Raw genomic sequence first — 57,181 nt, 5'->3', positions numbered from 1 at the left:
TGAGGGCCCGCGTCGCGAGCGCGATGAACACGACCACCGCGATCGGGATGATGAACTCCACGAGGGACCTCTCTCGGCCGGGTGCTGGGACCTGCCTGTTCCAGCGTAGAGCCCACCGGGTCCGCGCGAATCGGCCGAACCCCGCACCGACCGCTACAATCCGGTGTACCGCTGATCAATTCCGAAGGGCTCCCACGCGTGGCAACGACGACGAACGACCTCAAGAACGGCATGGTGCTCAACCTGGATGGGCAGCTGTGGTCCGTCGTGTGGTTCCAGCACCACAAGCCCGGCAAAGGCGGCGCGGTCGTCCGGACCAAGCTGAAGAACGTGCTGTCCGGCAAGGTGGTCGACAAGACCTTCAACGCCGACGTCAAGGTCGAGGTGGCCAGTGTCGACAAGCGCGACATGACCTACCTGTACAACGACGGCGCGGCGTTCGTGTTCATGGACAAGAGCACCTACGACCAGCTGCAGATCCAGCCCGACGTGGTCGGCGACGTCTCCAACTTCCTGCTGGAGAACCAGGACGCCATCGTGGCGGTGCACAACGACATCCCGCTGTACGTCGAGCTGCCGGCCTCGGTCGAGCTCACCGTCGAGTACACCGAGCCGGGCCTGCAGGGCGACCGGTCGACCGGTGGTACCAAGCCGGCCAAGCTGGAGACCGGGTACACGATCCAGGTCCCGCTGTTCCTGACCACCGGCGAAAAGGTCAAGGTGGACACCCGGACCGGGGACTACCTCGGCCGCGTCACGTCCTGACCCGCCACCGGACACTGGAGCGACAACCGAACATGTCTGCCCGCAGCAAGGCCCGCAAGCGCGCCCTGGACGTGCTGTACGAGTCGGAGGTCCGGGGACTGCCGGTCGGCGGCACCCTGGCCGATCGCGTGGCCGACAACGACCCGCCGGTGAACGAGTTCACCGTGGCGCTGGTCGAGGGTGTCGCCGAGCACATCGCCGCGATCGACGACCTGCTCAGCACGCACTCGGTCGGCTGGACGCTGGATCGGATGCCGGCGGTCGACCGCAACGTGCTGCGGATCGGGGTGTACGAGTTGCTGTTCGACGAGCAGGTGCCGGACGTGGTCGCGGTCAGCGAAGCCGTCGCGCTCGCGCGGGACCTGTCCACCGACGAGTCGCCCGCGTTCGTCAACGGTCTGCTGGCCCGGCTGCTCCAGCTGAAGCCGACCCTCGGCGTCTGACCGCCGGGTCGGCCTGGCGGTCGCGCGGAAGCGCCTGGTGTCGCGAAGAAGAGCCCGCGCAGAGACAGATCAGGCCCGGTACCGCCTCGGTGCGGTCCCGGGCCGATGCGTCCTCCCCGTGAGCGGCGCGGGGGGAACGGCCCCGGCCTGAACAAGCCGTCACCGCGAACGGTGCCGACTCGTGCTGCGTGTGCGCAGTCTGCCTCACTGCGTCCTGCTGTGGTCCTGACTACTGCTTCGCCTTGCTGGTACTACGTGCTGACGGCCGCTGCCGGCCCGTACGCCGCGACGCGCGGTGCGAAGTGCGCGCCTGGTGCGGTGGTGAGGTGGTTCCTCGGCCGTGGAGCGCCGAGGAGATCCGGGTCAGCTGGGCGAGCGACGGGCACGTCCAGCCGGTGACAGCGAATCGGTCAGTGGGGCCGTCCCAGTGAAGTGGGACGGACAGGCGGCCGCGGGCAAGCTGCTACGAGCCCCGACCGTCTTGGTCGCGCGTGGTGGTGCTCAGGCTCCGGCGGCCTCGGACGCCTCCTCGACGTCGCCCTTCGCCTCCGGGTTCAGCACGCCCCAGGAGATGAAGCGCTCGGTCAACGTGGTCGGCGACTCGTCGTAGATCACGGCGAGCGTGCGCATGTCGTCCTGACGGATCGACAGCACCTTGCCGTTGTAGTCCCCGCGCTGAGCCTGGATGGTGGCCGCGTACCGCGTCAGCGGACCGGCCTCGCTCGCGTCGAGGTGCTGCAGGGCCTCCAGGTCGAGGATCAACCTGGGGGGAGCGGCTGCCGCGGCGGCCGCGCTGGCCGAACCAGGCAGCAGCTCACGGATCGGCACGCCGTAGAAATCGGCGAGCTCGGCGAGCTTCTGGACAGTGACGGCCCGATCGCCACGCTCGTACGAGCCGACGACGACCGCCTTCCAGCGACCCTTGGACTTCTCTTCCACGCCGTGCAGCGACAAACCTTGCTGCTGGCGGATGGCGCGCAACTTGCCGCCCAGTGTCTTCGCGTATTCGCTAGGCACGCTGGTTCTTCCCTCCGACTTTTAGTCTCGAGCAGGGGCCCCAGGCAAAGACCCGGGTGTGGGCCGTTCTCTGAAACCCCCCATGATTACACAGAGTAACAATATTCCGGGCCGGAGGCCAGCGTCAAGACGGCGTGTCACTTCCGATACCATGTCAAGCGGTCCGAACGTCCTTTAAAGACCCGTCCGGTGAGGCGGGAAAGGAGGAACGGTTGCGATGAACCCTGCCCCGAGGCCGCAGTCACCCGACTCGCACGCGGCACCGCGCACAGTTCTTGATGCATCCGACATTTCCCGGGCACTGACCCGGATCGCGCACGAGATCCTCGAGCGCAACCGAGGCGCCGACCCGGTCGTGCTGCTCGGCATCCCCACCCGCGGCGTCGGCCTCGCCACCCGTATCCGCGACCGCATCGCCGCAGTCGAGGGGCGCAGCGTGCCGACAGGGTCACTCGACGTGACGATGTACCGCGACGACATCGGCCTCAAGCCGGCCCGCGCGCTCGAGCACACCGACATCCCGGCCGACGGCATCGACGGCAAGGTGGTCGTGCTGGTCGACGACGTGCTGTTCTCCGGACGCACGATCCGGGCCGCGCTCGACGCCATCGGCGACATCGGCCGGCCGAAGGCGGTCCAGCTGGCGGTTCTGGTCGACCGGGGTCACCGCGAACTGCCGATCCGCGCCGACTACGTCGGCAAGAACCTGCCTACCTCGCTGGCCGAGCGGGTCACCGTGCACCTGACCGACTACGACGGCGCCGACGCCGTGGTGATCGCCGACAAGCCGGCCGCCAAGCCCGCCGAGAGGTCCACCGACACGACCGGAGCGACCGCGTGATGCGCCACCTGCTCAGCGCGGGCGACCTGTCCCGCGACGACGCCCACCTGATCCTGGACACCGCCGAGGAGATGCGCTCGCTGGCGGACCGCCCGATCAAGAAGCTGCCGGCCCTGCGCGGCCGGACCGTGGTGAACCTGTTCTTCGAGGACTCCACCCGGACCAGGATCTCGTTCGAGGCGGCCGCCAAGCGGCTGTCGGCGGACGTGATCAACTTCTCCGCCAAGGGCTCCAGCGTCAGCAAGGGGGAGAGCCTCAAGGACACCGCGCTCACCCTGCAGGCGATGGGCGCCGACGGCGTCGTCTGCCGGCACGGCTCGTCCGGCGCCCCGCACCTGCTGGCCACCTCCGGCTGGCTGAACGGCTCGGTCGTCAACGCCGGCGACGGCACCCACGAGCACCCGACCCAGGCGCTGCTCGACGCGTTCACGATGCGCCGCCACCTCGGCTCCCTGGAGGGCCGGCGGATCACCATCGTCGGCGACGTCCTGCACTCCCGGGTGGCCCGGTCGAACGTGCTGCTGCTGTCCACGCTCGGCGCCGACGTGACCGTCGTGGCGCCGCCGACGCTGCTGCCGGTCGACATGACCAGCTGGCCGTGCACCACGTCGTACGACCTGGACGCGGCGCTGCCGAAGAGCGACGCGGTGATGATGCTGCGGGTCCAGCGGGAGCGGATGAACGACGCGTTCTTCCCCAGCGCCCGGGAGTACACCCGGCGCTACGGGCTGGACGTGCACCGGATGGCGCAGCTGCCGGAGGAGGCGATCGTGCTGCACCCCGGCCCGATGAACCGCGGCATGGAGATCAGCGCCGAGGTCGCCGACTCGACCCGCTCGGTGATCGTCGAGCAGGTCACCAACGGCGTGGCGATCCGGATGGCGGTGCTCTACCTGCTGCTGTCCGGTTACAACGAGAACACCGAGGAGCAGACCGCATGACCGCGTACTTGATCACCGGAGCGAAGATCGTCGGCGGTGAGGTCGCGGACCTCCTCCTGGACAACGGCGAGATCGTTGCCATCGGCGCCGATCTCGAGAAGCCGCAGGACGTCGAGACGCTCGACGCGACCGGCCTGATCGCGCTGCCCGGCCTGGTCGACCTGCACACCCACCTGCGCGAGCCCGGCCGCGAGGACGCCGAGACGGTGCTGACCGGCACCCGGGCCGCCGCGGCCGGCGGGTTCACCGCGGTCTTCGCGATGGCGAACACCGATCCGTGCGCCGACACCGCCGGGGTGGTCGAGCAGGTCTGGCGCCTCGGTCGCGAGAGTGGCTACGCCGACGTGTTCCCGATCGGCGCGGTCACCGTCGGCCGCCAGGGCACCCAGCTGGCTGAGCTGGGCGCGATGGCGGACTCGGCCGCCAGGGTGCGGGTCTTCTCCGACGACGGCGACTGCGTGTGGGACGCCGCGCTGATGCGCCGCGCGCTGGAGTACGTGAAGGCGTTCGGCGGTGTGGTCGCCCAGCACGCGCAGGAGCCGCGGCTGACCCAGGGGGCGCAGATGAACGAGGGAGCGCTCTCCGGCGTTCTCGGCCTGACCGGCTGGCCGAGCGTGGCCGAGGAGTCGATCATCGCCCGCGACATCCTGCTGAACGCGCACGTCGGGTCCATGCTGCACATCTGCCACCTGTCCACCAAGGGTTCGGTGGAGATCGTCCGCGCGGCGAAGAAGCGCGGCCTGGAGGTCACCGCCGAGGTGACCCCGCACCACCTGCTGCTCACCGAGGACCTGGCCGCGTCGTACAACCCGGTCTACAAGGTGAACCCGCCGCTGCGCACGAAGGCGGATGTCGAGGCGGTCCGCGAGGGCCTGGCCGACGGCACCATCGACATCGTCGCCACCGATCACGCGCCGCACCCGGTCGAGGACAAGGACTGCGAGTGGAGCGCGGCCGCGTTCGGGATGACCGGGCTGGAGACCGCTCTCTCGGTCGTTCAGCACGCGATGATCGACACCAAGCTGATGACCTGGGCCGATCTCGCCGACCGGATGAGCCACCGCCCGGCGGCGATCGGCCAGCTGTCCGACCACGGCCGGCGCCTGGAGGCCGGCGCCGCGGCGAACCTGACCCTCGTCGACCCGGCCGCCCAGCGCACCGTCGTACCGACCGAGACGGCGTCGCTGTCGCGCAACACCCCGTTCGAGGGCATGACCCTGCCGGGCCGGGTGGTCGCCACCTTCCTGCGCGGTACGCCGACGGTGCTCGACGGAAAGCTGGCCCGGTGAGAACTGCGCTCGGAATCGCCGGCACTCTGCTGGTGATCGCCGCCGGGTACTACGGCATGCTGCGCGGCTGGCGGAACCGGCAGCGCCGCCAGGCCGACCTGGCCCCGCTGCCGCCGGTGCCGGCCGACGACACCACGCCCGGCGTCGAGGGCGTGTACGTCGCGACCACCACCGCCGGCGACTGGATGGACCGGATCGCGGTGCACGAGCTCGGCGTCCGCAGCGCCGCGGACCTGGCCGTGTCCCCGGCCGGCCTGATCTTCCACCGCCAGGGCGCGGCGGACGTGTTCATCCCGGCCGCCCAGCTGACCGCCGTGCGGACCGACCGCGGCATCGCCGGCAAGGTGACCGCCGAGGCGTCCGGCCTGCTGGTGGTCAGCTGGCAGCACGACGGCCGCGAGCTGGACACCGGCTTCCGGCCCCGGCACAAGGCCGACACCGCACCCCTGACCGAATCCATCACCACCCTGATCGGAGCCGAGCAATGAGCCAGCCTGCATCCGGACCGGCCCTGCTGGTCCTCGAGGACGGCCGCGCGTTCGCCGGTACGTCGTACGGAGCGACCGGCGAGACGTTCGGCGAGGCCGTCTTCACCACCGGCATGACCGGCTACCAGGAGACCCTGACCGACCCGTCGTACCACCGCCAGATCGTCACCCAGACCGCCCCGCACATCGGCAACACCGGCGTGAACGACGAGGACGACGAGTCACAGCGGATCTGGGTCGCCGGCTACGTCGTGCGCGACCCCGCCCGGGTGCCGTCGAACTGGCGCGCCACCCGCACGCTGGACGACCAGCTGAAGGCGCAGGGCATCGTCGGCATCTCCGGGATCGACACCCGGGCGCTGACCCGGCACCTGCGCGAGCGCGGCGCGATGCGGGCCGGGATCTCGACCGAGATCCTGGACCCGGCGCAGCTGCTGCGCAAGGTGCTCGAGCAGCCGCAGATGACCGGCGCGGACCTCGCCTCGGAGGTCACCGTGACCGAGCCGTACGTGGTGCCGGCGGAGGGGGACAAGCGGTTCACCGTGGTCGCCCTCGACCTCGGCATCAAGTCGATGACGCCCAAGCGGATGGCCGAGCGCGGCATCGAGGTGCACGTGCTGCCCTCGACCGCCTCGCTGGAGGAGATCCTGGCCCGCGACCCCGACGGCATCTTCATGAGCAACGGCCCCGGCGACCCGCAGACCACCGAGCACCCGACCACGCTGCTCAAGGCGCTGCTGGAGCAGAACAAGCCGTACTTCGGCATCTGCTTCGGCAACCAGGTCTTCGGCCGCGCGCTCGGACTGGGCACCTTCAAGCTGAAGTACGGGCACCGCGGCATCAACCAGCCGGTACTCGACCGGGCCACCGGCAAGGTGGAGATCACCTCGCAGAACCACGGCTTCGCGGTCGACGCGCCGATCGAGGAGTCGGTCGAGACGCCGTACGGGACCGCCGAGGTCAGTCACGTCTCGCTCAACGACAACGTGGTCGAAGGGCTCAGGTTGACCGGGCGCGACGGCCGGGTACTGGCGTTCTCGGTGCAGTACCACCCCGAGGCGGCCGCCGGCCCGCACGACTCGGCGTACCTGTTCGATCGCTTCGTGGAACTGATGGAAGGTCGTAGCTGATGCCCCGCCGTACGGATATCGAGTCGGTGCTGGTCATCGGCTCCGGCCCGATCGTGATCGGTCAGGCCTGCGAGTTCGACTACTCCGGCACCCAGGCGTGCCGGGTGCTCAAGGAGGAGGGCTTCCGGGTCGTCCTGGTCAACTCCAACCCGGCCACGATCATGACCGACCCGGAGTTCGCCGACGCGACCTACGTCGAGCCGATCACCCCGGAGTTCGTCGAGAAGGTGATCGAGAAGGAGCGGCCGGACGTGCTGCTCGCCACCCTGGGCGGCCAGACCGCGCTGAACGCCGCGATCGCGCTGCACGACAACGGCGTGCTGGACAAGTACGGCGTCGAGCTGATCGGCGCCTCGGTCGACGCGATCCAGCGCGGTGAGAACCGCGAGTCGTTCAAGGCGATCGTCGAGACGCTCGGCGCCGAGGTGGCCCGCTCGGTGGTCTGCCACACGATGGACGACGTGCTCGGCGCGGCCGCCGAGATGGGCTACCCGCTGGTGGTCCGGCCGTCGTTCACGATGGGTGGTGTCGGCTCCGGGATGGCCTACAACGAGTTGGACCTGCGCCGGATCGCCGGCGCCGGTCTGGTCGCCAGCCCGACCACCGAGGTGCTGATCGAGGAGTCGATCGTCGGCTGGAAGGAGTACGAGCTGGAGGTGATGCGCGACAAGGCCGACAACGTCGTGATCGTCTGCTCGATCGAGAACGTCGACCCGATGGGCGTGCACACCGGCGACTCGGTCACGGTGGCGCCGGCGATGACGCTGACCGACCGCGAGTACCAGACCATGCGGGACCTGGCGATCGGCATCATCCGCGAGGTCGGCGTCGACACCGGCGGCTGCAACATCCAGTTCGCGGTGAACCCGGCCGACGGCCGGCTGATCGTGATCGAGATGAACCCGCGGGTGTCGCGCTCGTCCGCGCTGGCCTCCAAGGCGACCGGCTTCCCGATCGCCAAGATCGCCGCCAAGGTCGCGATCGGCTACACCCTGGACGAGATCCCGAACGACATCACCCGGCAGACCCCGGCCAGCTTCGAGCCGACGCTGGACTACGTGGTGGTGAAGGTGCCGCGGTTCGCGTTCGAGAAGTTCCCGGCCGCCGACGCGACGCTGACCACGCACATGAAGAGCGTCGGCGAGGCGATGGCGATCGGCCGCAACTACACCGAGGCGCTGCAGAAGGCGCTGCGGTCGCTGGAGAAGCCGGAGGCCCGGTTCTCCTGGGCCGGCCCGCCCGCGACCGAGCTGGAGCCGCTGCTGGAGCGGATCCGGACCCCGCACGACGGCCGGCTGCGGACGATCATGGACGCGATCCGGGCCGGTGCCACGCCGGAGCAGATCCACGACGCGACCAGGATCGACCCGTGGTTCGTCGACCAGCTGTACCTGATCCACGAGACCGCGCTGCAGGTCGCCGCGGCGCCGCGGCTGACCCCGGACATCCTTCGGCTGGCCAAGCGGCACGGCTTCTCCGACCTGCAGCTGGCCGAGATCCGCGACCTGGCCGAGGACGTCGTGCGCGGGGTCCGGCAGGCGCTCGGGATCCGGCCGGTCTACAAGACCGTCGACACCTGCGCGGCCGAGTTCGCCGCCGCCACGCCGTACCACTACTCGTCGTACGACGAGGAGACCGAGGTGGCGCCGCGGACGAAGCCGGCCGTGCTGATCCTGGGCTCAGGCCCGAACCGGATCGGCCAGGGCATCGAGTTCGACTACTCCTGCGTGCACGCGTCGATGGCGCTGCGCGACGCCGGCTACTGCACGGTGATGGTGAACTGCAACCCCGAGACCGTCTCCACCGACTACGACACCTCCGACCGGCTCTACTTCGAGCCGCTCACCTGCGAGGACGTGCTGGAGATCGTGTACGCCGAGATGCAGGCGGGCCCGATCGCGGGCGTGATCGTGCAGCTCGGCGGCCAGACCCCGCTCGGCCTGGCCCAGCGGCTCGCCGACGCCGGCGTGCCGATCGTCGGTACGTCGCCCCAGGCGATCCACCTGGCCGAGGAACGCGGCGCCTTCGGCAAGGTGCTGGCCGAGGCCTCGCTGCCGGCGCCGAAGCACGGCACGGCGATGTCGTTCGGCGAGGCGCAGGAGATCGCGGCCGAGATCGGGTTCCCGGTGCTGGTGCGGCCGTCGTACGTGCTGGGCGGCCGGGGCATGGAGATCGTCTACAGCGACGCCGAGCTGACGGCGGCGCTGCGGCGGCTGAGCGGTGACCAGCTGGCCGCCGACTGGGAGCACCCGGTGCTGATCGACCGGTTCCTGGACGACGCGGTCGAGATCGACGTGGACGGCCTGTTCGACGGCGAGGAGTTGTTCCTCGGTGGCGTGATGGAGCACATCGAGGAGGCCGGCGTGCACTCCGGCGACTCGTCCTGCGCGCTGCCGCCGATCACGCTCGGCAACGCCGACATCGAGAAGATCCGGCAGTCCACCGAGGCGATCGCCCGCGGCGTCGGGGTGCGCGGCCTGCTGAACGTGCAGTACGCGCTGGCCGGCGACGTGCTCTACGTGCTGGAGGCGAACCCGCGCGCCTCGCGGACCGTGCCGTTCGTGTCGAAGGCGACCGCGACGCCGCTGGCCAAGGCGGCCGCCCGGGTGATGCTGGGCGCCACGATCGCGCAGCTGCGGACCGAGGGCATGCTGCCGCAGACCGGCGACGGGGGCACGCTGCCGCCGTCGACGCCGATCGCGGTCAAGGAAGCGGTGATGCCGTTCAACCGGTTCCGGACCATCGACGGCTCGTCGGTCGACACCGTGCTGGGGCCGGAGATGCGCTCGACCGGCGAGGTGATGGGCATCGACGACACCTTCGGGACGGCATTCGCGAAGTCGCAGGCGGGGGCGTCGCAGCCGCTGCCGGGCTCGGGCAAGGTGTTCGTGTCGGTCGCGAACCGGGACAAGCGGCACATGATCTTCCCGGTCAAGCGGCTGGCCGATCTCGGCTTCCAGATCTACGCCACCGAGGGCACCGCCGACGTGCTGCGGCGCAACGGCGTCGAGGCGGTGACGGTCCGCAAGAGCAGTCAGGGTCCGGGGCCGAACGGCGAGCCGACGATCGTGCAGATGGTCCAGGACGGTGAGCTCAACCTGATCGTCAACACCCCGATCGGGGTCACCCAGGGCGGCTCGCCGCGGATCGACGGCTACGAGATCCGCAGCGCGGCGGTGGCCCGGAACATCCCGTGCATCACGACGGTGCAAGGGTTGGCGGCCGCGGTCCAGGGGATCGAGGCGCAGCAGGCCGGTGGCATCGGCGTCCGGTCCCTGCAGGACTGGGTCTCGCGGATCCGCGGTCAGCAGTGAGTTCGGCGTACCGCACCCTGGTCCGGCCGGTCCTGTACCGGCTGGGCCGGGGTGACGCCGAGGTGGCGCACGAGCAGACCCTGCACGGGTTGCGCCGGCTGACCCGCGTTCCGGGCGCGGTGAGCGCTCTCTCGCGCTCGTACGGCGCGCTGCCGGCCGGCCTGGCCCGGACCGTGTTCGGGGTGCGGTTCCCCAGTCCGGTCGGGCTGGCGGCGGGCATGGACAAGAACGGGATCGCGCTGCCCGCCTGGCGCGCGCTCGGGTTCGGCTTCGTCGAGGTCGGCACGGTGACGGCGCACCCGCAGCCGGGCAACGAGAAACCCCGGCTGTTCCGGTTGGTCGAGAGCGAGGCCGTGATCAACCGGATGGGCTTCAACAACCTCGGCTCCGCCGCGCTGGCCGACCGGCTCGCGGCGTACGGGCCGCTGGGGTACCCGCTGGGAATCTCGATCGGCAAGTCGAAGGTGACGCCGATCGAGGACGCGGTCGAGGACTACGTGACGTCGCTGCGCCGGCTGTACCGCTTCGGCGACTACTTCGCGGTCAACGTCAGCTCGCCGAACACGCCGGGATTGCGCTCTCTGCAAGACGCCGGCCACCTCCGCGAACTGCTCGCCGCCCTGCACACCGAGGCGGCCGCCCTCGCCGGATCGGGCTCCGGCTCCGGCTTCGGCGCGACCTCGGGTTCCGGGGCGGAGTCGAGGTCGGGCGCGGAGTCGGGTTCCGGCGCGGAGTCGGGTTCCGGTTCGGGTGCGGTCAAGCCGATCCTGGTGAAGATCGCGCCGGACCTGACCGAGGCGGCGATCGACGAGCTGCTCGGGGTCTGCACCGATGCCGGCGTCGCCGGCATCATCGCCACCAACACGACCATCGGCCGCGAGGCACTGGCGCCCGCGGACCAGGCCCTGGCCGCCGAGGCCGGCGGGTTGTCCGGCCGGCCGCTGACCGAGATCTCGGCCAAGACCGTCGCCCACATCCACGCCGAGACCGGGGGAGCGCTGCCGATCATCGGCGTCGGCGGCATTCTGGACCCCAGCGACGCGGCCCGGTTGATCGACGCCGGCGCCAGCCTCGTGCAGCTCTACACCGGCCTGATCTACCGCGGCCCCGGGCTGGTCCGGGCGACCAACCGGCTGCTGGCCGCGAACCACCGTCCCGCCACGCCGAGTACTCCGTCATGAGAGAGCGTGATCTTGCGATGAGCAACCAGCCGTTCGGCACCCGCCTGCGCGCCGCCATGGTCGACCGCGGCCCGCTCTGCGTCGGCATCGACCCGCACGCCCACCTGCTGGAATCCTGGGGCCTGCCAGACACCACCGAAGGCCTGGCCGCCTTCACGAACGGCGTGGTGGACGCGCTGGCCGACCGGGTCGCGGTGTTCAAGCCGCAGTCGGCGTTCTTCGAGCGGTTCGGCTCGGCCGGCATCGCCGTCCTGGAGCAGGCCACGATCCGGCTGCGCGAGGCCGGGGCGCTGGTGATCATCGACGCCAAGCGCGGCGACATCGGTACGACGATGGCGGGCTACGCCGCGGCGTACCTGGCGGAGAAGGCGCCGCTGGCGTGCGACGCGCTGACCGTCAGCCCGTACCTCGGCTTCGGGTCGCTGCAGCCCACGATCGACGAGGCCCGCGCGGCCGGGGCCGGCCTGTTCGTGCTCGCCCTGACCTCGAACCCGGAGGGCCCGCAGTTCCAGTCCGCCCGGACGACGGACGGGCCGACCGTGGCCGGCGCCGTGCTCGACGGCCTGCGCGCGCTGAACGCGGACACCGAGGATCTCGGCTCGTTCGGTGCGGTCGTCGGCGCGACGATCGCGAAGACCGACGAGAACCTGGACATCCGTGGCCCGCTGCTCGCGCCCGGACTCGGCGCGCAGGGCGCGACCGCGGAGAGCCTGCTCGAAGTCTTCGGGCCGGCCGTGCGCAACGTCGTACCGGCGAGCTCGCGGGAGATCCTCGGCGCCGGTCCGGACGCCCGGGGTCTGCAGGACGCCGCTGCGCGCGCCAACGACGCCTACCGCGCCGTGCTGGGCTACTGATGCCGGCCCGAAGGCAGTACGCCGCTGCTGCGGCGCTTGTCGTCGCCGCCGTGATCGGGGTGACGGCGCTGACCGCGCCTTCCGGCAATGACCAGGCCGCGGACTACTGCACCGGCCTGCGGACGTACACGACGGCGCTGGGCGGCTTCAACGACCCTTCGGACACTGCGGCGCTCGACAAGCTGATCCAGGACGCCAGCGGCCTCGCCAAGTCGTCGCCGGACAGCCTCAAGGCCGACTGGACGCTGCTGCACGGTTACCTGGAGGACGTTCGGGCAGCCGACGGCGACCAGGCGAAGCTGCAGCAGATCGGCGCGGCGACCGGCCGGCAGGCGTCCGAGGCCGGCCAGCGGATCGCTGAGCACGGCACCCGGAGCTGCGGGATCACGACCGCCTGACGCGCCAGGTCACCACCCGGTTCCGGCACCGGGATGCGACGTTCTTCACGGCCGCGCAGGCCCGGCGCTGACCCGGTTGGCGGCCAAGGTTGCCGTGACGGGCGACGAGGGGTTGCCCGCGGCAACAGATGGGACGGGAATGCGCAAGGTTGCGGCCCTCGCGGCAGTGGTGACGATGAGCGTCGGGGTGTTGACGGCGTGCTCGGGCGGCGACTACTGCGCCGAGCTGAAGAGCTATGCCGAGGCGGTCAAGGGCCTCGACATCAAGGACTCCGGCGCGGTGGACAAGATGCGCGGCGAGGCGAAGAAGCTGTCCAAGTCGGCGCCGGACGACCTGAAGGACGACTGGAAGGTCGTGCTGGACTACTCCGAGAAGGCCAAGGACGCCGGCGGCGACCAGACCAAGCTGGCGGAGCTGGCCAAGAACGACGGCGAGAAGATCGGCAAGGCGTCCGAGGCGATCGCCAAGCACGCCAAGGACACCTGCAAGGTCAGCATCGAGAACTCCTGACCCGGCCCGGACGGCGGCCCGTACCGGGTCGCCGTCCGCCTGCCGCCATGGCGCCGGAGAGTGAAAAGTATTGTTTTTCGATGGTTTGGTCACGGCCGGTAGCGTCGTCGGCGACACCCCGGAGACCGACCCTTCCCGACCCCCGAGGATGGAATCGACGATGCGCACCGCAGTACTGACGGCGACCCTGCTCGCCGCGGCCGCCGGACTGACCGCGTGCACCGAGGAGCAGGCGTACTGCGTGGACCTGGCCGGCTACGCCGCCTCCGCGGCCGACGTGAACCCGCAGAACCCGGCCGACTACACCAAGATCCTCGAGGACGCGAAGAAGCTGCAGGGCAGCGCGCCGGCCGAGGTGAAGGACGACTGGTCGACGGTGGTCGCGTTCGCCGAGAAGGCGCAGAAGGCCGGTACCGACCGTGTCGAGCTGGCTCGGCTCAGCAAGGAGACCGGCGCGGTCACGGCGGCGTACCGGCAGATCGTGACGCACGCCAAGGACGCGTGCAAAGTCGACGTCCCGGCACTGAACTGAGGCTGCCGTCCGGCGTGTTAGGTTCACCTGCGAAGCCATACAACGGGACAGGTGAAACGGTGCCACTTCCTTCTTTGACCCCGGAGCAGCGAGCGGCTGCCCTGGACAAGGCCGCGGCCGCACGGCGAGAGCGTGCGGAGATCAAGAACCGGATCCGGCACTCCGGAGCGTCTCCCACCGAGGTTCTGCAAGAGGGGCAGACCAACGAGGTGATCGGCAAGATGCGGGTCAGCGCGCTGCTGCAGTGCATCCCCGGCGTCGGTAAGGTCCGCGCCCAGCAGATCATGCAGCGGGCCGGCATCTCGGAGACCCGCCGGGTGCGCGGACTGGGCTCGAACCAGATCGCCGCGCTGATGCGCGAATTCGCCGAGTGAGCCGGACCGAAATCCTCGCTGACTCGTTGGACACTGGTGTGGAGATGACCAAGCACAGGACACCCGACACACCAGCCGGCCACGACGCCCACCGGCCGGCCGACCGGGCCACGCGTGACGATGCCCACACGCCGGGCGGCGACGACGGCTCCGGCCGGCCGCCGGCGCGGCTGACCGTGCTGGCCGGCCCGACCGCCGTCGGCAAGGGCACCGTGGCCGCGGAGATCCGCGAGCGGTTCCCCGACGTGTGGATCTCGGTGTCGGCGACGACGCGCAAGGCGCGGCCGGGCGAGGTGCACGGCGTGCACTACCTGTTCGTGTCCGACGACGAGTTCGACCGGATGATCGCCGACGGCGAGCTGCTGGAGTGGGCCGTCGTGCACAAGGCGGCCCGCTACGGCACCCCGAAGCAGCCGGTGCTGGACAAGCTGGCCGCCGGCCGCCCGGCGCTGCTGGAGATCGACCTGCAGGGCGCCCGCCAGGTCCGGGCGACGATGCCGGAGGCGCACTTCGTCTTCCTGGCCCCGCCGAGCTGGGACGAACTGGTCCGCCGGCTGGTCGGCCGCGGTACCGAGACGGCCGACGAGCGGGAGCGCCGGCTGGAGACCGCGGTGCTCGAGCTGGCCGCCGAGAAGGAGTTCGACGTGACGATCGTGAACGCCTCGGTTCGGGAGGCGGCCGATCAGTTGGTAAAGTTGATTCGATCACCCTCCATCTCTGGAAAGAGCTGAACTTGTCTGGCAACCAGCCTGTCGCCATCGGCATCACCTCCCCGCCGATCGACGACCTGCTCACCCACACCGACTCCAAGTACAAGCTCGTCCTGTACTCGGCCAAGCGCGCCCGGCAGATCAACGCCTACTACTCCCAGCTCGGCGAGGGCCTGCTCGAGTACGTCGGCCCGCTGGTCGAGACCCACGTGCAGGAGAAGCCGCTGTCGATCGCGATGCGCGAGATCAACGACGGCGTGCTGACCTGCACGGACATCGACCCCGAAGCCGAGGCGGAGGCCGCTGCCGCCGCTGCTGAGAAGTCCGCCGCCGAGTAGTTCCGCGTCGATGAACGCGACCGGGGGGACCCCCCACGGCCCTGGTGACGACACGCCCGACCGGGCGCAGGCAGTCACCGGGGCTTCTGGCGTCTCCGCCGAGCCGGTCGCGACCGGCGCCGCCTCGGCGGACGGCGAGCGGGACGACCCGCTGACCCGGCCGGTCCACCCGCCGAAGAAGCCGTCGGTCGTGCTCGGCGTCGGCGGCGGCATCGCGGCGTACAAGGTCTGTGACCTGCTGCGCCGGCTGACCGAGTCCGGGCACCAGGTCCGGGTGGTGCCGACGGCGGCCGCCCTGGAATTCGTCGGCGCGGCCACCTGGGCCGCGCTGTCCGGGCAGCCGGTGACGGCCGATCCGTTCGGTTACGTGCACGAGGTCCCGCACGTCCGGATCGGCAAGGGCGCCGACCTCGTCGTCGTCGCGCCCGCCACCGCGAACCTGATCGCCAAGGCGGCGCACGGCCTGGCCGACGACCTGCTCACCAACACGCTGCTGACCGCGCGCTGCCCGATCCTGTTCGCGGCCGCGATGCACACGGAGATGTGGGAGCACCCGGCCACTCAGGCGAACGTCGCGATCCTGCGCTCGCGCGGCATCACCGTGCTCGACCCCGCCGTGGGCCGGCTGACCGGCGCTGACACCGGCCGCGGCCGGCTGCCCGAGCCGGCCGAGATCTTCGCGATCAGCCAGCTGATGCTCGCCGACTCCACCGCCCGCGCGGCCGGCGAGTCGGTCGCCGACCTGACCGGCAAGCACGTCCTGGTCAGCGCCGGCGGCACCCGCGAACACCTCGACCCGGTCCGGTACCTGGGCAACTCCTCGTCCGGCAAGCAGGGCTACGCGCTGGCCCGGATCGCGGCCGCGCGCGGCGCCAAGGTGACCCTGGTCGCGGCGAACTCCGAGCTGCCCGACCCGGCCGGCGTCCAGGTCGTCCCGGTCACCTCGACCCGCGACCTGTACGACGAGATCACCGGCCGCGCGGCCGACGCGGACGCGATCGTGATGGCGGCCGCACCGGCGGACTTCCGGCCGGCCGACGTCGCCGAGCACAAGATCAAGAAGACCGAGGACGGCGCCGTCCCGGCGGTGCAGCTGGTGCAGAACCCGGACATCCTGGCCACCGTCGCGCACGACCGGCAGCGCGCCGGCCAGGTGATCGTCGGCTTCGCCGCGGAAACCGGCGACGCGTCGCACTCCGTGCTCGACCTCGGCCGGGCCAAGCTGGCCCGCAAGGGCTGCGACCTGCTGGTCGTGAACGACGTCTCCGGCGGCAAGGTCTTCGGCAGCGACCTGAACGAGGCGGTCGTTCTCGATCGCGACGGCAACGCTCTGCCGGTTCCCTCCGGCAGCAAGGACGCGCTCGCCGGCGTCATCTGGAACCTGGTCGCCTCCCGCTGGCACTGATCGGTCGCCGCGCCCGCTCGCCGCGCCGCGCCCGGTCCCCGCGTACTGGCCGGTGCCCGGGCACTGCACTGGCCGATCCCCGCGCACCGGCCCCCGCGTACTGGCCGGTGCCCGCGCATTGGCACCAGCCCGCCAGGCAGCGGCGCAACATCGCAGCGTGGCTTCGCATCAATTGTGGTGAGACCAGGAGGTCCACCATGAAGTGTTCTTTTCTGCGACGGCTCCTTGCCGTCGCGCTCCCGCTGGCCGCGGTGCTCGTACCGGCCGGGTCGGCGGCCGCCGACGACCCGATGTGTTCACTTCCTTCCGTTGGCGACGTGTACGCGTACCAGCAGGCGCCTGAGGCGTCGGTGCTGACCGGGCGAGTGACGCCGAAAGCGGGGTGCCCGTCCACGGGAATCCTCACCGCAGTGCGCAGCGGCGAGCAGATCTTCTTCGGCGATGCGATGTTCGAGGTACCACTCGGCACTCAGTCGGGTGACTGGTACCTGTCCTCGTTCACCGTGCACGACGTGGCGTCCGGCACGTCGCAGACCCGAACCTTCCAGCCGGTCGCGCCGTACCTGCTCCGGGTGCTCGACCAGACCCGGATCACCTCGACCGCGCCGGCGTCGTACGTCGGCTACGGCGACCTGGTGACGGTGTCGGGATACCTCGAGGGCTGGACCGCGGCCGACGGCTGGCGGCGGATGCCGGGACGCGACCTGTCCATCACGACCGGCAACGGCGTCGACGGCCATCCGAACGTGCCGACGGTCACGGACGCCTCCGGCGCGTACCGCCTTGACGTACGGATCTACAACAGCTTCGCGGGCAGTGTGGTGTTCGCCGGAGACGAGCGGTGGCTGGGAAGTTCCGGCTTCAACGATGCCCAGGTGCACGGACTCGTAAGTGTCAGCGTGAGTGACCGGACGCCGGCTGTCGGGCAGCGCGTCGTTGTCACCGGCAAGGTGGCCCCGGGAGCCGTTCCGGTGTGGGTGGAACGTCGGGTCGGAACTCAGTGGGTGAAGGTGACCGCCACGGTCGCTGCCGGCGCGGATGGCCGGTACCGGCTGACCTACCGCCCGGACACCCGCGGTGTGCAGCAGTTGCGGGTCTGGAACGACGGCACGGAGCCGCAGAGCCGGATGGGCGTTCAGCCGTACGTCAAGGAGTTCGAGCTCGCGGTTCATCGCTGAGTGCGGCCAGTCGCTGTCCTCTACTCCGCCTACCGTGCTCTGTATGAAGCTGAGTTGGCAGTCCGTGGTCGCGCGGCGGATGCAGCGGCATCACCTCCGAGTGCCGTCGGGGGGAAGCCCGGCAGAGGTTGTGCGAGCGATGTGCGGGGCTCATGCCCAGGTGCTGTCGGCCGGTGAGGTGTCGGTGGCGCTGCGGCTGGAGAGCGCGACCCGGCTGGACGTGCAGCAGGCGCTGTGGCAGGACCGGACCCTGGTGAAGACGTTCGGTCCGCGAGGCACGGTGCATCTGCTGCCGACCGAGGACCTGCCGCTGTGGACAGGAGCGTTGGGGGCGCTGCCGAGTTCGGGTTCGCAACCGACCGCCGAGATGCGGATGACGTCGGAGCAGACGGCCGAGGTGGTCGCGGCGATCGGGGGAGCGCTCTCCGAGCACGATCTCACCGTCGACGAGCTGACCGATGAGGTCGTGGCCCGGACCGGCGCCTGGGCGGGTGACCTGGTGATGCCCGCTTTCCAGGGGTACTGGCCGCGCTGGCGGCAGGCGATTCCCGCCGCTGCCACCGCGGGGGTGCTCTGCTACGGCCCGAACCGCGGGCGCAAGACGACGTACACCAACCCCCACCGCTTCGCGCCGCCCTTCACACCGCAGAACGGCGAGGAAGCGCTCTCCGAGCTTCTCCGGCGGTACCTGTACGCCTACGGACCCGCGACACCGCAGCAGTTCGCGAAGTGGCTCGGCACCTCGCCGGCCTTTGTCACCAAGGTGTTCCAGCGCAGTGATCTGCAGCAGGTGGAGCTCGACGGCGAGCCCGCCTGGCTGGTCGAGGGCGACACCGAGTGGCCGGCGGAACCGGCCCGGGGTGTACGGCTGCTGCCGTACTTCGACGCGTACGCCGTCGGCAGTCATCCGAGGGACCGGGTCTTTCCCGGCAAGGCGTCGACGCGAGCGCTGGCCGGGGGACAGGCCGGCAACTACCCGGTCCTGCTTGTCGACGGCCTGGTCGCCGGCGTCTGGCACCAGCGCAAAGCCGGACGCAAGCTGCAGGTCACGGTCGAGCCGATCGACGAGCTCGGCGCTGGGCAGTTGCGGGCGTTGGACGACGTGGTGCAAAGGCTCGGCGAGATCGTGGACGCGCAGCCCGTCCTGACCATCGGCGAGATCACCGTGGGACCGCACGCCTGAGCACGAGAGAGCGCATACTTGCCGATTTGCGACGTCGCCTGCACGGCTCAGCGCACCTGACGGACCGGTGGAACTCAGTAGTTCGTTGCTACCGGATCAGGAGCTGTTGATGTCGGCTCCAGTCGCAGGACCGCCGAGTCAACACCCTTGCTATCGGTGAAAGAACTGATCTCCCTCGGCGTGGTGTGGAGCTTGGGCACGACGAACGGGACAGTCCGGACCAGCCGCCCAGGGCCGCCACCGCGGCCGGTCCCGGTGGCATGGGACCGGCCTCGGGGAGCAGTCAACGGGTGGGCATCGGCTCGTCGGCACAGACCGTGTGATGGGGCGGAAGAGTGCCGTCGATCAGGTACCGGGTGATGATGGATCGGGTGCACGCGCTGTAGTGCCAGGTTGTGTGGGTCGTGCCCTCGAAGGTGAGCAGGCGGGCGTTGTCCAGGGCGTTGGTCAGTTCCACCGCGTCCTGAAACGGCACGTCGGGATCATGGGTCGTGCCGATGACCAAAGCGGTCGCGGCGCCCGGCGCGTTCCACGGGCCGGCGTAGCTCGACTTGCGCTCGGCCGGCCACTGGGCACAGGCCTGTGCGTGCCCCTGGTCGTAGTTGGCCGGACCGTGGGCGAGGGCCGGGCCGAGCAGCGGTGCTGCCTGGATCGCGGCAGCCAGCTTGCCGCGGAGCAGGTTCACGTCCTGGGGGAACCGGCGGTCGGCGCATTCGATCGCGGTGTTGAGGTTCATGTACCTGGTGTAAGCGTCGCTCATCGGGCTGACGAGGGCGCCGCTGCGAGTGGTGGCCGCCTTCTGCAGTTCAGTTGCGAGCCAGGACCAGTTGGACTGTCCGTACCCGAGTTCCAGGGAGACCCAGAAGGTGAAGAGACCACCTCTGGCCACGACCTTGCCGTTGGCGTCGCGGACCGGAGTGACGTCCAGGCTCGCTTGCAGGCGGCGAAAAGCGTCCGCCGGCCGGCCGTCGCCGAACGAGCAGTCGGCCGGGGACTTGGTACACCAGGCGAAGAACCGGTTGAGCGATGCCTCCGCGGCGACGTACTGCCGGTGGTTGTTGTCGTACGGCCGGTTGACGAACGAGTCCGGGCCGACCGCCCCGTCCAGCGCCAGCACTCTGGTGCGCTGCGGAAACAGATTCGCGTACACGGTGCCGAGGTAGGTCCCGTAGGAGAAACCGAAGAAGTTCAGCTGCTCGTCGCCGACCGCGGCGCGCAGCAGGTCCATGTCGCGGGCAGTGTTCTCGGTGCCCAGGTGCGGAAGCAGCGCTGCGTTGTTGGCGACACACCCGTCGCTGAACCGCTTGCCGAACGTCACCGCACGCTCGAATCCGCCGGACGACAGCCGACCCGGTGTGGCAGCCCATTGCTCGGCGTACTCCGGCAGCGTGACGCAGCTGACCTTCGGCGTGCTGCCACCGACCGCACGCGGGTCGAACCCGACGATGTCGTACCGCTCACGCAGTTCGACCGGAGCGTTCTCGCCGAGGTCGCGGACCATCAGGGATGCCGCCAGGCCAGGGCCGCCAGGGTTGGTGAACAGCGAGCCGATCCGCTGCGACGGAACAGTCGCCGGCTTGCGGATCAGCGACAGGGTGACCTTCGCCCCCTGCGGCTGGCTGTAGTCCAGCGGGACCTGCGCGGTCGTGCACTGGTAACCGTCTCCGCTGGTGTCGCACGGCGCCCAGTTCAGTACCGGTACGGGGACGGACGCCACTCCGCCGGCCGGCGTGGGCTGGGTCTGGGGGCGAGCGTCCGTCCCCAGCGGAGTGGCGCTCGCGCTGAAGGTGGAGACGGTGACAGAGGACAGGACGGCTAGGCCAAGGGCCAGAAGAGCGCGTTTGGGCATGACTCCTCAACTTGTTCGCCTGGTGAGCAGGAAGGAGACGGGCGGGAAGAGCAAGGTTCGCGGCGAGGACCGCCGCTTGGAGAGCTCATGGTCGCCAGCGCACTGGGCGAGGTCAAAGGATTCGACTCGTACCTAACTGATTGCTGCGTGCCGAAGACCGGTCGTCCCGCCGACTTAGAGAACGCCGGGCAGTCCGCTGCGCCGGAGGTCGCGGCTCCCGTGCACCTGTTCGACATGTGATATTGCTGTCCCGACATGTGGATGTTTCCGTGGGCTGGCGCCGCGTCCGGCCCGAACTGCTGGCATACTGCCGAGGTGCATCGCCGGAGGTGGTGCGTGGGGCGGGGTGACGGCCTCGTCGTGTGGCAGACCAGCAAACCTGAGGGAGAACCGTGGCACGGCGCCTTTTCACGTCCGAGTCGGTGACGGAAGGTCACCCGGACAAGATCGCTGACCAGATCAGCGACTCCATCCTCGACGCCCTTCTGGCCGAGGACCCGAAGAGCCGCGTCGCGGTGGAGACCCTGATCACGACCGGCCTCGTCGTCGTGGCCGGCGAAGTCACCACGTCGGCGTACGTGGACATCCCCGGGATCGTCCGGAGCCGGATCCTCGAGATCGGCTACGACTCGTCGCTGAAGGGCTTCGACGGCGCCTCCTGCGGCGTGCAGGTCGCGATCGGCAGCCAGTCGCCCGACATCGCGCAGGGCGTCAACACGGCGTACGAGTCCCGCACGGACTCCTCGCAGGATGCGCTGGACCTGCAGGGCGCCGGCGACCAGGGCCTGATGTTCGGCTACGCGTCGAACGAGACCCCCGAGCTGATGCCGCTGCCGATCACCATCGCGCACCGGCTGTCCGAGCGGCTGTCCGAGGTCCGCAAGGACGGCACGATGGCCTACCTGCGCCCCGACGGCAAGACCCAGGTCACGGTCGAGTACGACGGTGACAAGGCCGTCCGGGTCGACACCGTGGTGGTGTCCAGCCAGCACGCCGCGGACATCAGCCTGGACTCGATGCTGACCCCGGACGTGAAGAAGCACGTCGTCGACCCGATCCTCGAGCAGTTCGAGATCGACTCAACCGACTACCGGCTGCTGGTGAACCCGACCGGCCGGTTCGAGATCGGCGGCCCGATGGGCGACGCCGGCCTGACCGGCCGCAAGATCATCATCGACACCTACGGCGGCATGGCCCGTCACGGTGGTGGCGCGTTCTCCGGCAAGGACCCGTCGAAGGTCGACCGCTCCGCGGCGTACGCGATGCGCTGGGTGGCGAAGAACATCGTCGCCGCCGGGCTCGCGGCCCGCGCCGAGTGCCAGGTCGCGTACGCGATCGGCAAGGCGGCCCCGGTCGGCTTCTACGTCGACACCTTCGGCACCGAGACCGTGCCGGTCGACAAGATCACCGACGCCGTGCTCGAGGTCTTCGACCTGCGTCCGGCCGCGATCATCCGCGACCTGGACCTGCTCCGCCCGATCTACACGCAGACCGCCGCCAACGGCCACTTCGGCCGCACCGGCGACGACTTCACCTGGGAGCGCACCGACCGCGTCGACGCGCTGAAGGCTGCTGTCGCCAAGTAGCACCCGATCATCGGCAGACGGCCGGTGACGTCGTTCGGCGGACTGGGTCTCGGCGAGTGGGCCGGGCAGTTCGGGATGGCGGAGCTCGGCCGCTCACCGGGTGAGCTGGTGGATGGTCGGCGACGTCGAGACCGCCCACTGCATCGCCGCACGGCACGGATCCACGTGCTGGAGTTCGTTTCCCGCGGCGGGCCGCGCCGAGGACTGGGCCGCTTGCCGGACCCGGTCGGCGCGGCCCGTCTGCACGTCGTCGCCCTCGGTCTCGTCGACCGGGCACACCGCCAACTGGCTCCGCCGCGGGCTGTTCGCGCCGGCTGTTCGCGCGGGCCGTCGGGTTGCCGATGCGGCTGGTTGCCGTTGGCATCCTCGACCCGGTCGGAACACCCGTGGTCATGTACTCGTCCCGAGTTGCGCACCGGGTTTGTCCACCGCCTCACGGCATCGATCGGCCGGGCGGACTAGAGTTCCCGAGTGGCGTTGAACGGGGACTCACCTGAGCAGCTGACGTTGCTCCGCGAGACCGTTCGCCGATCGCGGACCAAGGAGCCGGCCGGCATCACCGAGACGCTGCCGGTCGCCCGGGTCGCGGTCGACGTCTCGCTGCCGCATCTCGACCGCCCGTTCGACTACCTGGTGCCCGACGACCTGGCCGACGCCGCTCAGCCGGGCGCGCGGGTGAAGGTCCGGTTCGCAGGCAAGGACCTCGACGGGTTCGTGCTCGACCGGCTGGCGACGTCCGAGCACGACGGCAAGCTGTCCCGGATCCGCAAGGTCGTCTCGCCCGAGCAGGTGCTGACGCCCGAGGTCGCCGACCTGTGCCGCGCCGTCGCCGACCGCTACGCCGGGGTGTTCGCCGACGTCACCCGGCTGGCCGTGCCGCCCCGGCTCGCGAAGGTGGAGGCCGAGGCGCTCCGGTGCAACCAGCCCGTCCGGCCGGTCAGCTCGACCTCGTTGTCCGAGTGGGCGCCGTATCCGCGGGCCGAGGGCTTCCTCGACGCCGTCCGCCGGGAAGAGGCGCCGCGCGCGATCTGGACCGCCGTACCGGGCGCGGACTGGGCCCTCGCCTTCGCCCAAGCAGCAGCAGTCTGCGCGTCGACGGGTCGGGGGGCGTTGCTGCTGGCGCCGGACGCACGCGATCTCGAGCGGCTCGCCGCCGCCTGTGCGAAGGTTCTCGGCCGCGACGGCTTCGTCACCCTGTCCGCGGACCTCGGCCCGACCGCGCGGTACCGCGCCTTCATCACCGCCCTGCGCGGCTGCACCCGAGTCGTCATCGGGACGCGCGCCGCGGCGTTCGCGCCGGTGAGCAACCTCGGCCTCGTCGCGCTGTGGGACGACGGCGACGACTCGTACGCCGAACCGCGCGCGCCCTACCCGCACGCCCGGGAAGTATTGCTACTGCGGGCGTATCGGCAGCAGTGCGCGGCGTTGCTCGGTGGCTTCGCGCGCTCGGCCGAGACGGCGGCGTTGCTGGAGTCCGGCTGGGCGGCGGAGCTGATCGCGGAGCGCACGGTGATCCGGGCGGCCGCGCCGTCCGTGCACATCGCGGGGGAGTCCGACCGCGACCTGGCGCGCGATCCCGCCGCCCGGGCCGCCCGGTTACCGCACCAGGCCTTCGAGGTCGCGCGCGAGGGACTGCGGACCGGGCCGGTGCTGGTGCAGGTTCCCCGGGCCGGGTATCTGCCGAGCCTGGTCTGCCAGACCTGTCGTACGCCGTCGCGTTGCTCGACGTGCGGCGGATCGCTGCGGCGTACGGGGTCTTCGGGGCCGGCAAGCTGCAGCGTGTGCGGCCGGCCGGCGACGGATCACCGGTGTCCCGAGTGCGGCGACACGAGGATGCGCGCGGCGGTCGTCGGCGCCCGGCGTACGGCGGAAGAGCTGGGGAGAGCGTTCCCTGGCGTTCTGGTCCGGACCTCGGGCGGCGACCACATGCTCGACCAGATCCCGGACCAGCCCGCGCTGATCGTCACCACACCCGGCGCCGAGCCGGTCCCGGAGAAGGGGTACTCGGCGGCGCTGCTGCTCGACACCTGGCTGCTGCTGGCGCGACCTGACCTGCGGGCTCCGGAGGAAGCGGTACGGCGATGGTTCAACGCGGCAGCGATGGTCCGGTCGGCGCGGGACGGCGGCCAGGTGATCATGATGGGCGAGCCGTCGGCCACGCCGCTGCAGGCGGTGGTCCGGTGGAGCCCCGAAGGCTTCGCCACCCGGGAACTCGACGAACGCCGCGCGGCGCGACTCGCGCCGGCGGCGAAGCTGGCCGAGCTCGTCGGCGCGTCGGAGGCCGTCGCCGACATGGTCGCCCGCGTGCGCCAACTGGTCGACCCGGCGGCAGGGCTGGAGGTGCTCGGCCCGGTCGATGTGGACGACGAAACCGTCCGCGCGGTCGTCCGCACGCCCCGCGCCTACGGATCGGCGCTGGCGCGGGTCCTCAAGGAAGCGCTCTCCGCCCGCGGCACGAAGAAGCTCGCGGGCCCGCTCCGGGTTCAGGTGGACCCCGCTACGTTCGGCTGACGCGGTCCTTCCGTTCCGGCAGGCTTGTGCTGCCCGCTGCCCGCTGCCCGCTGCCCGCTGCCCGCTGCCCGCTGCCCGCTGCCCGGTGCCCGCTGACCTGCTGGTCTGGTGTCATGCCAAGGCATCGGGCCCTTGGCCTTGGTGCCTCGAACCGCGGGACCGAAGGAGTCGATGCCACGATGACCGCAGAGCGACCGATGCCCAGCCAGGACGACGTGCTCGCGTACTTCGACACGCTGTCGAACTGGGGACGGTGGGGCGACGACGACGAGCTCGGCACCCTGAACCACATCACCGACGACGTCCGGCTGGCGGCGGCGCGGGCCGTGCGCCACGGCCGCAGCGTGTCGTGCGGATGGGAGGTCGCCGTACCGGCGGAGATGGAGCGGTCGACGACGACGTGCCCGTGCGCGGCCGACATGCCGGGTGCCGAGCACATGCCGGCGCCGTTCCGCAACGACCGGCGCTGGGGCTACTCGAACGAGCGGCTCGGCATCATGTTCCACGGCAACACGATCACCCACCTCGACTCGCCGTGCCACCTGTTCTGGGACGGCAGGATGTACAACGGGCGGTCGCACGCGCTGGTCGATACCGCCACCGGATCGTCGTGGGCGGCCGTCACCGCGGCGGCGAACGGAATCCTCACGCGTGGTGTGCTGCTGGACGTCGCGAGGGTGCGCGACGTGCCGTGGCTGGAACCGGGGCAGGGCGTGTTTCCCGACGACCTCGAGCAGGCCGAGCGTCGCCAGGGGGTGCGGGTCCGACCCGGCGACGCGGTCCTCCTGCGCACCGGCTATGGCCGCGTGCGGCACGACGCCGGTGGGACCGGCGGATTCACCCAAGCCGGCTGGCACGCGTCCTGCCTGCCGTGGCTGCAGGAACGGGGCGTCGCGCTGATCGGCGCCGACACCCCGCAGGACGTTCAGCCGTCGGGGTACGACGACGTGTTGATGCCGGTCCACGCGGTGAGCCTCGTGGCGATGGGGCTGTGGATGCTCGACAACTGCGACCTGGAGGCGTGCGCGGCGACGGCGGTCGAGCTGGGTCAGTGGGACTTCCAGCTCGCCGTCGCACCGGTCCGCTTCGCCGGTACGTCCGGCAGCCCGGTCAACCCGATCGCCACCTTCTGACCGCGGTCCGCCCGCAGTGCGGTCTCGGTCGCCGTCAAGGCGGCGCCCGGCGGCAAGGTGAGCAACCACGTGGTGCACGCCGTCTGCCCGTCCGAACGGCCGCGTGGACGGGCGCCCGTGCTGGTCGGCATCGGGTCGATGGCCGCGACCGCCGGGGACGCGCCCGTCGGTCAGGCGGATTCGTGCAGGGTGGTGGTGCCGGAGGCGGCGAGCAGGTGGTTGCCGAGGGCCGTTCGGTAGTACAGGACCGTGCGGCCGTCGCGACGGGAGTCGACAACGCCGGCGCTGCGCAGGATGCCCAGGTGGACGCTGAGGGTGGGGGCGGACACGTCGAGCGCGTGAGCCAGGTGGGTGGTCGACATCGGCAGGTCGAGGTGGCTGACGATCGCCGCCCGGGTACGACCGACGAGGTCGGCCAACGGGGAACCGGTGGTGTCCTGCTGGTTCTCCCAGAGCCGGCCGAGACCGCGTGGGGGATAGGTGATCGTCGGCACGTGCGGCGCGGCGGTCACCGCAAGTCCGGCCGGCCAGGTGAAGACGCAGGGCACCAGCAGCACTCCCTGCCCGGCCAGCGGAACGCCGTCGCAGCTGAAGAACGGACGGTCGATCTCGATCCGGTCCCCGGTCAGCCGGATCGACGGATGCAGGTTGCGGAAGAGCCGGTCGAGCCCACCCGCGGCCAGCTCGTCGAGCCGGAACACGAGATCCTCCTGCAGCAACGCCCGCATCCGGGCCCAGTCCGGCTCGATCGTGCGCTGCCAGTAGCTGCGGAGCGCGGCAGTGATCTGCGTGAGCGCGCCGGCGGGGTCGGCGATCAGCCCGGGGAGCAGGGGATCGGGGGTCTCGGCGTGCAGCTGCGAGATCTCGCTGACCACCAGCTCGTGCGGAGTCGCCGCCACTGTCGCAAGCCCCGACTCGAAGCTGGTCGAGCGCCGCGGTGGCGCGGGCGTGATGAAGTCCGGGATGTAGCCGACCGGCGGAATGAGTGCCCTCAGCAACGTCAGGTCGTCGCCGTCGGCGATCGGCCGGACCTTGCGCAGCCACGGCCCGTGCACGCTGCCGAACGAGTTGTTGCTCAGCGCGCGAACGCTGGTGACCGCTTCCCACAGCGGCGAGAACGCGAACCGGATCCGGCTGACGTCGTCGGTGTTGAGCCTGATGCTGATCACTCCAGCACTCTAGTTGCGCCGCCGGCGGCCGGCGACGATTAGGCCGGAAACTAATGTTCGACACCGCACCGGCTCACCCCCGAGGCTGGAGGCATGACAGCGATCGGTGCTCCGAGAGAGCGCGCTCCCAAACTTCCCCGGGCGTTCTGGGCGCTGTGGGTGTGCCAGTTGGTGAATCGCCTGGGCAGCTTCGTACAGCCTTTCCTCGTGCTCTACCTGACCCAGGACCGGCACCTCTCGCCCGGTACTGCGGGCGCCGTCGCGGCGGCCGTCGGCGCCGGGTCGGTGGTGTCCCAGCTCGTCGGCGGCTGGCTGTCGGACCGGATCGGCCGCCGCCGCACGATGCTGATCGGCTTCCTCGGTACGGCGGCCGCGCTGATCCTGCTCGGCTCGGCCGGGTCGCTGGAGATGATCGCGGTCACGGCGTTCACGGTCGGCCTGCTGGGCGACCTGTTCCGGCCGGCCGTCCAGGCGACTGTCGCCGACCTGCTGGATCCGAGAGAGCGCGTTCGCGCGTACGGGCTGCTGTTCTGGGCGATCAATCTCGGCTTCTCGGTGTCCACGGTCAGCGCCGGGGTGCTGGCGAGCGTCGGGTACAGCCTGCTGTTCTGGATCAACGCCGCGACGTCGGTGGTCGCCGCGCTGGTGATCTGGCGGATGGTGCCGGAAACCCGGCCGGTGCTCGACGAGGGGCCGCGCCGCTCGCTGCTGCCGGTCGCGCTGCGCGACACCACGTTCGTGCTGATGATCCTGATCCAGATCGGCTACGCGACGATCTACTTCCAGGGCTACTCGACGCTGCCGCTGGCGATGGCCGCCGACGGCCTGCCGAGTGCGACGTACGGGCTGGTGATCGCGCTCAACGGCGTGGTGATCGTGGTGGTGCAGCCGTTCGTGGGCCGGCGGCTCGCCGCGTTCGACCGGCCGCGGTTGCTGGCCGGGTCGATGCTGCTGGTCGGGCTGGGGTTCGGGATCGGGGCGGTCGTGCACAGCTGGTGGGGGTACGGGCTGTCGGTGGTGGTCTGGACGATCGGCGAGATCGGGTTCGCGGCGGTGATCGGCGCGGTCTTCGCAGACCTGGCCCCGGTCGATCTGCGCGGCGGCTACCTGGGTCTGGCCGGCAGCATGTCGTTCGGGCTGGGATCGGTGATCGGCCCGCTGATCGGCACGAACGCGCTCGAGCACCTCGGTGCCACCGCCACCTGGCTGGCCTGCGCTGTGCTCGGTGTGGTGCTGTTCCTCGCCCAGCTCGGGATGTCGCCCGCGCTGCACGCCCGGGCGAACGCGGCGGGAGAGCGCGATCCGGACTTTCGTAGGGTGGAGGCATGATTGAGCAGAAGGTCGACGTGGTCGTGTTCGACATCGGCGGGGTGCTGCTGGACTGGAACCCGGACTACCTGTACGCCGAACTGATCCCGGACGAGCAGCAGCGCAGGCACTTCCTGACCGCGATCACCACCCCCGAGTGGAACATGCAGCAGGACGCCGGCCGCCCCTGGGCCGAGGCGGTCGCGGAGCTGAGCGCGTTGCACCCCGAGCACGCGGAGTGGATTGCCGCGTACGACACCGGCTGGCTGAAGATGGTGAAGGGCCTGCTCGACGACACCGTCGACCTGCTCACCGAGCTGCAGGCGCAGGGCGTGCCGACGTACGCGCTGACGAACTTCTCCGGGGAGAAGTGGGCGGTCGCGAAGGAGACGTTCCCGATCCTGGACAGCTTCGCCGGCGAGGTGGTCTCGGGTCACGAGCAGGTGGTGAAGCCGGACGAGAAGATCTACCGCATCCTGATCGAACGCTTCGCCCTCGACCCGGCCCGCACGTTCTACACCGACGACGTGCAACGCAACGTCGACGGCGCCCGCGCCGCCGGCCTCGACGCCGAACTCTTCACCACCGCCGGCACCCTCCGCACCCAACTCCGCGACCGAGGCCTGGCCCTGCGCCCCTGACTCCAGCGCGACGACACCACCGAAGCCGCCGTCGATCCGACGGGTGCAACTCGGGGGGCAACGGCGCAGCACACCGGCGGGCTTGCCATCAACGCCTCCGGGTCCGCGGCTCTCGGACCCGGATGCGGCCACCGCCGGCCTGTTGGCGACGCAGCCGGTGATCCCGCGACGCACGACTTACAGGCCAACCGAGCACGGCAAGCGGCTGGCCGAGCGGGCTTCGCGGCCCGCACGCCGCTCGCACGCCGCCCGGGCGGCGCCCGGACGTGGGTCCGCACGTGGTCGGCACGCGGCTCGCACGCCGCCCGGGCGGCGCCCGGACGTGGTCCGGACGTGGTCCGGACGTGGTCCGCACGCGGCTCGCACGCCGCCCGGGCGGCGCCCCCGAAGGTCCAGGACATCTCCGCCCAGGCCTCGCGCATGTCGTCCTCGTCGTGGAAGTGCTGCCAAGTGTCGGCCGGGTCGGGCCGTATCCGCCTCTGCTCGGACTTTGCAACCGGCACGCCAATCGGGCTTCCCACCCGGGCGCGGCCCCTCCAGTGCCCGACTCAACTATGCCGCACCCAGTGTCGGCCGCCCCGGCGTCGCCGGAGCCGAATCCGCAGCCTGGCCCGCTGCGCCGACCGGCGAGTCCGCGTTGAGCGATGGCTGGCGCCTGGTGTGACCACTGACGGCGTAGACGCCCTCAGCCATGGTGGGAGCGGCCAGTCGCAACGCGAGACGCTAGTGGCGAGGTTCCGGTCGTCGCTGGCGAAAGCATTACCGGGTCAGGCGGGACGTCGAGCTCGGCGTCCCGCCTGGGACTCCGCCTCGGTCCGCCTCGGCGCGCGCTCGGCGTCCGCGGCCGTCGCGTCGACGAACTACAGGTGGTCCCCCCGTCGCCTGCCAGTTGCTGACGCCGTATCTGGTCCCCGAGACCGGCGGTTCCCGACTGCGCACCGCGCTTGGCCGCGTTCGCCTGCAGGTCCTTGTGCCGTGCGATCGCCGGGCCGTCTGTTCAGGTGGTGGAGGGTGGCGGTTCAGAGGGTGGGGGGGGTGGCGGGTTCAGGTGGTGGAGGGTGGCGGTTCAGAAGGTGGGGGGTGGCGGGTTCAGGTGGTGGAGGGTGGCGGCTCAGAGGGCGGGGGGTGGCGGGTTGAGGTGGTGGAGGGTGGCGGTTCAGAGGGTGGGGGCGGTTCGGGTGGTGGAGAGCGGCGGTTCAGGTGGTCGAGGTCTGGATGGCCTCGGTGTACTTGGCGCCGTTGCCGAGGTGGGCGGCTTCCAGGATCAGCGTGCCGTCCTGGCAGGTCGGAGCCGTGAGAGCGGTGTCCGGGGGCGTCGAGTAGATGACCTGGGGCCGGGCCTGACCTGGTTGCCAGCGGTGGAGCTGGTAGGACTCGGCGCCGTTGGTGGTGGTGCGGACCTCCCAGTGGATCCAGTTGCCGCAGGCGACGATCGTGTCGGTCACGATCGGGCCGAGCGAGCGAGCCGGGGCGTCGCCGGCCTCCCGGAGGTAGGCCCTGCTCTGGTACTGGTCCGGGTCGGTCGCGCTGACCTCGGACCAGACGGTGGCACCGCGCAAGGTCGCGCCGCTCCACTGGATGCAGTTCCGCGTCGGTGCGACGGGTCGCGCCGGGCCGCCGGTCAGTGGCGCGGTGAAGAGGCGCTTGCAGCGTTGCGGGGTCTGCGGCGCGGTGATCTGGCTGAAGGTCACCGCGTCGGCGGACACGATCGGGTCGGCGATGTACCCCGGGTCGGGAACGCAGGTGACGCTGCGCGCCGCGAGCGTGTCCAGTTCGGCGACGATCAGGCAGGACCGCCTCTTCGCGTCGGTGCTGCTGTACGCGAACGTGCCGTCGTACGCGCCGATCTCCGGCTCGGAGATGCGGGGGAGCGCTCTCTGCCGGGCGAGATCCGTTCTCGCGCCGGTGGTCAGGTCGTAGCGGTAGGCACGGATCTCCGGTCGCGGCCCGTCGGAGCGGATCTCCTCGACCAGCGCCCACCGGTCGTCGATCACCACCGGCGACTGGGCGACGAAGCCGGCCGGGGGAGCGTGCCGGACGACGACGCGGCGGCTGGCGCGGTCGGTGATGGTGGTGGTGCCGGCTTCGTCGCTGCTGCGGGTGACGAGGTACTTGCGCTGCTGCGTCACCACGTGCTGCCCGTCGACGGGCTGCCGCATGATCTTCGTCCAGACCGGCTTGCCCGCTGGGGTCCCGGGCGGGGTGGTCGTCGACGCACCCGGCGGCTGGCTCGGCGTACCGACGGGGGTGCTCGGCCCTGGAGTACCGGTCGGCGCCCCGGACGGAGAAACAGAGGGAGCGCTCTCCGGTGAATCTGAACCGGAGCACCCCGCTGCGAGCAGAGCAACAGCAGCCGCGGCAGCCGCGAGCGAGGTCGCCCGGCGGGACGCAGATCTCGCCGCGGTGGAGTAGGGGAGGGAGGGGTAGGAGGGTCGCATATGCCTAGAGGCCGATGTTCTTGAACTGGTTGGCGAGGGTGGCGTTGAACAGCGCCGAGGCGGGGATGTTCTTCGGGCCGTGGGTGACGTTGCCGCGGCTGTTGAAGCGGCGTTCGTTGAAGACCTCGAAGATGCCGATCGTTCCCGCGGTGCGGTTGTAGCCGCGGCCGACCTGGTAGTGGCCGCTGTGGTTGAACGCCAGGTACGGGAAGTACCGCTTCAGCAGCTGCACGTGCTCGATCACCGGTGCGGGCGCGCCGTCGCCGAGGTGGTTCTGGTGCACCTGGAAGAACTTCTTGGTGTTCCAGTGGCTGACGTTCTGCACGATGTACGTGCCGGCCGCCAGGTCCCAGTTGGTTTTCAGGTTGGTCTGCTTCACCATCGCGGTGATCGCGGTGCCCGACCTGGTCACGCCGAGGTCCTTGGCCCAGGACGCCTGGGTGTCCTTCTGGTTGTCGTCGGCCCAGTCGATCGACTGGAACGTCGCCGGGCCACACCAGTAGCCCTTCTCCTGCGAGGTCTGGAAGCCCTTCATGATGTACCGCGACGCGGGCAGCGGCTTGGTCGCGGCCGGCGGCCTCAGGGGCGGAGGTGGCGGCTTGGTCGTCGGACCCCCGGGCGTCGGCGTCGCCTGGGCAGCACCCGCGTCGCTCGCCCCGGAACCGCTCGCCGCCCGCGATCCCGCCGGCTCCGGCTGCGCGCCCGGCTCCGGCGTCGCGCCCGGCTCCGGGGTCACGCCCGGCTCCGGCGTCCCGGCCGGCCCCGGCATCCGGCCCGCCTCCGAGGAGCTGTCCGCCCCCGGCGTACCAGCCGGCTTCGCCCCCGGCGTACCGTCCGACGGCGTACCGGACTGCGTCCCGGCCGGCGGGTTGCCGTTCTCGTCCAGCAGGCGCAGCGCACGGGCCTTGTCCCGGCCGTCCCACGCCGCCTGCATCTCCTCGAGCTCGGCATTCATCCGCAGGCTCGTCGGCATCGCGGCCCGCTCGGCGACGAACTGCGCCGGGCTCAACGCCCCGGTCGGGATGTCGTGCTCCACCGCCGCGCCGGCCCGCAGGTCCCGGCTCGCGGTCTCCGGCGAGCGCATCGTCTCGCTGATCTGCGCGCCCGTCGGGATCTTGTCCACGAAGCCGAGCCCGAGGCAGTAGTCCTCCTCCTCGAGCCGGAAGCACCGCATCACCTGCGTCGACTGCTCCACGGCCGTCGTCCGCAGCATCGGGTCGCTCGGCGACGTCTCCGCCACCTGCTTGACCAGCTCGCTCCAGCTCCGCGCCACCGGCGGCTGCTGCCCCGGCGGTTCCGCGGTCGGATCCGGCTCCGGCGCGATGGTGGGTGTCGAGGTGGGCCCAGGCGTGGGCCCAGGTGTGGGCTCCGAAGAGGGTGTCGCCGAGCTCGGCTCCACCACCGGTACGACGCCCGCCGCGCCCGTGGATCGCTGCCACGGCTCGCGCGGTTCGTAGGCTCCGGCCAGAGGTGCCTGGGATACCAGTGCACCCAGGACGATCAGTGCGGCAGCCCCCCGTGTTGCTGTGCGCATCGTTCACTCCCGTTGGGCGTGTGACTGTAGTGACTGTAGGTACGCCTGGGAACACAGTACGTGCTCAGGGCAACCAGCGGGAGAGGGCCCGGCCGAAAACCGGCTCACCCCGCCGCGCGGCCGACCCGTCGGCGCAGTACCAGCGCGGCCGCCACCGGCCGGCCGTGACCGCGCCACTAGACTTGGCAGGTCCTGCCCGAGGAATTCTGTGGAGTCTGTGTGTCGGTCCAACCCATCCGCCTGTTCGGCGACCCCGTTCTGACCACCAAGGCCGACCCGGTCGTCGACTTCGACGCCGAGCTGCGCCGGCTGGTCGCCGACCTCACCGACACCATGCAGGCCGCTCCGGGCTCCGGCCTCGCCGCGCCGCAGATCGGCGTCGGCCTGCGCGTGTTCACGTACCACGTCGACGGCGAGCTGGGGCACCTGATCAACCCCGAGCTCACCCTGTCGGCCGAGCAGCAGTTCGGGCCCGAGGGCTGCCTGTCGATCCCCGGCCTGACCTTCGACTGCCGCCGCGCCGAGCGCGTGATCGCCAAGGGCTTTACCATGTACGGCGACCCGGTGGTGATCGAGGGTTCCGACCTGCTTGCTCGCTGCATCCAGCACGAGACCGACCACCTGGACGGCGTACTGTTCGTCGACCGGCTCGACACCGCGACCCGCAAGGCCGCGATGAAGGCGATCCGCGAGGCCGAGTGGTCGGGCCTGGCCGGTCCGCCGCAGATCAAGGTCTCCCCGCACCCCATGAACGGATTCGGCCTGTGAGACTCGTTTTCGCCGGCACCCCCGAGGTGTCCGTCACCGCGCTGGAGGCGATCGTTGCCAGCGGCCATGATCTGGTCGCGGTGGTGACCCGGCCCGACGCGCCGGCCGGTCGCGGCCGCAAGTTGGTCGCCTCCCCGGTCGCGGAGTACGCCGAGAAGCTCGGTGTCGAGGTGCTGAAGCCGGTCAAGCCGAGCGACCCGGACTTCCTCGCCCGGCTGCGCGAGATCGCGCCCGACTGCTGCCCGGTCGTCGCGTACGGCGGGTTGCTGCCGCAGGCCGCGCTCGACATCCCGCCGCACGGCTGGATCAACCTGCACTTCTCGGTACTGCCGGCCTGGCGGGGCGCCGCGCCGGTGCAGCATTCGATCATCGCCGGCGACGACGTGACCGGCGCGAGCACGTTCCGGATCGTCAAAGCGCTCGACGCCGGCCCGGTGTACGGCGTACTGACCGAGCCGATCGGCCCGAACGACACTGCCGGCGACCTGCTCGGCCGGCTTGCGTCGTCCGGCGCCAAGCTGCTGGTCGACACCCTGGACGGCATCGAGGCGGGCATTCTCGAGGCGCGGGAGCAGCCGGCCGAGGGCGTCTCGATCGCGCCGAAGCTGACCGTCGAGGACGCCGAGATCGACCTGTCCGCCCCGGCGCAGCGCGTCGACCGGCTGGTGCGCGGCTGCAACCCGTCGCCCGGTGCGTGGACGACGTTCCGGGGTGAGCGCCTGAAAGTCCTCGCCACCGCGCTGACCGACGAGGAGCTGCCGCCGGGCGCGATCCGCAGTACGAAGGCGGCGGTGACCGTCGGGACCGGCAGCAAGGCGATCCAGCTCGTCACGGTCCAGCCGCAGGGCAAGAAGCCGATGGCGGCGGCCGACTGGGCCCGCGGCGTGCGCATCACCGACGACGATCGGCTGGGAGCCGAGTGAGCGACCGTACGCCGCGCAACCGCGCGCCGCAGCGCCGTCCCGACAAGGTGCGGCAGGTCGCGTACCGGGTGATCCGCCAGGTCAACGGCGAGGACGGCTACGCGAACCTCGCGCTCAACAAGGCTCTGCGTGACCAGCGCCTCAGCGGCCGCGACGCCGCGTTCTGCACCGAGCTCGTCCACGGGACACTGCGCTGGCAGGGCGCGTACGACGCGTTCCTGGCCCGCAGCGTGTCGCGTCCGCTGGCCGATCTGGACCCGGAGCTGCTCGACCTGCTGCGTCTCGGTGCGCACCAACTGCTGCGGATGCGCGTCGACTCGTACGCGGCGGTCAACGAGATGGTCACCCTGACCCGGGCCGAGGTCGGTCAGAGCCGCAGCGGCCTGGTGAACGCGGTGCTGCGCAAGATCAGCCAGCGGACGCTCGACCAGTGGATCGCGACGGTCGCGCCGAAGCCCGACGAAGACCCGGGCGGCTATCTGGCGATCGCGAAGGCGCACCCGCGCTGGGTCGTCGAGGCCTTCGCCGAGGTGCTGGACGCGGAGTCCGTCGAGGATCTGCTGGACGCCGACAACGAGCCGCCGAAGGTGACGTTGGTGGCGCGTCCTGGGCTGTCCGACCTGGACGAGCTGGTCGAGGCCGGTGCCACCCGCGCCCGCTGGTCGCCGTACGCGGCGATTCTGCAGGGCGGTGGCGATCCCGGGCGGATCCAGGCCGTCGCGACCGGTCGTGCGGGAGTGCAGGATGAGGGCTCTCAGCTGGTCGCCGCAGCCCTGGCCTCGGCCCCGCTCGACGGCAGCGACGCGAAGTGGCTCGACCTTTGCGCCGGCCCGGGCGGGAAGTCCGCGCTGCTCGCTGCGCTGGCCAACCAGCGTGAGGCCGTGCTGACCGCCGTCGAGCCGCAGAAGCACCGGGCCGAGCTGGTCCGGTCCAACCTGCGGGCGATCCCGGGCGATCACCAGGTGCTGATCGGTGACGGCACGAAGCCGACCTGGCCGAGCGGCTGGTACGACCGGGTGCTGGCCGACGTGCCGTGCAGCGGTCTCGGTGCGTTGCGGCGTCGCCCGGAGGCCCGGTGGCGGCGTACGCCGGAGGACGTGGAAGGGCTTCGGCCGTTGCAGGAGGCGTTGCTGGCGTCGGCGATCACTTCGGTGCGGCCGGGCGGCGTTGTCGCCTATGTGACGTGCTCGCCGCATCCGGGGGAGACCCGCGCTGTGGTCGACGCGGTGCTGGCTCGACGGCCCGACGCGGTGCTCGAGGATGCGCGGGCGCTGCTGCCCGGCGTGCCGTCGCTGGGGGACGGGCCGGATGTGCAGTTGTGGCCGCACGTGCACGGCACCGACGCGATGTACCTGGCGCTGATCCGGCGGACCTGATGGGTCAGGATGCGGACCGGTGTCAGGCGCGTGACGCCCGACGGTCATGATGGAGGGGTGACCACGACCGACTCCCGCCCCGTCCGCAGCGCCCAGCAGCACCAGATCATCGGGCTGGCCGCGGCCTTCGGCATCGGCATGCTGGTCGCGATCCAGTCCCGGCTGAACGGTGATCTCGGCAACCGGCTCGGCGACGGGATCCCGGCCGCGCTGATCTCGTTCGGCTCCGGGCTGGTGATCCTGCTGGTCGCGGCGGCGGTCGTGCCCCGGATCCGGCAGTCGCTCGGCAACGTCTGGCGCACCGTCCGTACGCCGTCCACCGGCGCCGGCGGCGGGTTGCGCTGGTGGCAGTGCATCGGCGGCATCGCCGGCGCGTTCCTGGTGGCGACCCAGTCGATCACCGTGGCGGTCATCGGGGTCGCGGTGTTCACCGTCGCGGTGGTGGCCGGGCAGGCCGTGAGCAGCCTGGTGGTGGATCGGCTCGGCTTCGGCCCGGCCGGCCCTCAGCCGTACACGACGCTGCGGGTGGTCGGCGCGATCGTCGCCCTGCTCGCGGTCGTGCTCGCGGTCTCCGACCGCCTGAACCACCCGTCCGGCCTGTTGCTCGCGATCCTGCCGGCACTGGCCGGCGTCGGCACGGCGGTCCAGCAGGCGATCAACGGGCGGGTCGCGCGGACGGCGTCGCCCGACGCGTACGGCGCGGTCGCGGCAGGCGTGATCAACTTCGTCGTCGGCACCACCGCGCTGCTGATCGTCTTCCTCGTCGACCTGGCAGTACGCGGGACGCCGAACCCGCTGCCCAGCGAGCCCTGGCTGTACCTCGGCGGTGCGTGCGGCGTGATCTTCATCAGCGCGGCGGCTTCGGTGGTTCGGGTGGTGGGGGTGTTCGTGCTGGGCCTCGGCACGATCGCCGGCCAACTCATTGCGAGCCTGCTGCTCGATCTGTTCCTGCCCGCGGCGGACAAGGACGTCACGCTCCCGGTGGTCGCGGGGACGCTGCTGGCGCTCGTCGCGGTCGTGGTCGCCGCCGTGCCCAACCTCAGACGCTCCTGACGTTGCCGGTCGGCGCTGCCTGATCGGCCGCTCGGCCGAGGACGGGGGAGAGCGCGATCTCGGGTGGAACGCTGGAAGGCGGGAACGCCGGAAGGAGGCGCACGCGGGTACGCCGGAAGGCTGGCACGCGCGTACGCCGGAACGCCCGCAGCGCGTACATCGGAGGCCGGAACGCCGGAGAGCGCGATCCGCGCGTACACCGGAACGCCCGCAGCGCGTATATCGGAAGGCCGGAACGCCGGAGAGCGCGATTCCCGGCGGATTGCCGGAAGTCCCGTACACCGGAACGCCCGCACGTGCGTACACCGGAAGGCCCGTACGCGCGTACATCGGAACGCCCGCACGCGCGTACATCGGAACGCTGGCACGCGTACACCCGGATGCCGGCGCGCGCGTACACCGGAACACCCGCACGCGCGTACACCCGAACGCCGGCACGCGCGTACGCCGGAACGCCAGCACGCCCCGTACACCGGAGGCCGGAACGCCGGAGAGCGCGATCCCCGGCGGATTGCCGGAAGGCGCGTACACCCGCAGGCCCGCACGTCCGCAGCGCGGAACGCGCTCACGGTGGGACTTCTACGCGGCCCGCGCTGCGGTCGGGCGCCGCTTGACCGGCTGCTCGCGTCGAGAACGGGGGAGAGCGCGATCTCCGGCGGAACGCCGGCACGCCAGGGCGCCGGCACTGCGGGGCTTGCTTACGGGACTGGCGCGGCGGCGGGCTCGAGGGATTTCTTGCTCGCCCGGACAGGGCGGCGCAGGATGCCCTGGGACACCGCGACCCCGGTGAGCACGACCAGTGCGCCGACCGGCTGGTACCAGGTCAGGTGCTCGTCCAGCACCAGCACGCCGACGGCGATCGCGAAGATCGGCATCAGGTAGGTCACCATCGACGACATACTGGCGCCGATCAGCCGGATGTTGCGCATGCTCAGCACGAACGCGACCCCGCTGCCCAGACCGCCCAGCGCCAGCACGCTGCCGATCACCTCCGGCGACAGCGTCCACGGCATCGGCGGCGCCTCACCGGTGGCGATCGGCGCGACGATCGCGAGCTGCACGGTTGCGCACAGCAACAGACCTGCGGAGAGCGCGGTCCCGGACAGCTTGCTGCCGGCCACGAATCGCTTCTGGTACGGCACCGCGATCCCGTAGAACACGGCCGCGGCCATGCACAGGATCTGGCCGGTCAGATCGGCGCCACCCTGGAGGTTCCAGGCGCCGAGCACGACCATCATCCCGACGAACCCGACCAGCAGACCGATCACCCGCTGCACGGTGAACTTCTCGGTCCGGAACACCAGCACCGCGACCGGCAGCACGATCAGCGGGGTGATGCCGTTCCAGATCCCGGCCAGCAGCGAAGGAACGCGCTGCTCGCCGTACCCGAACAGCGTCCACGGGATCGCCGAACCGATCGCGCCCAGCACGAACGTGTGCGCCCAGATCCGCGGCTCGCGCGGCAACGACTCGCGCTTGATCACCAGGAAGGCCACCAGCACCGCGGACCCGGCCAGCACCCGCCCGAGCGCGAGGTACAGCGGATGCAGCTCGCGCACCCCGACGGAGATGAAGAGAAAACTGCAGCCCCAGATCGCGGCCAGCGTCATCATGGTCGGAAGCCAGGCGCGCACCGGGGGCTTGTCAGGAGTCGTCAGCGTGCTCACTCCTGACATCCTGCAGTACTTCGCCGACAATTTCCGCATCCTGCCCGCAATTGGGCAACTGCTGACAACCGTCAGTGTCGTGCCGCCGGTTCCGCCGTCCCCCCGGCGTGGCTCCCGCCGGCCTGCTGTCCCGCCCGTCCTGCCGTCCTGCCGTCCTGCCGTCCTGCCGTCCCCGCCCGTCCTGCCGTCCGCGGTCCTGCCGTCCCCGCCCGTCCTGCCGTCCGCGGGCCTGCCGTCCCCGCCCGTCCTGCCGTCCGCGGTCCTGCCGTCCCCGCCCGTCCTGCCGTCCGCGGGCCTGCCGTCCCCGCCCGTCCTGCCGTCCGCGGTCCTGCCGTCCCCGCCCGTCCTGCCGTCCGCGGTCCTGCCGTCCCCGCCCGTCCTGCCGTCCGCGGTCCTGCCGTCCCCGCCCGTCCTGCCGTCCGCGATCTGCCGTCCCCCGCCCGTCCTGCCGTCCCCGCCGGTCCACCGAGCGGCGTCCGCCGTCCCCGCCGTCCCCGTCCCGCCGTAACCGCCGTCCCCCGTCCCACGTCCCGCCGTCCCCATCCCGGCGTTCGCCGCGGTCGAGCCGGTCAGTTGGGCCGAGGACAGCGGCACTGGTCCCTGGATCAGCGAAAGGCAGCGATGTTCCGCGCGACCCAGTCGGCGTACGGGCGGGCGGGACGGCCGAGAACGCGCTCCACGTCGGCGCTGACCTGCTGCTCGGCCGCGGTCGGACTGCCGAGAATGCCGAGCGTGCTGTCCGCAACGTGCTCTGGCATGAAGCGGAGCAGGCGCACGCGCGCCTCTTCCCGGCTGAGCTCGGCGAATCGCACCGGCTCGCCCAAAGCTGCGGCGATCACCTGGCTCTGCTGCCGCGGCGAAATCGGCGCAGGGCCGGTCAGTTCCCACGTCTTGCCGGCATGGCCGGGATCGCAGAGAGCGGTTGCGGCCACGTCCGCGATGTCGCCCGGGTCGATCGCCGGCAGCGAGATGTCGCCGAACGGGGCCTCGACCAGCCGCTGCTCCCTGACCGACTGGCTCCACGCGAAGGTGTTGCTGTGGAAGCCGGAGGGCCGCAGTACGGTCCACTCCAGGCCGGAGTCCTGTACGGCCTGTTCGAGAATCGCCGGGTGACGCTTGGTCCCGACGCCCTGGGAGGACACCAGGACGACCCGCCGTACGCCGTTTGCGCGCGCGGCTTCGAGGATGCCGGCCGCGTCGTACCAACCGCCGGGCGGGACAAGAAAGAGGGCCTTGGCACCGGTCAGGTCGAGGCTGCCAGGTTCGGTGAAGTCCGTCCTCTGGTGGCGGACGCCGGCGGGAAAGGCCGCTTCCTTGCGGGAAACGGCCGTCGCCGGCTCGCCCGCGGTGACAAGGGCCTGCACGAGGGAACGGCCGATGTTGCCGGTAGCGCCGGTTATCACGATCACTTCGCTGCTCCAGTTCTTCGGGGACTGGGCAGCGACGTTACTGTCGTGGTGATAGTAGGTACCTAGGAGAAAGTATCGACAGAAGGGGATTCCGTGATCGACGCCACGTCCGCCCGCCAGGTCGCGCCCGAGTTGGCGTGCCCGATCGCGCCGGTCGTCGACATTGTTCAGCCGCTGGACCACGCCGATCCTGTGGACGCTCAAAGAGTACGGGCGCCAGCGCTTCGTCGAGCTGGAACGCCGCATCACCACCATCAGCCCGAAGGTCCTCACCCAGCGGCTCCGCCAGTTGGAGCGTGACGGCCTGATCGAGCGCACGTACCACGCCGAGGTCCCGCCTCGCGTTGAGTACGAGATCAGCGCCTTCGGCCTCACCCTGGCCCCGCTCTTCGCCACCCTCGCCGACTGGGCCACCGAGCACCTCCCCACGGTCGAGCAGTCCCGCCGCGCCTACGACGACCGCGGCGGCCCCCGCCCCTGACCGTCTGGCGACCGCAGGCAAGGTTCTGCTGGGGACGCCGCGCCTGGTTCTCCGGCCCTCCGCCCGTCGGAGACCACCCCCGCCCTGAGCGCGTCCGCCCGTTCGAGGCCGCCCGCCAGCTGGTGCGTCGGTCCGCCCTTGACCCATTTGAGGGGATATGCCGCCGTTTGGTGGGTTTTCAGCGGAGTACGGAGGTAGAACCCACTCGCCCGGGGGATATCCCTTCAAATGTCGGAGCCGGCCCGGGCCCGCCCCGCGCAACCCGCGACGCCCAAAGGATGAGCCCCGCCAGTCGCCACCTGCTCGCCGTACGCCGCGGCGGCCGCGACGGCTGGTCCAAACACCCGCGCTCCCAGCCCCGACCCACTGCCGCGCCGCACCCACTCCCTCTTCACCGCCGGGGAGAGAGGATGGGCGTATGCCTGACTTCGACGTGGACATGGTGCGCAAGCAGTTCCCGGCTCTGGCCGAAGGGGCGGCGCACTTCGACGGACCGGGTGGTTCGCAGACCCCCCAGGTCGTGGCCGACACGATCGCGCGCACGATGACCTCCGCTCTCGCGAACCGCGGCCAGCTGACGCCCGCCGAGCGCCGAGCCGACGGCATCGTGCTCGGCGCCCGCCAGGCGATGGCCGACCTGCTGAACGCCGATCCCGCCGGCATCGTCTTCGGCCGCAGCATGACCCAGCTGACGTACGACTTCTCCCGCACGCTCGCCAAGAACTGGGGCCCGGGCGACGAGATCGTCGTCACCCGCCTCGACCACGACGCGAACGTCCGCCCCTGGGTCCAGGCCGCCGAAGCCGTCGGCGCAACCGTCCGCTGGCTCGACTTCGACCCGAAGACCACCGAGCTCGACGACCTCACCCCGTTGCTTTCCGACCGTACAAAGCTCGTCGCCGTCACCGCCGCGTCGAACCTGCTCGGCACCCGCCCGGACCTCGCCGCGATCGCACCGAAGGTCCACGCGGCCGGCGCCCTCCTGTACGTCGACGGCGTGCACCTCACCGCCCACGCCCCGGTGGACGCGAGCATCGCCGACTTCTACGCCTGCTCGCCGTACAAGTTCTTCGGTCCGCACTGCGGCGTGCTCGCGGCATCGCCCGAGCTGCTGGAAAACCTTCGCCCGGACAAGTTGCTCCCGTCCAGTGACGCCGTGCCCGAGCGGTTCGAGCTCGGCACGCTCCCGTACGAGCAACTCGCCGGTACGACGGCGGCGGTCGACTTCATCGCCGGTCTCGGGGGAACGGGCGAGAACCGCAGAGAGCGGTTGCTGAGCTCTCTCTCGCTGGTCGAGGCGCACGAGGACGCCCTGCGCGCCGACCTCGAGTCCCGCCTGAGCGCGATCGACGGCCTCACGCTCTACGGCAAAGCCGGCCACCGTACGCCGACGCTGCTGTTCTCCCTCGACGGGTGGGAATCGCGCGACGTCTCCGCCCGCCTCGCCGACCGCAACGTGAACGCGCCCTCCGGCTCGTTCTACGCTTTGGAGACCTCCCGCCATCTCGGCCTCGGTGACACTGGCGCGGTCCGGGCCGGCCTCGCCCCGTACACCAACCAGTCGGACGTCGACCGCCTCGTCGACGCCATCGAGCACTTGGCCCGCTGACCGTCACGCGCCGACGCGGGGTCACGGTCAAGGCCGGCGACTCAGGACTTGCGTCTCACGCCCAGGGAGCGCCGTTCCCATCCATGCGCTGCGTGAAGGGGTCGTCGGCGGAGATCTCGCCCCGCAGTACCGGACGACGCGTGAACGCCGACCGGTAGATCGCCGCCACCAATTCGAGCGTCGCCCGCGCGGTCCGCAACGGCACCGGCGGCGTCTCGCCGGCATCCAGCGCATCCAGTACGGAGCTCACCTGCGCGCCGTGACTACTCGGCCGACCTGCCGGCCCGACGGCCCATGCGGCGGCGACCTCGTCCTCGAACCCGGGAGCGCCCGTCACCGTGAAGTCGTTGTCGCTGTACCCGTACAGGTGTTCCAGTTCCACCGTCGCGTGCTCGAAGTCGAACCGCAGCGACGACACCTCCCGCGGCGACACCACCGAGTTCACCACGCTCGCCAGCACGTCGGACTCGAACCGGACCAGCGCCATCGACACGTCCTCGGTCCCGGTCTCGCGCGAGGTCCGCGCCGCGATCGCGGTGACCTCGGACCACTCGCCGAGCGTCGCGAGCAGCAGGTCCATCTGGTGAATGCCGTGGCCCATCGTCGGCCCGCCACCCTCGACCTCGAACGACCCGCGCCACGGCACCGCGAAGTACGCCGCGTCCCGGTACCACTGCGTGTGACAGGTCGCGATCAGCGGCCGCCCGAACGCTCCGGCCTCGACGATCCCGCGCAGCCGCAGCGCGCCCGACCCGAACCGGTGCTGCGAGATCACGGCCACTGACCCCGGCGCCTCGGTCTCCGCGGCGAGCAGTTCGTCCACCGCGGCCAGGGAAACCGCGATCGGCTTCTCGACCACTGCCGTTGCCCCGGCCGCCAGCGCCTCAGCAGCGAGAGCGACGTGGCTGCCGGGCGGCGTACAGATGTGAACGAGGTCGATCGGCTCAGCGGCGAGTACGTCGGTCAGCGTGGTGCCGGCGACCGGCATCGACCACGTCTTCGCAAACGCCTCGGCCCGACTGAGGTCGACGTCCACCGCCGCGACCAGTTCGACGCGGGCGAGACCGGTCGTGCCCTGAGCGGCGCTCAGTGCCTCGGCATGAGCGGAGGCGATGCCCCCGGTCCCGACGATCGCAACTCGGTACGGCGGCATGCGGTCCTCCAGGGCGGGAAGCGTTTTCCGAAGATGCGGTTCGCCTTGTCTACCGCACTGCGGCGTCGGTCGTCAACGCTCCTTGACCTCCCTGAGGTCACTAACTAAAGTCCGTGGAGTTATTCACGCGCGCCCTCCTCCACCGGGTCAGGTCCGCCCACGTACTGCTCTGGTGCGCCTCATCTCGTCGTCGGAAGCAGGAGTACGCGGAGTGAGAGAACCCAGCAAGGTGTTCGTGCAGGTCGGCCCAACCGACGTTCTGACGGCTGCGGCACCCAACGGCCACCGCTGGGCGACCGATCAGGCCGTGGTCAGCTGGTCGGACGGCCCTGCTGCGTCGACCGGCGCCCCCGGCGAGATCACCGTCACCGCAACCGGCGGCATCTCCCGCGTGGCGCTGCGGTGGGATCAGCAGCTCCCCGAGCGTGCTCTGATTCTCGGCGACGCCTGGGAGCGCTCTTACGGCGATCTTCAGTGGCGCCACGTCCAGCCCGACCGCTTCCTCCCGTGGTACTGGCTGGCTCACGATCAGCAGACCGGCGCCACCACCGGCATGGGCGTCGACGTGCAACCGGCCGCCTTCTGCTCGTGGACCGTCGACCGAACTGGCGTCACGCTCTGGCTGGATCTCCGCAACGGCGGCGGACCCACCGAGCTCGGCGGTCGCCGGCTCGAGGTCGCCGTCGTCCGGCAGTTCGAAGACGCGGGCACTCCTTGGCAGACCTTGGGCGCCGCCGTCGAGGCGATGAGCTCGCACCTGCCGGTCCAGGCGGAGATCGGCCCGGTCGTCGGCGCCAACAACTGGTACTACGCGTACGGCGAGGGCTTCGACGAGAAGGCCGTTCTGCAGGATGCGGCCACGATCGTCGAGCTCGCCGACGGGCACCCGGTCAAGCCGTTCAGCGTCGTCGACGACGGCTGGAACCCGGGCGGCAACGCCTCCGGCGGACCGTGGGAGAGCGGGATCCCGGGTCTCTTCGACGATCTCGCCGGCACCGCGGCCGCGATCAAGCAGCTCGGCGCCCGGCCGGGTCTCTGGTTCCGTCCGTTGCTGTCCCGGGAGAGCGGTCCCTGGGCGCGTCCCGGCCGCGCCGACGGAACCGGCCGCGCGCTCGACCCGACGTACCCGGAGGTGCTCGACCTGGTCCGGGCGGACCTGCAGCGATTCCGTTCCTGGGGCTTCGAACTGGTCAAGCACGACTTCAGCACGTACGACGTCTTCGGCCGGTTCGGTCCGGCGATGGGTGCGCGGCTGACGGACTCCGGCTGGCAGTTCCACGACCCGACCCGGACGACCGCGGAGATTGTGCTCGACTTCTACCAGGTGATCCGGGCCGCCGCCGAGGACGTCGTACTGATCGGCTGCAACACCGTCGGCCATCTGGCCGCCGGCCTGGTCGACGTGCAGCGGACCGGAGACGACACCTCCGGCCGGGACTGGGAGCGGACCCGCAAGATGGGTGTGAACTCGCTGGCCTTCCGGCTGCCGCAGCACCGGCGGTTCTTCACGCTCGACGCCGACTGCGTCCCGTGCACTCCGCAGACCCCGTGGGAGCTGAACCAGAGTTTCCTGGATCTGGTGGCCCGTTCAGGAAGCGCTCTCTTCGTTTCCGTGGACCCGGCGGCCCGCACCGAACGGACCGATCGCGAGCTTGCCGACGGTATACGGTTGGCGCTCAGTGGCGGTGACACCATCGAACCGCTGGACTGGCTGGAGAACACGACGCCGAACACCTGGCGTACCGGCAGTGGCACCGTGCACTACGACTGGTCGCTGCCGTGGGGCGCGGACCCAGCCTCCGGCTAGCGGGCGCGTGGTGCGAGGACAGGGGGAGTGGTGAGCGCGGAACAGCCGCAGGCTGTCGTACGCCGGGGAACGAATCTGGACCGGGTCGGCGGGTTCAACGACACCGTGGTGCTGGACGCGATCCGGCGCGCCGAGCAGCGGCTGAGCCGGGTCGAACTGGCCGCGGCAACCGGTCTCTCGGGGCAGGCCATCTCCAACATCACCCGCCGGTTGCTCGATGCCGGCCTGGTCCGTGAGGCCGGCCGGCAGAAGAGCGCCGGCCTGGGGAAACCACGCACCCTGCTCGAGCTCGAACCCACCGGCCAGTACGCCGTGGGCGTGCACCTCGACCCCGCTGTCGTCACCGTGGTGCTGCTCGACCTGACCGGTCAGGTGATCGCGCGGCGCCGAGCCCAGACGCCTGCGGCCGACGGGCCGGACGTGCTGATCGCCGGCATCGCGGCGACCGTCGAGGACGTGATCGCCGAGGCGGGCGTACCGCGGCAACGCGTGGTCGGCGTCGGCATCGCCGCGCCCGGCCCCATCGACGTCGACCGCGGTGTGGTCGTCGACCCGCCGAACCTGACCGCCTGGCACCTGGTTCCGCTGCGCGACGCGCTGCGGGACCGGACCGGATTGCCGGTCCTGCTGGACAAGGACGTCACGGCCGCTGCCTCCGCGGAGAAGTGGGCCGGCGGTCCGAACGGCCGCGGCAGCTTCGTCTTCTTCTACCTAGGAACCGGGATCGGCGCCGGCCTGGTGATCGGCGACGAGGTCGTCCGCGGCTCGTCCAGCAACGTCGGCGAGATCGGGCACGTGATCGTCGATCCCGAGGGCCCGCTCTGCTTCTGCGGCCGCCGCGGGTGCGTGGGAGAGAGCAGTCGGCCGCGCTACCTGGTCCAGCAGGCCGTCGACGCCGGCGTGGTTGCCCGGGGCATCGACTTGGACGACCGGCACGCCGTCGACGTGGCCTTCACCGCGTTGTGCACGGCGGCCACCGGCGGGCCGGGGGCGGCTCGCGAGATCGTCACCGCGCTGGCGGAGCGAATCGCCAAGGTGGTCGAGGACATCGCGAACTTGCTCGACCTGGAGCGGGTGGTGTTCGGCGGCCCGCACTGGGACCGGCTGGCTCCGTTCTTCGGCGACGCGATCCGGGAAACGCTGGAAGAGCGCTTTCTGGTCCGCTCCGTGCACCCCTTCACCGTCACCGGGACCGCGCTCGGCGCCGACGTCGGCGCGGTCGGTGCGGCCAGCCTGGTGCTCGACCACACGTTCTCGCCGAACCCGTCCGTGCTGCTGCTCGGACCGGCCTCGGAGAGCGCTCCCTCCGGTTCTCGTGCGAGTTCCGCCCTGTCCCGCTGAAAGGTGATGTGTTGATGATCGACCCCGACGTGCTGGCCCGCGCCACCGAGGAGGTCCACCGCGCGACCGGTGACCCGGTGATCGCGTCCATGTTCCAGCAGTCGATGGCGGAGAACCTGCCGGCCGTCGCCGAACGGCTCCCGGACGGTACGACGTTCGTGCTGACCGGCGACATCCCGGCGATGTGGCTGCGCGACTCGGCCGCACAACTGCGGCCGTACCTGGTGCTCTGCGCCGACGACCCGGCGCTGCAGGACGTGCTGATCGGCGTACTGCACCGGCAGTTGGAGTACGTCGCCATCGACCCGTACGCCAACGCCTTCAACCGCGAGCCCAACGGCGCCGGCCACACCAGCGACCTGACCGAGATGTCGCCGTGGGTGTGGGAACGCAAGTACGAGATCGACTCGCTGTGCTACCCGATCGAGCTGGCCTACCGGCTGTGGCGGATCACCGGGCGCGCCGACGTCATCGACGAGCGCTTCACCACCGCGGCGAACGCGATCCTCGAGCTGTGGACCGTCGAGCTCGACCACGAGGCCCGGTCGCCGTACCGGTTCGAGCGGCACGGTGAGCCGGTGACCGACACGCTGGTCCGGGAGGGACGCGGCCGGTGGACGAAGCCGACGGGAATGTCGTGGAGCGCTTTCCGGCCCAGCGACGACGCGACCCAGCACGGGTACAACGTGCCCGGCAACATGTTCGCGTCGGTGGTGCTCGGCTACCTCGAGGCGATCGCGACCGAGCTGCTCGGCGACCCGGCGCTGGCGGCGCGGGCGAAGGACCTGCGGGCCGGCATCGACGACGGGATCGCCCAGCACGGCACCGTCGACCACCCGACGTTCGGGCGGGTCTACGCCTACGAGGTGGACGGCGCGGGGGAGCGGTTGCTGATGGACGACGCGAACATGCCCAGCCTGCTCTCCCTTCCGCTCACCGGGTACGCCGCCCCCGACGACCCGACGTACCTGGCGACCCGCAAGCTGCTGCTCAGCCCGGAGAACCCGTTCTACTACAGCGGAACGCACGCGGCGGGAATCGGCAGCCCGCACACCCCGCCCGGCTACGTCTGGCCGATCGCGCTCGCCGTGCAGGGCCTGACCAGCACGTCGGCCGAGGAACGCCAGCACCTGCTCGAACTGCTTCGCGACACCACCGGCGGCACCGGTCAGATGCACGAGGGCTTCCACGTCGACGACCCGACGAAGTACACCCGTGAGTGGTTCTCCTGGGCCAACGCCATGTTCTGCGAACTGGCTCTGGCTCACGCCGGCCGCCGCCTCTAGAGGAGCTCGAAGAAGTCCCGCTGCCAGCCGGCGAGGTCGAAGACGGCTCGGAGGATCACCGAGTCCCCGAGCCGTCTCCGGCCCTGGGCGACGTCGGGGGGCGATCCCTCCTGGGCGATCAGGTCGGGGAGCGGTCCCTCCTGGGCGATCAGGTCGGGGAGCCGTCCCTGCTCGGCAACCAAGTCGGCGAGTCGCCCCTGCTCGGCGACCGACTCCGTGAGCGCGAGGTGGCGATCACCCGGCGGTCGACGTTGCCGCCGTCGCCCGGCGACCACGTCGGCGAGCGGGCGCGTGCCCAGCCCGGACTCGTAGACATCGAGCGCCGCCCGGCGCCGCTCCTCGATCCAGCTGCCCGCTACGTCTGCTGTGGCTGCAGCACGCCCACTCTGATCCAGGCCGATCTCGGTAAGCGCGATCTCAGCGCCGGCCCCGACCATCCGACCCGAGCCGATCTGCAGCTCCGGCTCCGACGCTGCTGGTGCAAGAAGCCGCGCGAGCTCCGCATGCGCTGCGGCAACATCAGCAGCTCTCACCCGAGCCCCGTACGTCGATCCGCTGATCGCCTTGTCAGACCTCACGGCCTCCCGGACAGCCGCACTCATCGCGACGTGATCCGGGTGCCCGGTCAGCCCGTCGCTTCCGACCGTCAGCACCAACGCCGGACGCACCTCGGCCAACGCCTGGCGTACGGCGTCGACCACGTCCGACCGCTGCGCCCGAGCCAGCGTTCCTGCCTGAGCGCCGCCGCGATCGACCCACTGTCCCGGTTCGGTCAGCCAGTCGTACTCCGCGATAGTGAGCAACTCGCAGGAACGCGAGAGCTTCGCGAGACGTAGCCGCCGTGCCTCCGTCTCCCCAACTGCGGGGTGCTCGGCAGCCTCCCCACCCGTTGCGATCCGCAGTACGACGCGCCACCCGGCGTGGCCCAAGGCCAGCGTCGCCGCACCGGTTGCGAACACCTCGTCGTCCGGATGGGCGTGCACGACCAGCGCTGTCCCCGTACCGCGGGGCTCCAGAGGCATCGTCACCTCGCCCATCCTGCCCTCTCACACGATGTCGCGTCGGCGGGTGGTCAGCGCCGCCAGGACGATGAAGACCAGGCTGTAGGCGAGCAACGTCAGGAGAGCGCGATCTCCGCCGACCGCGTCGCGGACGCCCGGCGGCGCATCGGCGGCGACCATCCCGGTCACGCTGAACACCAGCGCGCCGGCGTTGGCCCCGGGCAACGCGTCCGACAGCACCTCCAGGTCCGGCAGCAGGCTGCTCGCCACACCCGCCAGCAGCGCCTCGACACCGAGGATCCAGACCACGCCGAGGCCGATCGGCAGTGCGACGTTGCGGAAGGCAACGGCCAGCACCGCCCCGGCCAGGCACCACATCGCCAGCACCAACCATCCGCCGGCCAACCCCTGGAGAATGTCGAACGGCCCGGGCCAGTTCATCGTCCCGTTCTCGGCCGCCGCGACGCCGATGCTGCACAGCGCAGAGGCGGCGAAGATTCCCAGCACCCAGACGGCGAGCATCGTGAACAGGCCGAGGAGCTGTCCACCCAGCACAGAGATCCGACCGGGCCGCTGGGTCAGTACGGTCTTCAACGTGCCCCAGGTGTACTCCGCTCCGATCACGATCGCGCCGAGAACCAGGGAGAGCGCTCCCGCGAACACCGGGAACCCGCCGATCGTGTTGTCCAGCACGCGCTCCGGCAGCATCCCGCGCAGGACCTCCGAACGCGGGACGCCGTCGGTCTGCGGATTGTCGTCCCCGGTGACGTAGCCGAGGTAGGGCAACAGGTAGCCGAAGATGAGGCTGAGCACGAGCCCGGCGCCGAACAGCACCCAGACGGCCGATCGCTTGCGCAGCTTGAGCAACTCGGCTCGATAGCTACCCAGCATTAGTCTTCTCCTCCGTCGTCAGCTCGAAGAAGACGTCCTCGAGCGCTCTCTCCGTACTGCGCAGCTCCGACACCGCGATGCCGGCTTCGACCAGCAGCCGGTTGAGCTCGGCCGCCCGGTCCGGCGCGACCTTCGCGCGCACCGTGTCGTCGTACAGGTGCACAGCCTCCGCGCCGAGAACCTCCCGGAGAACCGAGTGAGCGCTCTCCAGCGGTCTCGCCCGGATCACCAGCTCCTGCTGACCACGCAGCTCCTCGACGTCGTGCTCGGCGACCATCCGGCCGCCGTTGATGATGCCGACCCGATCGCAGACCTGCTGGACCTCGCCCAGCAGATGGCTGGACAGCACCACGGTTCGTCCCTCGGAGCCGAGCTCGCGGATCAGCCGGCGCATGTCCCGCATCCCGGCCGGATCCAGCCCGTTGGTCGGTTCGTCGAGGATCACCAGCTCCGGGTCCTTGAGCAACGCCGCCGCGACCCCGAGCCGCTGCTTCATGCCGAGCGAGTAGGTCGAGAACCGGTCCTTCGCCCGACCGGCGAGATCCACCAGCTCGAGCACCTCACGAACCCGGGTACGCGGCACTTCGGCGTACTCGGCGAGCAGCCGCAGGTTGTCCAGGCCGGACAGGTACGGGTAGAAGGCGGGCGACTCGATCATCGACCCGGTCCGCGCCAGCACCTGTGCCTGTCCCGGCGACCCGCCGAGCACCTCGACCCTGCCACTCGTCGGCGCGATCAGCCCGGTCAGGATGCGCAAGGTCGTGGTCTTGCCGGCCCCGTTCGGCCCGAGGAACCCGTACACCTCACCCGGCCGAACGATCAGATCGACACCATCGACTGCCAGGGTTTCGCCGTAACGTTTGGTCAGGCCCTGCACCTGAACCGGCGGAGCAGCTGTCATGTTCATACCCCTGACAGTGCCGCCTCGGCCTCTGCTCCCGCGTCGCCCAGCAGGAGTCACCCGAACTACCGCCAGGGGAGTACCTGCTGCCGATGGACCGCCTAGCGGACGGCCACCGATCGGAGAAGCGGCCGGGGCATGACCCATGAAGGCGCGCGGCGGCCACCGATACCCGGGACCAGAGCGATGCGCTGATCGATCGGGTGCGGTAGGCGCCCGGGGCGATCCGTAGAAAGCGCCCGGCGGCCACCAACCGCAGAAATGCCGGGAGCCCGCCGACGCGGCGGAGTGGGTGGCGGTCCTGGTGCGGGGTTTCGGGATGAGACGCCACCCAATCGTTCAGTGCGGCGGTCAGCCCAGCCAGCCTGGCCGCACCAATCCGGTCTGGTAGGCGACCACGACCAGTTGCGCCCTGTCCCGCACCCCGAGCTTCACCATCGCCCGGCTGACGTGAGTCTTCGCCGTCGCCGGGCTCAGCACCAGCCGGGCCGCGATCTCGTCGTTCGACAACCCTTCGCCGACCAGCGCGACGATTTCGCGCTCCCGCTCGGTCAGCACATCCAGTTCCTTGCTCGCGTGCGGCTGCCGGCTCCGCGTCGCGAACTCCGCCACCAACCGCCGCGTCACCCCAGGCGACAGCAACGCATCACCCCGCGCAACCACGCGCACCGCCTGCAGCAACTCAACCGGCTCGGTGTCCTTGACCAGGAATCCGCTGGCACCGACCCGCAGCGCCTCGAACACGTACTCGTCCAGGTCGAACGTCGTCAGGATCACGACGTGAACATCGGAGAGCGCTTCCTCGGCCCCGATCTGCCGCGTCGCCTCCAACCCGTCCGTGCCCGGCATCCGGATGTCCATCAGTACGACGTCCGGCTTCTCGGCTCGCGCGACCTCGACCGCCTGGGCGCCGTCGGACACCTCACCGATCACCGTGATGTCGTCCTCGGCGTTCAGCAACGACCGGAACCCGGCCCGTACCAACGCCTGGTCATCCGCCAGCAACACCCGAATCATGCGCCCACGCTAGAGCACTGCCAGCTCAGTTCCCGATAGCCCGGGAGTCGCCGTGCAGACCGCGCCGGCCCGACTGGCAGCGGGCGAGAAGGCGATGTCCCTGATTCGCTCGACCATGCACGGCGACGAGTACTGCACGTCCGCCGGCTGGCGCGCCGAACGGCGGCGGAGACTCCCGGACCAGCCCGCCACAAGCACCCGGCGTCCGGTCGAACCCGCACTCGCTCCAGCGCCTCGACGTCAGCGGGGAGGGATCGACCTCAGGCGAGCCCGGCGTCGTGCGCCAGCAGGGCGATCTGGGTCCGGTTGCTGACCTCCAGCTTGGTGAGGATGTGCGAGATGTGCGCCTTCACCGTCGCCACGCTCATGAACAGCTCGGCCGCGATCTCCGCGTTCGCCTTTCCACGTGCCACCGCCAGCATCACGTCGTACTCGCGCGGACTCAACCGAGAGAGCGCTTCCTGAGCCTGCGTGTGTGCGTCCGCCTGCGTCGCCGCTCGCTCCATCAGCCGCCGGGTGATCGCCGGCGACAGGATCGGATCCCCAGCAGCCACGCGCCGCACCGCCTCCACGATCTGGGCCGGGGGAGTGTCCTTCAGCAAGAACCCGCTGGCCCCCGCCCGCAAGGCGTGCAGCACGTTCTCGTCGGTGTCGAACGTCGTCAGCACGACCACCTCCGGCGGGTTCTTCCGCGCCCGCACGCGCCGCGTCGCCACAATCCCGTCCACCCGCGGCATGCGCAGGTCCATCAGCACCAGGTCAGGGAAGTGCGCGTCGACCGCCGCCGGCACCTCGTCCCCGTCAGCCGCCTGCCCGACCACCGCGATCCCGTGCGCCCCGTCCAGCATCATCTCCAGACTGGCCCGGACCAGCGCGTCGTCGTCCACCACCAGCACCCGGATCGGCGCATCGTCACTCACCCGGTCACCCCAAGCAAACCCATGCCCGCCACCGTAACTACGCCACCCCGCGCCACCCCGTCACCCGCGCCGCCTGCCGCACCGGGTCGCCCGTGAACTGAGCCGCACCCGGCCGCCCCCGCCGGTCCGGCGACTCCAGTTACCCGCGCAGATCGCGCTCCCCGTCACTCCCACGTGCCCGACCAGGTCACCGACGCCCGCCATCGCTCGCCAACCGCGGCCGGCGCGACTACCGGCTCGGCACCGCACCTCAACCCGGCCACGGCAACGCCGCGTGCAACCGGAACTCGCCGCTCGCCGTGACCCCGTGATCGAGCGTCCCACCGGCCAACTGCACGCGCTCCGTCAACCCCACCAGCCCTGTCCCGCTCCCTGGCGCCAGCGGCACCCCGTCACTCCGAGGATTCGTCAGCTCGATCCGCAGCCCGTCACCCGGCCGCCCGCGCACCACCAACCTCACCGGCTGCCCGTCCGCATGCTTCCGCGCATTCGTCAGTCCCTCCTGCACCACCCGGTACGCCGTACGCCCGGTTGCTGGCGGCAACGAGTCCACCGGACCGACGCTCGTCTCGTACCGGACGTCGGTCCCCGCCTCACGCGATTCCTCGACCAGCGCGGCCAAATCCTCGAACGTCGGCTGCGGTCGTCCGCCCGGCATCTCCTCGATCTCCCCGTCGCGCAGCACGCTGATCACCTCGCGCAACTCATCCAGAGCCTGATGCACGCCGACCCGGATCACCCCGGCAGCCTGCGCCAGCTTCTCCGGCGACGAGTCGGGCCGGTACTCCAGCGCCCCCGCATACGTCGCCAGCAGCGACAGCCGGTGCGCGAGTACGTCATGCATCTCCCGCGCCATCTTGGTGCGCTCCAGCATGCGCGCCTCCGCGACCCGGCGACCCTGCTCGTTCTCCGCCCGGAGAGCGCGTTCTCGCAACGAGCCGACCAAGGCCCGCCGAGCCTGTGTCCACTGGCCCCAACCGAGCAACGCGGCATGCACGGCGACGTCCAGCACGGCGTACCACGGCAGGCTCAGTCCCTCGACGGGTCTCAACAGACGCTGCACCAGGTGACCAGCCACTCCGGCGAGCGCGATCAGTATCGCGATGCGCAGCGGACGCCGCTGAGCCACCGTGAGCGTGCCGATGGTGGACGGCGGGGTCGCGGCGGGGGAGAGCGTGGAGAGCGCGGCCAGTACCAGGGCCGACGGCACCGGCCGCCGGCCGAGCGGCAGGATCAAGCCGGCGGCAACGATGCCGACCACCACGTCGAAGATGAGCCAATCGCTCTCACCATGGCTGGACTGCCGCCCAACGATCGTGGCGGCGGAAAACAGACCGATCACGCTGACCGCCAGCACGTCGGCGAGCCGCCGCCGTGGCGGGGCGGTGCAGGTCGCATCCATGGCGGTGAGCCTAGGTCGGCGCTCGAGACCTCGGCTACCGACCAAAGTCGAACCCGGGCCGACTTCCGGCCGGGGCGGTGCAGCCGCGCGGCCGATGCCCGAGAACGCGCTCTCCCGTGACGCTGGAGCAGTCAGCCGGCAAGCGGACCGCAGTGCGGCGGTCACCTCGGCCATCGAGTCCACGACCTGCTGACACCCACGTGCCGGCCGAACACCAGGCCGGCACCCCGACGGAAGGTGCTGCAAGATGACCATCACGAAGAACAAGCCCATCGTCCGAGTCGCAGGCCGTCGCCGACTGGCTGTCGTGGCCGTGACGTCCGCGGCCGCACTGGCCACCTGGGCGATCCTCGGACCGCTCGCCGGAGTCGACTTCCAGGCCAAGCAGGGATCCGCCACCATCCAGGTCAGCGGTGTCTCCGTCTTCGTTGCCGCCACAGCCATGGCCTTCGCCGGCTGGGGGCTGCTCGCGCTGCTCGAACGACGTACCGCCAATGCCCGCAAGCCGTGGACCGTCGTCGCGGTCATCGCCTGCGTCCTGTCCCTCGGCAGTCCGCTGACCGGCGGCATCGGCATCGGCTCCAAGCTCGGCCTGGCGCTCCTGCACCTGGTCGTCGGCGCGGTCGTGATCCTCGGCCTCCGCCGGACCGCGCTCTCTGCCACCGAGCGCCGCGAACCGTGACACCGGGCCGACCTACGATGGCCGTTCGCGGAAAGGGTACGGACATGGCGAGCTGGAGCGGCTACCCAGAGGCGAAACGGCGCCTGATCGGATCCCTCTCGGGCGAGGTACTGGAGATCGGTGCCGGGACCGGCGCCAATTTCGCCTACCTCCGCGACGACGTCACCTGGATCGGCCTGGAGCCCAACCCCCGCGACCGCGCCGCGCTCACTCGATCGGGAGTCGGGCCGGCAGGCAAGCGGCGAATCATCGACGGCAACGCCGAACAGATCCCCTTGCCGGACGCCAGCGTCGACGGGGCTCTCTCGACCGTCGTCCTGTGCTCGGTGGACGACCTCACCGTCGTTCTGACCGAGCTCCGTCGCGTCCTGCGCCCCGGCGGACGTTTCGTCTTCTTCGAGCACGTCGGTGCGGCCGGGGGCGCCTGGCTGCGGAGGTTGCAGCGTGTCGCTGCCCCGTTCACCCGACGGTTCGACCGCGGCTGCGATCCGACCCGCGACATCGAAACCGCCCTCCGCGCCGCAGGCTTCACCTCCGTCGACATCGAGCACTTCACGATGCCCGGCCTGCTGCCGATCCCGTTCATCGCGGGATCAGCTACGAGATAGCGCTCTCTGAGAGGGGAAACGGCTCTCACCAGGCTGGCGAGGACAGCCGCGCGGCCCGGTAGAACCCCTCGATGTGATCCGTCACGAGCCGAGCCGCAGCATCCGCCTGCCCTGAGCGAATCGCCGCCACGATCCCGTGGTGCTCAGCCCGAAGCCCAACCGCCGTTGCGTCCCAGTCGGGCAAGTTCGGCACCGCGGCCAGCACGTACCCGTGAATCGCCGACCGCAACGAACTCATCACCGCCGCGACCAACACGTTCCCGGCCAGCCCCGCGAGCGCCACGTGGAACTCCGCATCCAGCAAGTGGAACTCCTCGGGCGACAACCCCTCCATATCCATCCGCCCCAGCAACTCTTCAGCATCGCGCAGCTTGCCGGCCAGCGCGCCATCGCCATCGGCCGCGCCCTGCGCCGCGAACTGCCCGGCGGCTTCGCGTGCGGCCCACGACTCCAGCAGCACACGGGTCTGCACAATGTCGTGCATCGGCAGGTGACTGGTTGCCAAGTGCAACCGCAACAGCGCGGTCAGCGGTGCGGACGGCTCCGCCACGATCACGGCCCCGGCTTCCGGGCCCGACCCGGTTGCTGTCCGCACCACCCCGAGCGCCTCGAGCACGCGTACCGCCTCGCGTACCGACGGCCGGCTGATCCCGAGCTGCTCAGCCAGAGAGCGCTCCCCGGGCAATCTCCCGCCCAGCCGCAAACGCCCGGCGGCCAGGTCCGCCTCGACCTGCTGGAGGACCAGCTCGTAGTTCTTCACAGCCAAAGTCTAGCTGTGTGGTCGGACCACAAGCTATGCTGTGGTCCGACCACAGCGGAACCAGCCCGTCCGCGTCGTTCCAGGAAGGTCCCGATGACTGAACGCCAGATGCCGCGCTGGTCCGAGCTGAAGCCACTGCTCCGCCCCAAGCCGGTCACGCTGAACCCGACCGACCGCCGGCTGGAGAAAGCGCTCACCATCGCGGACCTGCGTGCGATCGCCAAGCGCCGTACGCCGCGCTCGGTGTTCGACTACACCGACGGCGCGGCCGAGTCCGAGATCAGCCTGCAGCGGTCGCGCCGCCTGTTCGCGGAGATGGAGCTGCAGCCGTCGATCCTGCGCAACGTGTCCGAGATCGACCTGGGCACGAACATCCTGGGCAAGCGGTCCGAGCTGCCGTTCGCGTTCGCGCCGACCGGCTTCACCCGGATGATGAACCACGAGGGCGAGAGCGCGGTCGTCAAGGTCGCCCAGCAGGCCGGCATCCCGTACGCGCTCTCCACCATGGGCACGACGTCGATCGAGGACGTCGCCGCGGCCGGCCCCGACGCGCGCAAGTGGTTCCAGCTGTACGTGTGGAAGGACCGCGACGCGGGGGAGGACCTGGTCAAGCGGTCCGCAGCCGCCGGGTACGAGGCGCTGATGCTGACCGTCGACGTCCCGGTCGCGGGCGCGCGCCTGCGCGACGTACGGAACGGCTTCACCATCCCGCCGTCGCTCACCGCCAAGACCGTGCTGGACGCCTCACTGCACCCTGCTTGGTGGGCCAACCTGCTGACCACTCGGCCATTGACCTTCGCGTCGCTGTCGAGCTGGGACGGCACAGTTGCAGAGCTCCTGGACCAGTTGTTCGACCCGACGATGACCATCGACGACTTCAACTGGCTCCGCTCGATCTGGGACGGACCACTGATCGTCAAGGGCATCCAGACCGTTGAAGACGCTCGCCGGGTGGTCGACGCCGGCGCCGACGCGATCGTGCTCTCCAACCACGGCGGCCGCCAGCTGGACCGCGCACCAACGCCACTGCGCATCCTGCCCGACGTGCGCGAGGCGGTGGGCACC

At 70.8% G+C, this 57,181-nt stretch carries 54 protein-coding genes (2 of these 54 running past the window's edge); 37 read left to right on the top strand and 17 right to left on the bottom strand.

Annotation, left to right across the window (positions count from 1 at the left end):
* Nucleotides 1-61, bottom strand: partial view of a hypothetical protein gene (locus tag KFLA_RS21590; protein ID WP_012921938.1) — the start only. 875 nt of this gene lie to the left of the window's left edge; the window shows 61 of its 936 coding nt (coding positions 1-61); its start codon is at nt 59-61; the stop codon falls past the left edge of the window.
* Between the two features lie 137 nt (nt 62-198).
* Between KFLA_RS21590 and efp the strand changes: the two genes are divergently transcribed.
* Complete coding sequence (gene efp, locus KFLA_RS21585) at nt 199-765, top strand: elongation factor P (protein ID WP_012921937.1); 567 nt, start codon at nt 199-201, stop codon at nt 763-765.
* Between the two features lie 32 nt (nt 766-797).
* Nucleotides 798-1,208, top strand: a complete 411-nt coding sequence (nusB, locus tag KFLA_RS21580) for a transcription antitermination factor NusB (protein WP_012921936.1) — start codon at nt 798-800, stop codon at nt 1,206-1,208.
* 501 nt (nt 1,209-1,709) lie between these two features.
* On the opposite strand, the gene bldD is transcribed toward nusB, so the two are convergent.
* Complete coding sequence (gene bldD / locus KFLA_RS21575; RefSeq protein ID WP_012921935.1) at nt 1,710-2,225, bottom strand: transcriptional regulator BldD; 516 nt, start codon at nt 2,223-2,225, stop codon at nt 1,710-1,712.
* Between the two features lie 217 nt (nt 2,226-2,442).
* Here bldD and pyrR point away from each other — a divergent pair, with 217 nt between their 5' ends.
* From pyrR to KFLA_RS21490, 17 genes are all read left to right on the top strand, one after another.
* Entirely contained in the window at nt 2,443-3,066 is a 624-nt protein-coding gene (gene pyrR / locus KFLA_RS21570) for a bifunctional pyr operon transcriptional regulator/uracil phosphoribosyltransferase PyrR (protein WP_012921934.1), read from the top strand.
* A complete protein-coding gene (locus tag KFLA_RS21565; RefSeq protein ID WP_012921933.1) occupies nt 3,066-4,007 on the top strand; it encodes an aspartate carbamoyltransferase catalytic subunit in 942 nt (313 codons plus the stop codon). The genes pyrR and KFLA_RS21565 overlap by 1 nt, the downstream gene beginning before the upstream one ends.
* Nucleotides 4,004-5,296: a dihydroorotase gene (locus KFLA_RS21560; protein ID WP_012921932.1), complete on the top strand. Its 1,293-nt coding sequence runs from the start codon at nt 4,004-4,006 to the stop codon at nt 5,294-5,296. Before KFLA_RS21565 ends, KFLA_RS21560 begins: the two co-directional genes overlap by 4 nt.
* Entirely contained in the window at nt 5,293-5,784 is a 492-nt protein-coding gene (locus KFLA_RS21555; protein WP_012921931.1) for a PH-like domain-containing protein, read from the top strand. The genes KFLA_RS21560 and KFLA_RS21555 overlap by 4 nt, the downstream gene beginning before the upstream one ends.
* Complete coding sequence (gene carA, locus KFLA_RS21550; protein ID WP_012921930.1) at nt 5,781-6,914, top strand: glutamine-hydrolyzing carbamoyl-phosphate synthase small subunit; 1,134 nt, start codon at nt 5,781-5,783, stop codon at nt 6,912-6,914. Before KFLA_RS21555 ends, carA begins: the two co-directional genes overlap by 4 nt.
* Nucleotides 6,914-10,228, top strand: coding sequence for a carbamoyl-phosphate synthase large subunit (gene carB, locus KFLA_RS21545; protein ID WP_012921929.1), 3,315 nt, complete (start codon nt 6,914-6,916; stop codon nt 10,226-10,228). The genes carA and carB overlap by 1 nt, the downstream gene beginning before the upstream one ends.
* On the top strand, nt 10,225-11,409 hold the full coding sequence (locus tag KFLA_RS21540) for a quinone-dependent dihydroorotate dehydrogenase (RefSeq protein WP_012921928.1): 1,185 nt from the start codon (nt 10,225-10,227) through the stop codon (nt 11,407-11,409). The genes carB and KFLA_RS21540 overlap by 4 nt, the downstream gene beginning before the upstream one ends.
* Before the next feature lie 17 nt (nt 11,410-11,426).
* Nucleotides 11,427-12,263, top strand: coding sequence for an orotidine-5'-phosphate decarboxylase (pyrF, locus tag KFLA_RS21535; RefSeq protein WP_041289432.1), 837 nt, complete (start codon nt 11,427-11,429; stop codon nt 12,261-12,263).
* Nucleotides 12,263-12,661, top strand: a complete 399-nt coding sequence (locus KFLA_RS21530; RefSeq protein ID WP_012921926.1) for a hypothetical protein — start codon at nt 12,263-12,265, stop codon at nt 12,659-12,661. Before pyrF ends, KFLA_RS21530 begins: the two co-directional genes overlap by 1 nt.
* A gap of 139 nt (nt 12,662-12,800) precedes the next feature.
* A complete protein-coding gene (locus KFLA_RS21525) occupies nt 12,801-13,172 on the top strand; it encodes a hypothetical protein (protein WP_012921925.1) in 372 nt (123 codons plus the stop codon).
* 160 nt (nt 13,173-13,332) lie between these two features.
* Nucleotides 13,333-13,704, top strand: coding sequence for a hypothetical protein (locus KFLA_RS21520; protein WP_012921924.1), 372 nt, complete (start codon nt 13,333-13,335; stop codon nt 13,702-13,704).
* 59 nt (nt 13,705-13,763) lie between these two features.
* Nucleotides 13,764-14,078 carry an integration host factor, actinobacterial type gene (gene mihF, locus KFLA_RS21515; RefSeq protein WP_012921923.1) on the top strand — a complete coding sequence of 105 codons (315 nt, stop codon included), beginning with the start codon at nt 13,764-13,766 and terminating at the stop codon, nt 14,076-14,078.
* Between the two features lie 44 nt (nt 14,079-14,122).
* The gene (gene gmk / locus KFLA_RS21510; protein WP_237706561.1) at nt 14,123-14,809 is read left to right on the top strand and encodes a guanylate kinase; all 687 of its coding nucleotides are present in this window, start codon (nt 14,123-14,125) and stop codon (nt 14,807-14,809) included.
* A gap of 2 nt (nt 14,810-14,811) precedes the next feature.
* A complete protein-coding gene (rpoZ, locus tag KFLA_RS21505; RefSeq protein ID WP_012921921.1) occupies nt 14,812-15,126 on the top strand; it encodes a DNA-directed RNA polymerase subunit omega in 315 nt (104 codons plus the stop codon).
* A 10-nt stretch (nt 15,127-15,136) separates the two neighbouring features.
* Complete coding sequence (coaBC, locus tag KFLA_RS21500; protein WP_012921920.1) at nt 15,137-16,531, top strand: bifunctional phosphopantothenoylcysteine decarboxylase/phosphopantothenate--cysteine ligase CoaBC; 1,395 nt, start codon at nt 15,137-15,139, stop codon at nt 16,529-16,531.
* 197 nt (nt 16,532-16,728) lie between these two features.
* Nucleotides 16,729-17,709 (top strand): hypothetical protein, encoded by a 981-nt coding sequence (locus KFLA_RS21495; RefSeq protein ID WP_012921919.1) that lies wholly within the window; start codon nt 16,729-16,731, stop codon nt 17,707-17,709.
* 139 nt (nt 17,710-17,848) lie between these two features.
* Entirely contained in the window at nt 17,849-18,892 is a 1,044-nt protein-coding gene (locus tag KFLA_RS21490; protein WP_237706560.1) for a winged helix DNA-binding domain-containing protein, read from the top strand.
* Between the two features lie 283 nt (nt 18,893-19,175).
* Here the strand turns inward: KFLA_RS21490 and KFLA_RS21485 are convergent, their stop codons facing one another.
* Nucleotides 19,176-20,741 (bottom strand): alpha/beta hydrolase, encoded by a 1,566-nt coding sequence (locus KFLA_RS21485; RefSeq protein WP_012921917.1) that lies wholly within the window; start codon nt 20,739-20,741, stop codon nt 19,176-19,178.
* A gap of 392 nt (nt 20,742-21,133) precedes the next feature.
* On the opposite strand from KFLA_RS21485, the gene metK reads away from it, so the two are divergent.
* Complete coding sequence (gene metK, locus KFLA_RS21480; RefSeq protein ID WP_012921915.1) at nt 21,134-22,327, top strand: methionine adenosyltransferase; 1,194 nt, start codon at nt 21,134-21,136, stop codon at nt 22,325-22,327.
* 93 nt (nt 22,328-22,420) lie between these two features.
* Here the strand turns inward: metK and KFLA_RS21475 are convergent, their stop codons facing one another.
* The gene (locus KFLA_RS21475) at nt 22,421-22,606 is read right to left on the bottom strand and encodes a hypothetical protein (RefSeq protein ID WP_012921914.1); all 186 of its coding nucleotides are present in this window, start codon (nt 22,604-22,606) and stop codon (nt 22,421-22,423) included.
* A gap of 192 nt (nt 22,607-22,798) precedes the next feature.
* On the opposite strand from KFLA_RS21475, the gene KFLA_RS21470 reads away from it, so the two are divergent.
* Together KFLA_RS21470 and KFLA_RS21465 are read left to right on the top strand one after the other, a co-directional pair.
* A complete protein-coding gene (locus tag KFLA_RS21470) occupies nt 22,799-24,838 on the top strand; it encodes a primosomal protein N' (protein ID WP_012921913.1) in 2,040 nt (679 codons plus the stop codon).
* 179 nt (nt 24,839-25,017) lie between these two features.
* Nucleotides 25,018-25,971 (top strand): cyclase family protein, encoded by a 954-nt coding sequence (locus KFLA_RS21465; RefSeq protein ID WP_012921912.1) that lies wholly within the window; start codon nt 25,018-25,020, stop codon nt 25,969-25,971.
* Nucleotides 25,972-26,141: 170 nt separating this feature from the next.
* Here KFLA_RS21465 and KFLA_RS21460 read toward each other — a convergent pair whose 3' ends face one another.
* On the bottom strand, nt 26,142-27,140 hold the full coding sequence (locus tag KFLA_RS21460) for an ArsR/SmtB family transcription factor (RefSeq protein WP_012921910.1): 999 nt from the start codon (nt 27,138-27,140) through the stop codon (nt 26,142-26,144).
* Between the two features lie 93 nt (nt 27,141-27,233).
* Here KFLA_RS21460 and KFLA_RS21455 point away from each other — a divergent pair, with 93 nt between their 5' ends.
* Together KFLA_RS21455 and KFLA_RS21450 are read left to right on the top strand one after the other, a co-directional pair.
* Nucleotides 27,234-28,469 (top strand): MDR family MFS transporter, encoded by a 1,236-nt coding sequence (locus tag KFLA_RS21455; RefSeq protein WP_012921909.1) that lies wholly within the window; start codon nt 27,234-27,236, stop codon nt 28,467-28,469.
* Nucleotides 28,466-29,089 (top strand): HAD family hydrolase, encoded by a 624-nt coding sequence (locus tag KFLA_RS21450; protein WP_012921908.1) that lies wholly within the window; start codon nt 28,466-28,468, stop codon nt 29,087-29,089. The genes KFLA_RS21455 and KFLA_RS21450 overlap by 4 nt, the downstream gene beginning before the upstream one ends.
* Before the next feature lie 1,196 nt (nt 29,090-30,285).
* On the opposite strand, the gene KFLA_RS21445 is transcribed toward KFLA_RS21450, so the two are convergent.
* Nucleotides 30,286-31,248, bottom strand: coding sequence for a TolB-like translocation protein (locus tag KFLA_RS21445; protein WP_012921907.1), 963 nt, complete (start codon nt 31,246-31,248; stop codon nt 30,286-30,288).
* Here KFLA_RS21445 and KFLA_RS38985 point away from each other — a divergent pair.
* A complete protein-coding gene (locus KFLA_RS38985; protein WP_237706559.1) occupies nt 31,247-31,501 on the top strand; it encodes a hypothetical protein in 255 nt (84 codons plus the stop codon). The two genes, KFLA_RS21445 and KFLA_RS38985, sit on opposite strands and share 2 nt — an antisense overlap.
* 30 nt (nt 31,502-31,531) lie before the next feature.
* On the opposite strand, the gene KFLA_RS38980 is transcribed toward KFLA_RS38985, so the two are convergent.
* Complete coding sequence (locus KFLA_RS38980) at nt 31,532-32,800, bottom strand: C39 family peptidase (protein ID WP_237706558.1); 1,269 nt, start codon at nt 32,798-32,800, stop codon at nt 31,532-31,534.
* 480 nt (nt 32,801-33,280) lie between these two features.
* On the opposite strand from KFLA_RS38980, the gene def reads away from it, so the two are divergent.
* From def to KFLA_RS21420, 4 genes are read left to right on the top strand one after another with little or no spacing between them, the layout of a single operon-like run.
* Entirely contained in the window at nt 33,281-33,829 is a 549-nt protein-coding gene (gene def, locus KFLA_RS21435) for a peptide deformylase (protein WP_012921905.1), read from the top strand.
* On the top strand, nt 33,826-34,752 hold the full coding sequence (gene fmt, locus KFLA_RS21430; protein WP_012921904.1) for a methionyl-tRNA formyltransferase: 927 nt from the start codon (nt 33,826-33,828) through the stop codon (nt 34,750-34,752). The genes def and fmt overlap by 4 nt, the downstream gene beginning before the upstream one ends.
* The gene (locus tag KFLA_RS21425; RefSeq protein ID WP_012921903.1) at nt 34,749-36,128 is read left to right on the top strand and encodes an RsmB/NOP family class I SAM-dependent RNA methyltransferase; all 1,380 of its coding nucleotides are present in this window, start codon (nt 34,749-34,751) and stop codon (nt 36,126-36,128) included. Before fmt ends, KFLA_RS21425 begins: the two co-directional genes overlap by 4 nt.
* Nucleotides 36,129-36,185: 57 nt before the next feature.
* Nucleotides 36,186-37,181 (top strand): DMT family transporter, encoded by a 996-nt coding sequence (locus KFLA_RS21420; protein ID WP_049797406.1) that lies wholly within the window; start codon nt 36,186-36,188, stop codon nt 37,179-37,181.
* Between the two features lie 698 nt (nt 37,182-37,879).
* On the opposite strand, the gene KFLA_RS21415 is transcribed toward KFLA_RS21420, so the two are convergent.
* Both KFLA_RS21415 and KFLA_RS21405 read right to left on the bottom strand, forming a co-directional pair.
* The gene (locus KFLA_RS21415; protein ID WP_237706557.1) at nt 37,880-38,857 is read right to left on the bottom strand and encodes a DMT family transporter; all 978 of its coding nucleotides are present in this window, start codon (nt 38,855-38,857) and stop codon (nt 37,880-37,882) included.
* Nucleotides 38,858-39,453: 596 nt separating this feature from the next.
* A complete protein-coding gene (locus KFLA_RS21405; protein WP_237706556.1) occupies nt 39,454-40,440 on the bottom strand; it encodes an NAD(P)H-binding protein in 987 nt (328 codons plus the stop codon).
* Between KFLA_RS21405 and KFLA_RS21400 the strand changes: the two genes are divergently transcribed.
* The gene (locus KFLA_RS21400) at nt 40,421-40,738 is read left to right on the top strand and encodes a winged helix-turn-helix transcriptional regulator (protein WP_237706555.1); all 318 of its coding nucleotides are present in this window, start codon (nt 40,421-40,423) and stop codon (nt 40,736-40,738) included. The two genes, KFLA_RS21405 and KFLA_RS21400, sit on opposite strands and share 20 nt — an antisense overlap.
* 418 nt (nt 40,739-41,156) lie before the next feature.
* Nucleotides 41,157-42,347, top strand: coding sequence for a cysteine desulfurase-like protein (locus KFLA_RS21395; protein ID WP_012921899.1), 1,191 nt, complete (start codon nt 41,157-41,159; stop codon nt 42,345-42,347).
* Nucleotides 42,348-42,402: 55 nt separating this feature from the next.
* On the opposite strand, the gene KFLA_RS21390 is transcribed toward KFLA_RS21395, so the two are convergent.
* Complete coding sequence (locus KFLA_RS21390; protein ID WP_012921898.1) at nt 42,403-43,500, bottom strand: Gfo/Idh/MocA family protein; 1,098 nt, start codon at nt 43,498-43,500, stop codon at nt 42,403-42,405.
* A 211-nt stretch (nt 43,501-43,711) separates the two neighbouring features.
* On the opposite strand from KFLA_RS21390, the gene KFLA_RS21385 reads away from it, so the two are divergent.
* The 3 genes from KFLA_RS21385 to KFLA_RS21375 are packed head-to-tail and all read left to right on the top strand — an operon-like array spanning nt 43,712 to nt 47,934.
* Nucleotides 43,712-45,307 (top strand): alpha-amylase family protein, encoded by a 1,596-nt coding sequence (locus KFLA_RS21385; protein WP_012921897.1) that lies wholly within the window; start codon nt 43,712-43,714, stop codon nt 45,305-45,307.
* 30 nt (nt 45,308-45,337) lie between these two features.
* Nucleotides 45,338-46,648, top strand: a complete 1,311-nt coding sequence (locus tag KFLA_RS21380; RefSeq protein ID WP_012921896.1) for an ROK family transcriptional regulator — start codon at nt 45,338-45,340, stop codon at nt 46,646-46,648.
* A 14-nt stretch (nt 46,649-46,662) separates the two neighbouring features.
* Nucleotides 46,663-47,934, top strand: a complete 1,272-nt coding sequence (locus KFLA_RS21375; RefSeq protein ID WP_012921895.1) for a glycoside hydrolase family 125 protein — start codon at nt 46,663-46,665, stop codon at nt 47,932-47,934.
* Here the strand turns inward: KFLA_RS21375 and KFLA_RS21370 are convergent.
* The 6 genes from KFLA_RS21370 to KFLA_RS21345 form a co-directional block, all read right to left on the bottom strand.
* On the bottom strand, nt 47,931-48,956 hold the full coding sequence (locus KFLA_RS21370) for a PIG-L deacetylase family protein (RefSeq protein ID WP_237706879.1): 1,026 nt from the start codon (nt 48,954-48,956) through the stop codon (nt 47,931-47,933). The genes KFLA_RS21375 and KFLA_RS21370 overlap by 4 nt on opposite strands.
* A 24-nt stretch (nt 48,957-48,980) precedes the next feature.
* Nucleotides 48,981-49,826 (bottom strand): ABC transporter permease, encoded by an 846-nt coding sequence (locus KFLA_RS21365; protein ID WP_012921893.1) that lies wholly within the window; start codon nt 49,824-49,826, stop codon nt 48,981-48,983.
* Nucleotides 49,816-50,733, bottom strand: coding sequence for an ABC transporter ATP-binding protein (locus KFLA_RS21360; protein WP_049797403.1), 918 nt, complete (start codon nt 50,731-50,733; stop codon nt 49,816-49,818). Before KFLA_RS21360 ends, KFLA_RS21365 begins: the two co-directional genes overlap by 11 nt.
* Nucleotides 50,734-51,078: 345 nt before the next feature.
* Nucleotides 51,079-51,744 (bottom strand): response regulator, encoded by a 666-nt coding sequence (locus KFLA_RS21355; RefSeq protein ID WP_012921891.1) that lies wholly within the window; start codon nt 51,742-51,744, stop codon nt 51,079-51,081.
* 260 nt (nt 51,745-52,004) lie between these two features.
* Nucleotides 52,005-52,664, bottom strand: a complete 660-nt coding sequence (locus KFLA_RS21350) for a response regulator (RefSeq protein ID WP_012921890.1) — start codon at nt 52,662-52,664, stop codon at nt 52,005-52,007.
* Nucleotides 52,665-52,914: 250 nt separating this feature from the next.
* Entirely contained in the window at nt 52,915-54,066 is a 1,152-nt protein-coding gene (locus tag KFLA_RS21345) for a sensor histidine kinase (RefSeq protein ID WP_012921889.1), read from the bottom strand.
* Between the two features lie 247 nt (nt 54,067-54,313).
* Here KFLA_RS21345 and KFLA_RS21340 point away from each other — a divergent pair, with 247 nt between their 5' ends.
* The gene (locus KFLA_RS21340) at nt 54,314-54,748 is read left to right on the top strand and encodes a DUF6069 family protein (protein ID WP_012921888.1); all 435 of its coding nucleotides are present in this window, start codon (nt 54,314-54,316) and stop codon (nt 54,746-54,748) included.
* 44 nt (nt 54,749-54,792) lie between these two features.
* Nucleotides 54,793-55,356: a class I SAM-dependent methyltransferase gene (locus KFLA_RS21335; protein ID WP_012921887.1), complete on the top strand. Its 564-nt coding sequence runs from the start codon at nt 54,793-54,795 to the stop codon at nt 55,354-55,356.
* 25 nt (nt 55,357-55,381) lie between these two features.
* On the opposite strand, the gene KFLA_RS21330 is transcribed toward KFLA_RS21335, so the two are convergent.
* Nucleotides 55,382-56,116 carry a FadR/GntR family transcriptional regulator gene (locus KFLA_RS21330; protein ID WP_012921886.1) on the bottom strand — a complete coding sequence of 245 codons (735 nt, stop codon included), beginning with the start codon at nt 56,114-56,116 and terminating at the stop codon, nt 55,382-55,384.
* Nucleotides 56,117-56,209: 93 nt separating this feature from the next.
* On the opposite strand from KFLA_RS21330, the gene KFLA_RS21325 reads away from it, so the two are divergent.
* Nucleotides 56,210-57,181, top strand: partial view of an alpha-hydroxy acid oxidase gene (locus tag KFLA_RS21325; protein WP_012921885.1) — the 5' portion only. The gene runs 240 nt beyond the window's last position; only the first 972 of its 1,212 coding nucleotides appear in the window; its start codon is at nt 56,210-56,212; its stop codon lies beyond the right edge, outside the window.

It is taken from the genome of Kribbella flavida DSM 17836, assembly GCF_000024345.1.
In the GTDB taxonomy this organism is placed as follows: Bacteria; Actinomycetota; Actinomycetes; order Propionibacteriales; family Kribbellaceae; genus Kribbella; species Kribbella flavida.
Note: the sequence above shows the minus strand (reverse complement) of the source record. Positions and strands in the feature narration are given on the sequence as shown.

Bases quoted from the DNA above. Each gene is read 5' to 3' on its own strand.
- nusB (WP_012921936.1), top strand. From the start codon at position 798: ATGTCTGCCCGCAGCAAGGCCCGCAAGCGCGCCCTGGACGTGCTGTAC.
- pyrR (WP_012921934.1), top strand. From the start codon at position 2,443: ATGAACCCTGCCCCGAGGCCGCAGTCACCCGACTCGCACGCGGCACCG.
- KFLA_RS21565 (WP_012921933.1), top strand. From the start codon at position 3,066: ATGCGCCACCTGCTCAGCGCGGGCGACCTGTCCCGCGACGACGCCCAC.
- KFLA_RS21560 (WP_012921932.1), top strand. From the start codon at position 4,004: ATGACCGCGTACTTGATCACCGGAGCGAAGATCGTCGGCGGTGAGGTC.
- carA (WP_012921930.1), top strand. From the start codon at position 5,781: ATGAGCCAGCCTGCATCCGGACCGGCCCTGCTGGTCCTCGAGGACGGC.
- carB (WP_012921929.1), top strand. From the start codon at position 6,914: ATGCCCCGCCGTACGGATATCGAGTCGGTGCTGGTCATCGGCTCCGGC.
- pyrF (WP_041289432.1), top strand. From the start codon at position 11,427: ATGAGCAACCAGCCGTTCGGCACCCGCCTGCGCGCCGCCATGGTCGAC.
- KFLA_RS21530 (WP_012921926.1), top strand. From the start codon at position 12,263: ATGCCGGCCCGAAGGCAGTACGCCGCTGCTGCGGCGCTTGTCGTCGCC.
- KFLA_RS21525 (WP_012921925.1), top strand. From the start codon at position 12,801: ATGCGCAAGGTTGCGGCCCTCGCGGCAGTGGTGACGATGAGCGTCGGG.
- KFLA_RS21520 (WP_012921924.1), top strand. From the start codon at position 13,333: ATGCGCACCGCAGTACTGACGGCGACCCTGCTCGCCGCGGCCGCCGGA.
- gmk (WP_237706561.1), top strand. From the start codon at position 14,123: ATGACCAAGCACAGGACACCCGACACACCAGCCGGCCACGACGCCCAC.
- coaBC (WP_012921920.1), top strand. From the start codon at position 15,137: ATGAACGCGACCGGGGGGACCCCCCACGGCCCTGGTGACGACACGCCC.
- KFLA_RS21495 (WP_012921919.1), top strand. From the start codon at position 16,729: ATGAAGTGTTCTTTTCTGCGACGGCTCCTTGCCGTCGCGCTCCCGCTG.
- KFLA_RS21490 (WP_237706560.1), top strand. From the start codon at position 17,849: ATGTGCGGGGCTCATGCCCAGGTGCTGTCGGCCGGTGAGGTGTCGGTG.
- KFLA_RS21485 (WP_012921917.1), bottom strand. From the start codon at position 20,741: ATGCCCAAACGCGCTCTTCTGGCCCTTGGCCTAGCCGTCCTGTCCTCT.
- KFLA_RS21465 (WP_012921912.1), top strand. From the start codon at position 25,018: ATGACCGCAGAGCGACCGATGCCCAGCCAGGACGACGTGCTCGCGTAC.
- KFLA_RS21455 (WP_012921909.1), top strand. From the start codon at position 27,234: ATGACAGCGATCGGTGCTCCGAGAGAGCGCGCTCCCAAACTTCCCCGG.
- KFLA_RS21450 (WP_012921908.1), top strand. From the start codon at position 28,466: ATGATTGAGCAGAAGGTCGACGTGGTCGTGTTCGACATCGGCGGGGTG.
- KFLA_RS38985 (WP_237706559.1), top strand. From the start codon at position 31,247: ATGATCTTCGTCCAGACCGGCTTGCCCGCTGGGGTCCCGGGCGGGGTG.
- KFLA_RS21445 (WP_012921907.1), bottom strand. From the start codon at position 31,248: ATGCGGCAGCCCGTCGACGGGCAGCACGTGGTGACGCAGCAGCGCAAG.
- KFLA_RS21415 (WP_237706557.1), bottom strand. From the start codon at position 38,857: ATGTCAGGAGTGAGCACGCTGACGACTCCTGACAAGCCCCCGGTGCGC.
- KFLA_RS21395 (WP_012921899.1), top strand. From the start codon at position 41,157: ATGCCTGACTTCGACGTGGACATGGTGCGCAAGCAGTTCCCGGCTCTG.
- KFLA_RS21390 (WP_012921898.1), bottom strand. From the start codon at position 43,500: ATGCCGCCGTACCGAGTTGCGATCGTCGGGACCGGGGGCATCGCCTCC.
- KFLA_RS21375 (WP_012921895.1), top strand. From the start codon at position 46,663: ATGATCGACCCCGACGTGCTGGCCCGCGCCACCGAGGAGGTCCACCGC.
- KFLA_RS21370 (WP_237706879.1), bottom strand. From the start codon at position 48,956: ATGCCTCTGGAGCCCCGCGGTACGGGGACAGCGCTGGTCGTGCACGCC.
- KFLA_RS21365 (WP_012921893.1), bottom strand. From the start codon at position 49,826: ATGCTGGGTAGCTATCGAGCCGAGTTGCTCAAGCTGCGCAAGCGATCG.
- KFLA_RS21360 (WP_049797403.1), bottom strand. From the start codon at position 50,733: ATGAACATGACAGCTGCTCCGCCGGTTCAGGTGCAGGGCCTGACCAAA.
- KFLA_RS21355 (WP_012921891.1), bottom strand. From the start codon at position 51,744: ATGATTCGGGTGTTGCTGGCGGATGACCAGGCGTTGGTACGGGCCGGG.
- KFLA_RS21345 (WP_012921889.1), bottom strand. From the start codon at position 54,066: ATGGATGCGACCTGCACCGCCCCGCCACGGCGGCGGCTCGCCGACGTG.
- KFLA_RS21340 (WP_012921888.1), top strand. From the start codon at position 54,314: ATGACCATCACGAAGAACAAGCCCATCGTCCGAGTCGCAGGCCGTCGC.
- KFLA_RS21335 (WP_012921887.1), top strand. From the start codon at position 54,793: ATGGCGAGCTGGAGCGGCTACCCAGAGGCGAAACGGCGCCTGATCGGA.